Annotated in this window: 48 protein-coding genes (2 of these 48 running past the window's edge); 18 read left to right on the top strand and 30 right to left on the bottom strand. The window is 43.6% G+C overall.

From position 1 onward, the window contains the following. The 7 genes from rpoZ to ACTXGL_RS06845 all read left to right on the top strand — a co-directional run. Positions 1-134, top strand: partial view of a DNA-directed RNA polymerase subunit omega gene (gene rpoZ / locus ACTXGL_RS06875; protein ID WP_319051436.1) — the 3' portion only. It extends 127 nt beyond the left edge of the window; only the last 134 of its 261 coding nucleotides appear in the window; the start codon falls outside the window, past its left edge; its stop codon occupies positions 132-134. A gap of 318 nt (positions 135-452) precedes the next feature. Continuing rightward, entirely contained in the window at positions 453-2,651 is a 2,199-nt protein-coding gene (locus ACTXGL_RS06870; RefSeq protein WP_443525776.1) for a RelA/SpoT family protein, read from the top strand. A 151-nt stretch (positions 2,652-2,802) separates the two neighbouring features. Further along, positions 2,803-3,183 (top strand): RidA family protein, encoded by a 381-nt coding sequence (locus tag ACTXGL_RS06865; RefSeq protein WP_319051434.1) that lies wholly within the window; start codon positions 2,803-2,805, stop codon positions 3,181-3,183. Positions 3,184-3,342: 159 nt separating this feature from the next. Next, positions 3,343-5,631 carry a primosomal protein N' gene (locus tag ACTXGL_RS06860; RefSeq protein ID WP_443525774.1) on the top strand — a complete coding sequence of 763 codons (2,289 nt, stop codon included), beginning with the start codon at positions 3,343-3,345 and terminating at the stop codon, positions 5,629-5,631. A gap of 233 nt (positions 5,632-5,864) precedes the next feature. Beyond that, entirely contained in the window at positions 5,865-7,034 is a 1,170-nt protein-coding gene (locus ACTXGL_RS06855) for a cation diffusion facilitator family transporter (protein WP_443525772.1), read from the top strand. A gap of 667 nt (positions 7,035-7,701) precedes the next feature. After that, a complete protein-coding gene (locus ACTXGL_RS06850) occupies positions 7,702-8,406 on the top strand; it encodes a hypothetical protein (RefSeq protein ID WP_443525770.1) in 705 nt (234 codons plus the stop codon). Positions 8,407-8,489: 83 nt separating this feature from the next. Further along, a complete protein-coding gene (locus ACTXGL_RS06845; protein WP_443525768.1) occupies positions 8,490-10,373 on the top strand; it encodes a monovalent cation:proton antiporter-2 (CPA2) family protein in 1,884 nt (627 codons plus the stop codon). A gap of 16 nt (positions 10,374-10,389) precedes the next feature. On the opposite strand, the gene ACTXGL_RS06840 is transcribed toward ACTXGL_RS06845, so the two are convergent. Then, a complete protein-coding gene (locus ACTXGL_RS06840) occupies positions 10,390-11,319 on the bottom strand; it encodes a DUF2628 domain-containing protein (protein ID WP_443525766.1) in 930 nt (309 codons plus the stop codon). 195 nt (positions 11,320-11,514) lie between these two features. On the opposite strand from ACTXGL_RS06840, the gene trmB reads away from it, so the two are divergent. The 3 genes from trmB to ACTXGL_RS06825 all read left to right on the top strand — a co-directional run bounded on the left by trmB (position 11,515) and on the right by ACTXGL_RS06825 (position 15,590). Beyond that, the gene (trmB, locus tag ACTXGL_RS06835) at positions 11,515-12,354 is read left to right on the top strand and encodes a tRNA (guanosine(46)-N7)-methyltransferase TrmB (RefSeq protein WP_443525764.1); all 840 of its coding nucleotides are present in this window, start codon (positions 11,515-11,517) and stop codon (positions 12,352-12,354) included. A gap of 1,042 nt (positions 12,355-13,396) precedes the next feature. Continuing rightward, positions 13,397-14,440 (top strand): recombinase RecA, encoded by a 1,044-nt coding sequence (gene recA / locus ACTXGL_RS06830; RefSeq protein ID WP_443525762.1) that lies wholly within the window; start codon positions 13,397-13,399, stop codon positions 14,438-14,440. 46 nt (positions 14,441-14,486) lie between these two features. Continuing rightward, positions 14,487-15,590: a regulatory protein RecX gene (locus tag ACTXGL_RS06825; protein ID WP_443525761.1), complete on the top strand. Its 1,104-nt coding sequence runs from the start codon at positions 14,487-14,489 to the stop codon at positions 15,588-15,590. Between the two features lie 154 nt (positions 15,591-15,744). On the opposite strand, the gene ACTXGL_RS06820 is transcribed toward ACTXGL_RS06825, so the two are convergent. From ACTXGL_RS06820 to ACTXGL_RS06795, 6 genes are all read right to left on the bottom strand, one after another. Continuing rightward, a complete protein-coding gene (locus ACTXGL_RS06820; RefSeq protein WP_443525759.1) occupies positions 15,745-16,458 on the bottom strand; it encodes a YidB family protein in 714 nt (237 codons plus the stop codon). Positions 16,459-16,704: 246 nt separating this feature from the next. Further along, positions 16,705-17,154: a hypothetical protein gene (locus ACTXGL_RS06815; RefSeq protein WP_443525757.1), complete on the bottom strand. Its 450-nt coding sequence runs from the start codon at positions 17,152-17,154 to the stop codon at positions 16,705-16,707. A 52-nt stretch (positions 17,155-17,206) separates the two neighbouring features. Further along, on the bottom strand, positions 17,207-17,488 hold the full coding sequence (locus ACTXGL_RS06810) for an FAD assembly factor SdhE (protein WP_443525756.1): 282 nt from the start codon (positions 17,486-17,488) through the stop codon (positions 17,207-17,209). A gap of 133 nt (positions 17,489-17,621) precedes the next feature. Beyond that, on the bottom strand, positions 17,622-18,515 hold the full coding sequence (gene folP, locus ACTXGL_RS06805) for a dihydropteroate synthase (RefSeq protein WP_443525754.1): 894 nt from the start codon (positions 18,513-18,515) through the stop codon (positions 17,622-17,624). Between the two features lie 155 nt (positions 18,516-18,670). Continuing rightward, positions 18,671-20,566 carry an ATP-dependent zinc metalloprotease FtsH gene (ftsH, locus tag ACTXGL_RS06800; RefSeq protein ID WP_443525752.1) on the bottom strand — a complete coding sequence of 632 codons (1,896 nt, stop codon included), beginning with the start codon at positions 20,564-20,566 and terminating at the stop codon, positions 18,671-18,673. Between the two features lie 398 nt (positions 20,567-20,964). Continuing rightward, positions 20,965-21,597, bottom strand: coding sequence for an RlmE family RNA methyltransferase (locus ACTXGL_RS06795; protein WP_319051419.1), 633 nt, complete (start codon positions 21,595-21,597; stop codon positions 20,965-20,967). Positions 21,598-21,937: 340 nt separating this feature from the next. On the opposite strand from ACTXGL_RS06795, the gene ACTXGL_RS06790 reads away from it, so the two are divergent. Together ACTXGL_RS06790 and ACTXGL_RS06785 are read left to right on the top strand one after the other, a co-directional pair. After that, on the top strand, positions 21,938-22,249 hold the full coding sequence (locus ACTXGL_RS06790) for a YhbY family RNA-binding protein (protein ID WP_319051418.1): 312 nt from the start codon (positions 21,938-21,940) through the stop codon (positions 22,247-22,249). Between the two features lie 209 nt (positions 22,250-22,458). After that, positions 22,459-23,190, top strand: a complete 732-nt coding sequence (locus ACTXGL_RS06785) for a DOMON domain-containing protein (protein WP_443525750.1) — start codon at positions 22,459-22,461, stop codon at positions 23,188-23,190. Between the two features lie 133 nt (positions 23,191-23,323). On the opposite strand, the gene ACTXGL_RS06780 is transcribed toward ACTXGL_RS06785, so the two are convergent. Continuing rightward, positions 23,324-24,052: a CHAP domain-containing protein gene (locus tag ACTXGL_RS06780; RefSeq protein WP_319051416.1), complete on the bottom strand. Its 729-nt coding sequence runs from the start codon at positions 24,050-24,052 to the stop codon at positions 23,324-23,326. Positions 24,053-24,293: 241 nt separating this feature from the next. Between ACTXGL_RS06780 and ACTXGL_RS06775 the strand changes: the two genes are divergently transcribed. Then, positions 24,294-24,809, top strand: a complete 516-nt coding sequence (locus ACTXGL_RS06775) for a hypothetical protein (protein WP_443525749.1) — start codon at positions 24,294-24,296, stop codon at positions 24,807-24,809. A gap of 298 nt (positions 24,810-25,107) precedes the next feature. On the opposite strand, the gene lpxC is transcribed toward ACTXGL_RS06775, so the two are convergent. The 12 genes from lpxC to ACTXGL_RS06715 all read right to left on the bottom strand — a co-directional run bounded on the left by lpxC (position 25,108) and on the right by ACTXGL_RS06715 (position 40,458). Further along, complete coding sequence (gene lpxC, locus ACTXGL_RS06770; protein ID WP_443525747.1) at positions 25,108-26,025, bottom strand: UDP-3-O-acyl-N-acetylglucosamine deacetylase; 918 nt, start codon at positions 26,023-26,025, stop codon at positions 25,108-25,110. A gap of 323 nt (positions 26,026-26,348) precedes the next feature. Next, positions 26,349-27,548, bottom strand: a complete 1,200-nt coding sequence (gene ftsZ, locus ACTXGL_RS06765; protein ID WP_443525746.1) for a cell division protein FtsZ — start codon at positions 27,546-27,548, stop codon at positions 26,349-26,351. A gap of 283 nt (positions 27,549-27,831) precedes the next feature. Next, a complete protein-coding gene (gene ftsA, locus ACTXGL_RS06760) occupies positions 27,832-29,157 on the bottom strand; it encodes a cell division protein FtsA (RefSeq protein ID WP_443525745.1) in 1,326 nt (441 codons plus the stop codon). A gap of 136 nt (positions 29,158-29,293) precedes the next feature. Then, positions 29,294-30,097 carry a cell division protein FtsQ/DivIB gene (locus ACTXGL_RS06755; protein ID WP_443525744.1) on the bottom strand — a complete coding sequence of 268 codons (804 nt, stop codon included), beginning with the start codon at positions 30,095-30,097 and terminating at the stop codon, positions 29,294-29,296. Positions 30,098-30,529: 432 nt separating this feature from the next. Continuing rightward, positions 30,530-31,603: a D-alanine--D-alanine ligase gene (locus ACTXGL_RS06750; protein ID WP_443525742.1), complete on the bottom strand. Its 1,074-nt coding sequence runs from the start codon at positions 31,601-31,603 to the stop codon at positions 30,530-30,532. Between the two features lie 23 nt (positions 31,604-31,626). Beyond that, positions 31,627-33,066 (bottom strand): UDP-N-acetylmuramate--L-alanine ligase, encoded by a 1,440-nt coding sequence (gene murC / locus ACTXGL_RS06745; protein ID WP_443525741.1) that lies wholly within the window; start codon positions 33,064-33,066, stop codon positions 31,627-31,629. An 85-nt stretch (positions 33,067-33,151) separates the two neighbouring features. Then, positions 33,152-34,237: an undecaprenyldiphospho-muramoylpentapeptide beta-N-acetylglucosaminyltransferase gene (gene murG, locus ACTXGL_RS06740; RefSeq protein WP_443525740.1), complete on the bottom strand. Its 1,086-nt coding sequence runs from the start codon at positions 34,235-34,237 to the stop codon at positions 33,152-33,154. A 277-nt stretch (positions 34,238-34,514) separates the two neighbouring features. Next, entirely contained in the window at positions 34,515-35,486 is a 972-nt protein-coding gene (gene gshB, locus ACTXGL_RS06735; protein ID WP_443525738.1) for a glutathione synthase, read from the bottom strand. Between the two features lie 64 nt (positions 35,487-35,550). Next, positions 35,551-36,255 (bottom strand): orotate phosphoribosyltransferase, encoded by a 705-nt coding sequence (gene pyrE / locus ACTXGL_RS06730; protein WP_443525737.1) that lies wholly within the window; start codon positions 36,253-36,255, stop codon positions 35,551-35,553. Positions 36,256-36,316: 61 nt separating this feature from the next. Beyond that, entirely contained in the window at positions 36,317-37,327 is a 1,011-nt protein-coding gene (locus tag ACTXGL_RS06725; protein ID WP_443525736.1) for a hypothetical protein, read from the bottom strand. A gap of 94 nt (positions 37,328-37,421) precedes the next feature. Beyond that, positions 37,422-38,261: an SDR family oxidoreductase gene (locus tag ACTXGL_RS06720; protein ID WP_443525735.1), complete on the bottom strand. Its 840-nt coding sequence runs from the start codon at positions 38,259-38,261 to the stop codon at positions 37,422-37,424. Positions 38,262-38,355: 94 nt separating this feature from the next. Further along, positions 38,356-40,458, bottom strand: a complete 2,103-nt coding sequence (locus ACTXGL_RS06715) for an Lnb N-terminal periplasmic domain-containing protein (protein ID WP_443525733.1) — start codon at positions 40,456-40,458, stop codon at positions 38,356-38,358. A 228-nt stretch (positions 40,459-40,686) separates the two neighbouring features. Between ACTXGL_RS06715 and ampD the strand changes: the two genes are divergently transcribed. From ampD to ACTXGL_RS06700, 3 genes are all read left to right on the top strand, one after another. Beyond that, positions 40,687-41,292 carry a 1,6-anhydro-N-acetylmuramyl-L-alanine amidase AmpD gene (gene ampD / locus ACTXGL_RS06710; RefSeq protein WP_443525732.1) on the top strand — a complete coding sequence of 202 codons (606 nt, stop codon included), beginning with the start codon at positions 40,687-40,689 and terminating at the stop codon, positions 41,290-41,292. Between the two features lie 149 nt (positions 41,293-41,441). Beyond that, positions 41,442-42,992: a murein biosynthesis integral membrane protein MurJ gene (murJ, locus tag ACTXGL_RS06705; protein WP_443525730.1), complete on the top strand. Its 1,551-nt coding sequence runs from the start codon at positions 41,442-41,444 to the stop codon at positions 42,990-42,992. Between the two features lie 145 nt (positions 42,993-43,137). Then, complete coding sequence (locus ACTXGL_RS06700) at positions 43,138-43,719, top strand: hypothetical protein (RefSeq protein ID WP_443525728.1); 582 nt, start codon at positions 43,138-43,140, stop codon at positions 43,717-43,719. Between the two features lie 15 nt (positions 43,720-43,734). Here ACTXGL_RS06700 and ACTXGL_RS06695 read toward each other — a convergent pair whose 3' ends face one another. Then, positions 43,735-44,340, bottom strand: coding sequence for a GNAT family N-acetyltransferase (locus tag ACTXGL_RS06695; RefSeq protein WP_443525726.1), 606 nt, complete (start codon positions 44,338-44,340; stop codon positions 43,735-43,737). A 246-nt stretch (positions 44,341-44,586) separates the two neighbouring features. Between ACTXGL_RS06695 and ribF the strand changes: the two genes are divergently transcribed. Next, positions 44,587-45,669: a riboflavin biosynthesis protein RibF gene (gene ribF / locus ACTXGL_RS06690; protein WP_443525724.1), complete on the top strand. Its 1,083-nt coding sequence runs from the start codon at positions 44,587-44,589 to the stop codon at positions 45,667-45,669. Positions 45,670-45,750: 81 nt separating this feature from the next. Here ribF and ACTXGL_RS06685 read toward each other — a convergent pair whose 3' ends face one another. The 4 genes from ACTXGL_RS06685 to ACTXGL_RS06670 all read right to left on the bottom strand — a co-directional run bounded on the left by ACTXGL_RS06685 (position 45,751) and on the right by ACTXGL_RS06670 (position 50,934). Then, positions 45,751-45,990, bottom strand: coding sequence for a DUF2789 family protein (locus tag ACTXGL_RS06685; RefSeq protein ID WP_443525723.1), 240 nt, complete (start codon positions 45,988-45,990; stop codon positions 45,751-45,753). Between the two features lie 293 nt (positions 45,991-46,283). After that, entirely contained in the window at positions 46,284-47,273 is a 990-nt protein-coding gene (locus tag ACTXGL_RS06680) for a malate dehydrogenase (RefSeq protein WP_443525722.1), read from the bottom strand. Positions 47,274-47,637: 364 nt separating this feature from the next. After that, positions 47,638-48,279, bottom strand: coding sequence for a T2 family ribonuclease (locus ACTXGL_RS06675; protein WP_319051396.1), 642 nt, complete (start codon positions 48,277-48,279; stop codon positions 47,638-47,640). Between the two features lie 522 nt (positions 48,280-48,801). Next, positions 48,802-50,934 carry a lytic transglycosylase domain-containing protein gene (locus ACTXGL_RS06670; protein ID WP_443525720.1) on the bottom strand — a complete coding sequence of 711 codons (2,133 nt, stop codon included), beginning with the start codon at positions 50,932-50,934 and terminating at the stop codon, positions 48,802-48,804. A gap of 347 nt (positions 50,935-51,281) precedes the next feature. On the opposite strand from ACTXGL_RS06670, the gene miaB reads away from it, so the two are divergent. Beyond that, entirely contained in the window at positions 51,282-52,775 is a 1,494-nt protein-coding gene (gene miaB, locus ACTXGL_RS06665; protein WP_443525719.1) for a tRNA (N6-isopentenyl adenosine(37)-C2)-methylthiotransferase MiaB, read from the top strand. Between the two features lie 103 nt (positions 52,776-52,878). Here miaB and ACTXGL_RS06660 read toward each other — a convergent pair whose 3' ends face one another. The 5 genes from ACTXGL_RS06660 to ACTXGL_RS06640 form a co-directional block, all read right to left on the bottom strand. Continuing rightward, positions 52,879-53,115: a hypothetical protein gene (locus tag ACTXGL_RS06660; protein ID WP_443525717.1), complete on the bottom strand. Its 237-nt coding sequence runs from the start codon at positions 53,113-53,115 to the stop codon at positions 52,879-52,881. A gap of 149 nt (positions 53,116-53,264) precedes the next feature. Then, entirely contained in the window at positions 53,265-54,479 is a 1,215-nt protein-coding gene (locus ACTXGL_RS06655) for an RtcB family protein (RefSeq protein WP_443525716.1), read from the bottom strand. A 789-nt stretch (positions 54,480-55,268) separates the two neighbouring features. Then, positions 55,269-56,006, bottom strand: coding sequence for a LysE family translocator (locus tag ACTXGL_RS06650; RefSeq protein WP_443525714.1), 738 nt, complete (start codon positions 56,004-56,006; stop codon positions 55,269-55,271). Positions 56,007-56,140: 134 nt separating this feature from the next. After that, on the bottom strand, positions 56,141-57,391 hold the full coding sequence (gene argE / locus ACTXGL_RS06645; RefSeq protein ID WP_443525713.1) for an acetylornithine deacetylase: 1,251 nt from the start codon (positions 57,389-57,391) through the stop codon (positions 56,141-56,143). Positions 57,392-57,482: 91 nt separating this feature from the next. Further along, positions 57,483-57,671 carry the end of a UPF0149 family protein gene (locus ACTXGL_RS06640; protein ID WP_443525711.1) on the bottom strand. Its footprint extends 465 nt past the window's final position, so only the last 189 of its 654 coding nucleotides appear in the window; the start codon falls outside the window, past its right edge; the stop codon is at positions 57,483-57,485.

Genomic DNA, 57,671 nt, shown 5'->3' with positions numbered 1-57,671 from the left:
ATGACAAGCCTACCGTATTGGCGCTACGTGAAATTGCCGCTGGCAAAATCACCCGTGATATTCTAAATCAGCCAGAGCATAACTTTGCTACTAGCTCATTAGATTTAGCGTTGTCAGGCGATCATAGCTTTTAGGATTGTAGCTTCTAAATAAGACAGCTATATATCTTGATCAGCAATAGAGACCACAGCATAGGCTGTGGTTTTTTGGTTGTGACTCTATTGTATTCGCGATTTTGATAACCATTTATCTTCTAGAATAGACCACTAAGTGAAAAATTTTGGATTTTTATCTTGCCTACTCGCTTATCAGTTGACATTGAATGCAATTTGCGATTAATTAGAGAATGGCCTACTTTTATTTACGATTCATACGGTAGGTCGATATTTCATCATCATTTGCTTCGAGAAATGGTCAAATAAGTAGGTAATGGAAAATAGGATTGTTATTTTATGAGTCAAACCCTACCCAAACTCAGTCATCATCTCGTTGATGATGCTCAATATAACCTGCTACGTTCAGTAGGTTATCTCACTGCCGCTGAGCGCCGTGACATTGTTGATGCCTGTGAGTTCGGTGATATTGCGCATATCAAAGACAAGCGTAAATCAGGGGAACCTTATATCACTCACCCCATCGCAGTGGCTGAGATATTGGCAGGCTTTCGCTTAGATAGAGACACCATCATCGCCGCGATCTTGCATGACACGGTCGAAGATACTGACGTGAGTGACGAACAAATCGAGCAGCGCTACGGCAAGATAGTAGCGAGACTGGTCGATGGCGTGACCAAGCTCAAATCGTCCTCTCACAACAAGCAACAAAATAAAGCGGCCACTTTTCACAAAATCTTGACCGCGACGCTTGCTGACCCACGTGTACTGATTATCAAGCTTGCTGATCGCTTACATAATATGTCTACACTTGATGCGGTACGCCCTGAAAAGCAGCGCACAACCGCACAAGAAACCTTGGACTTTTATGTCCCATTTGCACGATTGATGGGTCTTAATGATATTGCCGACTATATCGAGGTGCTGTGCTACCGTAACCTTGATTCTGGTATGTATAACAAACTGTCTGATAAGCTCTTACAGCATGGACTTGGACGCAATTTTCAAAGAGAAGCCATTCACCGCTATTTAAGTATCGTCCTCAACAACTTAGACCTTAACGGGCTGGTCAAAGTTTTGGACAATCGTGTGGTGATATATCGTCAGTTTTTCCGCAACCGCGGTGAGATCAATACCCTACTGCGTCACTATGCGTTTGAGATTGTCCTCGACAATATCGAAGCCTGTGACAAGCTGGCTTATTATTTGATTAAAAAGTATCAAATCGATGATACGCACATTGCTGATAATATTCGTAGGCCGCTACCGGGTGGTAATCAATCGCTTACGCTTATCTATGAGCGCGATAACGATGTCGTCAAAGTCACTATCTTGACCAAGCAAATGCAAAGCGCAGCAAGGCTTGGTGTTATTGGTGCAGAGCACGCCTCCGACGTCAGCCAGTCAGTTATCCAAGCTTCTTTACGTAATATGAAAGACTTGGTCGATGAAGACAGCTTGAACGAAAACAGTCCCAATTTCTCAGCAGCAGTCTCCACTATCAATGACTTAATGGACTATCTACATTCTAGTAAGATCATTTGTTATAGTCCAAAAGGCCGAGCTTACGAGCTATCACAAGGTGCAACCGCACTTGATTTTGCTTATGCCGTCGGGCCTATGATCGGTAACGTCGCTGTTGGTGCAAACATCGACGGTAAACCTGCAAAACTCGGTACGGTGGTAAAAAACGGACAAGCGGTTGAAATCGAAGTCAACAGCCATTCTGAACCAAAAGCAGAGTGGCTAGGGTTTGTGGTCACCAATAAAGCACGCGAAGAGATTTTACGTTGGTTCAAGGACTTGTCTGCCGCTGACAAACAGCACCACGGTCGTCAAGCGTTAGATCGTGCCCTCAAGACCTATCAAAAAACACTCGATGATTTGACAGACAATGACTGGAAAGATTTGACGGAATGGCGCGGACTAGCCGAAAAGAACGCTCTATTTGAACAAATCAGCTCTGGCACACTACTGCCGCAACTGGTCGTTACTCGTCTGTTTAGCGACGAAGTGAGCAGCCTGCAAGCTCAAGCGCACAACGATGATATGACTCAGCCACAGCAGTTGATTGCCAATGCATCTGGGGTTGAACTTGATTTTGCTAACTGCTGCCATCCGATTTATGGTGACCCGATCGTTGGGCATTTATCACGCCACGGTTTGGTGGTTCATAGACACAAGTGCTTTTCACTTGATGACATTCGTAAAGACAACCCCTATCAGGTTATCCAGCTACGGTGGCGCAATGACACCACTATAACGCAGGGTGATACGGATGATAACGATATACAAAATAGCGGCAAAATCCGTTTTCCTGCTTACCTAAAACTCTCTATCGCGCTTAGTGATGAGCAAATCAGTGAAGTCATTTATCATTTACGTCAATTGAATATGGGTGTTGAAACCGTTGACGTACGTAATAGCGATACCATTGTCCATATCATTGTACGCAGTCGCAACCACTTGGCTCAAGGCATTCGCGAGTTGCGCTCATTGCTCGGCTTCCCTAACATCATGCGCCTATATCAATTATAATAGTCATGTCTATCTATCGATACCATTTATTAGATACTCTTTAGATAGATGTAAAAACCTAACATTGAGACTTTAGCATTTTCTAAAATAATCATACGTAATGCTACTGAGCTTTTAGCAGCGAACCCATAAAATATTCAAAGGACATCATATGACTCGTCAAACCATCCAAACAGACAACGCACCTGCAGCGGTAGGTACTTATTCACAAGCGGTCAAAGTCGGTAACACCGTTTATATCTCAGGTCAGCTTGGTTTTGACCCTGAAACTATGGAATTGAGAGAAGGCTTTAAGGCACAGGCGGAGCAAGTATTTGAGAACATCAAAGCGATCTGTGAAGCGGCTGGCGGTAGTTTAAATGACGTGGTTAAATTCAACGTCTCTTTGACTGACTTAAGTGATTTTGCGGTTTTGAATGACGTATTTGTTGCCAACTTAAGCGAGCCTTACCCTGCCCGCGCTGCTGTACAGGTCGCTGCCCTACCAAAAGGTGGTGTGGTCGAAATCGAGTCTATCCTATATATTGACTAATACTGGATATCAAACAGTACTCAATATTAAACAGTGCTGATATAGACTCTATTTAATTAGCACGCTATAAATCGCTCCATAATAAGCTTAGCATCATGCTAAGCTTATTAGTCTCTGCCTTTTATCCCCCATTAACCTGACGATATTGCGAAGCCATTTATGTTGGTCCAAGTTGCTCTACCCGTACCCCTTTATCGGGTGTTTGACTACAGCCTACCAGCAGATATGCTTGCGTCACCAGACGGTTTGATACCGCAAATCGGTAGCCGCGTTGAAGTATCATTTGGTCGTCAGACCTTGATTGGCATCGTCATTGCCCATGTCTCTGAGGACAAAAGCAGTGTACCGGTTAGCAAAATCAAGGCTATCAATAAGTGTTTGGATACGGAGTCTATTTTAGATCCTAGTATGCTCAAGCTGGCCTATTGGCTTGCACGCTACTATCACTATCCGCTTGGTGACGTCTTAGCCGTCATTTTGCCAAGTCTCGTGCGTCAAGGTAAGCCGCTAGATTTGCTGATTACCCATTGGCGAATTTTGCCGCATATCACTAATGATGATTTCCATGCCAATGCAAAAAAACAAAAACAGCAGTTTGATATGCTCAAGCTACATGGTCAGCATGGGGCAAGTGAAGACGTATTGCTATTGGAAGGTATGCAGCGGGCATTTTTAAAGACGCTAGAAGACAAGGGACTTATCGAGCGCTATATTCAACCAAAAAAGCCCCCCTCTCCTGTCAAGTTAGCCAAGATGCCACTTGATCTCAATGACGAGCAAAAACTTGCCGTCGATGCCATTACTGTGGCCCATAAGTCTGAGACTTATACTGGGTTTTTGTTGAACGGTATTACCGGTAGCGGCAAAACTGAAGTCTACCTACAAGCGATGCAAGCGGTATTAGAAGCAGGGAAGCAAGTACTTATTTTGGTGCCTGAGATTGGACTCACACCGCAGACACGTGCACGGTTTGCCAGTCGCTTTGCCGCTCATATTGTTTTATTACATTCAGGTATGACCAATACGCATCGTCTCCAAGGTTGGCAAGATTGCCGCACAGGTCATGCACAAATCATTATCGGTACGCGATCAGCGGTGCTATATCCATTTGCAGCGCTGGGGCTTATTGTTGTTGATGAAGCACATGATGGCTCGTACAAGCAGCAAGACACTTTACGCTATCATGCTGCTGATGTTGCCCTCTATCGCGGCCTACAAAACAGAATTCCAGTCATACTCGGTACAGCGACGCCCTCTCTTGAGCATCTGAAATTAGTTGATGATGGTAAGCTGACAGAGTATCAATTACTCACTCGTCCTGGTAGTGCCAAGCCTGCAACCATGCAACTGATCGATGCACGCCTACAAAGCACGCATCAGCAAGCCCAAGATGATGGTGCGCGCTATGATACAGGACTGACAGACGCCATGATTGGTGCTATCAAGCAAACGCTAGAAGCGGGCGATCAGGTACTGATATTTTTGAATCGCCGCGGCTATGCTCCTGTGTTGTTATGTGAGGCTTGTGGTTGGCAGGCAGACTGCCCTCGCTGCGATGCGCACCTAACCGTCCATTATAATAGTCAGTCTCAGCACAGTAGCTATGCAGCTAGCTCTTATCTAAAGTGCCACCACTGTGATTGGCAAGCTTATATTCCAACGACATGCCCTGATTGCGGCAGTCAAAACCTAGATGCTAAAGGTATGGGTACGACAAGGCTGAGCGAAAACCTACATGCCATCTTTGCCAATCCTCAAACCAGTAAAGAGCTCTATCCGATTATCCAAATCGACCGTGATACCACAAGGCGCAAAGACAGCTGGGAGAATATCTACGAGCAAATAAACCAAGGTAACCCTGCTATATTGGTAGGGACACAAATGGTCGCCAAAGGTCATCATTTTCCCAATGTCACCCTAGTTTGCTTACCGAATGCTGATCGCGGATTTCTATCAGCAGACTTTCGCTCGCCTGAGCATACCGCACAGCTCATGATACAAGTGGCAGGGCGTGCTGGTCGTGGTGACAAAGCTGGTCGCGTCTTGATTCAGACCTTGCAACCTGACAATGAGCTTTTGTTAAAGCTGGTAAAAGATGGTTATCTATCATTCGCTCGTGAGCTATTGCAAGAGCGCAGAATGATGGGGCTACCTCCTCACAGTCATGCCGCACTGATACGCTGTGAAGGCAAAACTCTGGCAGCTACTACTCAAGCCCTCAAAGATGCCATTGCGCATCTGCCCAGTGCACATAATCTTGTTGTTCTTGGTCCCATTGATGCGCCAATGAGTAAAAAAAACAGTCGCTATCATGCACAGCTATTGCTCTTGGCCAAGGACCGACAGCAGCTGCATCACGTATTGAACCAGTGGTGGCAGCCTGTACTGACGCTACCGAGTGTGAAATACCTTAAATTAACGTTGGATATCGATCCTGTCGGCTGGTAATCCCAAGTATTAGGATGTTGTCGGTCTATCAGGCAGCATCGTGGAGCCTCCCTCTATCTACATTGTTTTTCTGCCTTTTCCACTGTGTTTACGTCGTCGTAACAGATTCCAATACATAGCTATGTTAAATTTATGATAGTTATTAGACGGTCTGCGATAGAAACCCCACACCTGCTTGATCTACAGTTGATACTGTTCATTTAACCTAAATACTAGTTAATTTGAGTGTTGCTATGAGTCAGAATAGTCCTGAAGTGCATAATCACAATGACGATGAAAATCACGACAATAATGACAACCATCAACACCGTCACGACCATGATGCCCGCTTAGAGCAAAAACCAACACCGCGAGATACCAAGGGCTATCAACGCACCTTACTGTTTAGCTTTGTTATCATTACTGGCTATATGTTCATCGAAGCTATTGGTGGCTGGCTCACTGGGAGCTTGGCGCTACTATCTGATGCAGGTCATATGCTGAGTGACGCGATAGCACTTGGCGCGACTCTTATAGCATTCAAAATCGGTGAAAAAGCAGCCACCCATCAAAAAACTTTTGGCTATAAACGTTTTGAGATATTGGTCGCTACCTTTAATGGCGCCACCCTAGTTGTTATTGCCTTGATGATTTTTTACGAGGCAATCAAACGCTTTAACTCACCGCCAGAAATTGCAACCCAAGGCATGCTGATCATAGCTACCATAGGGATGTTGATTAATATTTTAGTTGCATGGCTGATGCATCGCGGTAGCCATGGTGAAGCGTCACATGGGCACAGCCACAAGAGCAATGATGCCAATATTACAGATGCCACAGATACCAAAATTACAGATACCAAGGCAAAACCAGCTGATCATAAAAAACCAGTCAATCTCAATATGCAAAGTGCGTATCTGCATGTATTGAGCGATTTATTAGGTTCTGTCGCTGCCATTATTGCAGCGCTACTAATGATGGGTTTTGGATGGGTGTGGGCAGATGCCGCAGCATCCATAATCGTCGCTCTCCTTATATTAGTTAGTGGTTACCGCGTCGTACGTGACTCTGTACATATATTGATGGAGGGCACTCCTGCCAATATCTCACTAGTCGATGTCGAACAAAAACTACTCGCACATCCTCAAGTACAAAAAGTACATGATCTACACGTCTGGAGCATTACTAGTGGCTTAAATGCTTTATCTTGCCATGTCGTGGTCGATGGAGAAATGAGCATTCACGAGTCGAGCATCTTGATTGCTAGTCTTGAGACAAGCTTGTCGACACTTGGTATTCATCATGCGACCATTCAAGTAGAGAGCTCGTCACATCCACAAAACAGCTCACATAGTGAAGCACTCGTCTGCGATATATCGGGACGATCACCTACTGGTAACAGTCATATTGGTCATAATCACTAACAGCATAACTTATTCACTTTCATTCAGATCTAATTCACTAAGTTAGGTCTGGTCTCTAATCTACTAGTCTCTATGCTACTGGTTTCGTCTGATCCAGCGACAACAAAAGCGTTGCAGGTGTAAAGTCAACCAAGTCCCTGATACTGCCACTGTCACTAGCCAAAGACTGATACCCACTATTAGCAACGTCATCCTAATCCAAATATCTAGACAACCATTACAGATATTGGGTAGATAACCTGACCCCATATTTGACATCATCAGCAACCAAAACCTAACTGAAAGTATTAATCCCATGCAAAAGATGCTGATGGATATTTTGCTAATAGTATGTAATGGATTACGCCGCTTAGGAGACATATCCGAGCCTGCTAGGTACTTACGCATAAACATCAGTCGCGATAATTTGCTTGATTAGGTAGTAATATTTATCGTTTTGTAAGATATTAAAAATAAAAACATATGAAGCAATAAAAATTATATCTCACTTAAATTTCCAACCAGCCTACGCTTCTATTAAGCTGGTGTTTCTATAAAATTTGACTCTATGATTGTAATGGCATGTTAAAAGCGATGAAAAACTCTGTCTTGCAACCATATTTTTGATATAAATTCTGTATACTTAAGACTGAAAACCTTATTCACGATCAATTGATGATACAACACTATGTCTAGACGCTCAGCACCCTTTGTCGCCCCAGACTATATCGATGATCCCACGTCAAAAGACGGCAAAAAACACGCCAAAGTTTTGTTATCGACGCTGCAAGAAGACATTGCCAACTTTCGTCATGAGCAGTTTCCGCCTGATATTTTGCGGCAGATTCGTGACATGCCTATCTATGAAGGTAATTTAGCCGAGGTACAGGCTTATCAGCAGCGCTGGCAAAACCTACTTGAACGCGCCCAGGATTTTTATCCCGCAGCCAATATGCCACCTGATTATCTACCGCTACCAGCCAGCCTTGAGATACCGCAGTTTATTTATCATGTTCAGCGCCTTCATTTAACCAAAACGCGTGCCAAAGAGTCCAAAAGCTTTGGCTCAGTCGGTGCACTTACAGATAAGTGTGGATCCTATACTGATGATGAAGTTGCCCGCATGACAGCGGTGCTAGATAACGACGATGAAGCACGTTTAGTCGCTCATCGTGAATTTATCGATCTGCGTGCTTATGTTTTTTGCCGCGACAGTAAAGGTGAGATGTTAGAGCCTGAACGCGTACGTTTTTATCGTACTGGTCTTATCGTCCATGCTCTGCCTGATTTTAAGATTGTCGATAGTAGGCAAACACCGCGTAAACGTCGCAATGATGCTTATAACAACCCGCTTGCAGACAATGGTGTGTGGAAAATTTACCGTAAAAAATAATAGTGTCGATAGTGTTTCTCGACTTATTGCCAACTACGCCCGTTTTAAATTGCTTATTTTGTCCTAATTTCTGAGGATTCCAGATGTTCGCTGCCGCCGCCGGCTCACCAAACTTAATGTTACAAGCCACTATCTTCCTAGGAGCAGCGCTGCTCTTTGTCCCCCTTGGTAAACGCTTTGGTATAGCAACGGTCTTAGGTTACCTCATCACAGGACTCATATTGGGTCCCAGTGGATTGGATGTAGCGGGTGATGCTGAGAGCTTGTTGCATTTTTCAGAGTTTGGCGTGGTCATGCTGTTGTTCATTATCGGACTCGAGCTGCAACCTTCACGGCTTTGGGCACTACGCCGCTCTATATTTGTCCTTGGTGGTCTACAGGTTGGACTGACTGGTACGTTGTTGATGGGACTGTTGCATCACTTTTTCTCATTACAGCTAGATACTGCCTTTATCGTTGGTTTTGGTTTGGCGCTCTCTTCTACTGCATTTGTACTGCAAATATTGACCGAAAAACAGCAGCTATCAAGCACGCATGGTCGAGAAGCCTTTACTATTCTATTGTTCCAAGATATCGCCGTTATCCCATTATTGGCAGTGATTCCATTTTTATCAGGGGTGCGTGAGCAGAGCTACGATTTACTTTATTTTGGCAAAGTATTTGCGGTGTTTGCGGGTCTTATTTTTGCCAGTCGCTATGTCGTTCGACCTTTCTTTAAATTTGTAGCGTCAAGTGGTGCAACAGAATTACTCACCGCGGTCGCATTATTTATTGTCATGGGTGTGTCTATCTTGATGGGGCAGATTGGTCTATCAATGGCATTAGGTGCATTTTTGACAGGTGTATTGCTGGCTGACTCTGAATATCGTCACGAGTTAGAAGCCAGTATCGAGCCTTTCAAAGGTCTACTATTGGGTCTATTTTTCATGTCGGTCGGTATGTTGACTGACGTCAAACTTATTTTGGCCAAGCCCATATTTATCATTGGCTGTGCGCTTGCCTTGATGTTTATCAAATTTGCCGTAATTGCAGCTATCGCAAAAATATCAGGCAACCGCTGGCCCACCAGTATCAGACTGGGTGTGACTCTCGCCCAAGGCGGTGAATTTGCTTTTGTGCTATTCAGCGTTGCCACGGCCCAAAATGTCTTGCGTCCTGAGCTGGCCAATACCTTAAATCTTGTAGTAACCATCTCGATGGCACTCACTCCATTGGCGTTTTTATTATTAGAAAAAATAGGTGAGCCATTATTTGCTAAAAGTAAACCTAGCCGCGAATACGACACCATCCCTGATCATGAGCATCAGGTGATTATTGCAGGCTTTGGCCGAGTCGGTCAGATCATTGGTCGCGTACTTCGTATGCACAATATTGAGTTTACCGCCATTGAACGCTCTGCAAACCGAGTCGATTTTGTACGAAAATTCGGTAACCAGGTCTATTATGGTGATCCAAAAAACCCTGAGATTTTACGAGCCGCAGGTATTCAAAAAGCGCGTGTGTTTATTTTGGCGATTGATGATCTGGAGCGCTCTATCACCACCGCTCAATATTTACGCAAGAACTACCCTGAGTTGATTATATTGGCAAGAGCGCGCGATCGTCAGCACTACTACCGCTTACGCGAAGTGGGTGTGCGTCACATTTGGCGTGAGACTTATCTGTCATCTCTTGACATGTCACGTGAATCACTGCAGCTGCTCGGCATCTCTCCCGAAAAAGCACGAGAAACTGTAAGAACGTTCCGTGATTATGATGATGACTTGATTGAGCGTCAGCAAGCGATCTATGATGACGAAGCCAGTATGATTGAGTCAGCACAATCGGCGATGGCAGAACTTGAGAGCTTGTTTGATGAAGATATTGGCAAGGCGCGTAAAATGGATCTGACAGATTTTTATGAGGCATTAAAGAGTCAAGCGACACCAGTTGATAAATCAGACGATATCGCAACTGATTCTAAATAGTAAGGATGTTCAATTCCTAGTCAGACATACAGCTTTTGGGGGCTTGTTTCTTGTTCAGTGAACTGGTGCAGCCCCAATTATCGCTGTCTGGGATATGATAAAAGACCAATGTCTGTTCGTTCAGGTAACGTATGGGAAACCTAACGTTTTGAATCGTCGCCGTCACTGCACAGTCGGTATCCAGCACACCAGCAGCCCGATTATCGACACTCATGCGCACTTGTTGATCTTCAGTACTTAGCGGCAAACCTATTGGACATTGCCCTGTCTGCTGATAAATCAGTGCCACGCGGTTTTGAGCAGTTTTGGCAATATCATAAGCATCAAATAGCACCTCGTTCTCTTTTGGTTTGGCAATGATAGGCAAAAACTGTACTTTTATCACCAGCAATGCAAAGGCGAAAAAACCGAACCCCAATGCTAAGCCAAATAAACTAACCCCGCCCTCTTTTTTTAGATGCGCTTTTTGTGCATCGTCGTCTCGCGGATGGTCATTAATCGCATCAGCGATCTCACGCCGTGCCATTCGGTAATAATATGCATCTGTCCAGCGCGCCACCATTGCAGACCAGAACAGCCAGATAACGGCTGCAATGCCAATTCGGGTAACCATTTGATAAGCATCTGGTACATAAGACATCGCTACAAATTCGAATGCGACGAGCACAATAGCCACATTGAGCTGAATGAACGACCACCCTGCCACGCTATAGACAATGGCATCCATATAGCGCTTACGGTATAACAACCAAGGAAAAGTGATAAAGAACGCAGCCCAATGCCATTTTGGTGATAGGTATCCTTGCTGATCGAACTGCTCAAAACGTTTGAGATAATAACGCTGAGTGCGACTACCGATGTACCATTTATCTAGCTGCTTACGTTTAGCAGGTGTCAGTGAATCTTGGTAAAACGGTGGCGGTGAATCCGTCTCAATAAATAGCATAATGATACGCTCTACTTATTCTAAAAAATTATTTATCAACGATAGCTCTATAATAACGCCAAAACCCACGTACAAGATAGAAAAACTGGATAACCAAACAGTGAACGCGCTAAAGTCGCATTGCACATTCACAGTTGTATAGATTTAACTTATAATAAGCAGACACTACCCACCTAATTAAGCCCTAGTAACCCTATGAGTCAACATTCTGATATCAACGACACCATCAATAGTACCGATACTACTGATGAGCACACTCTAAATAGCACCAGCGATTCTATCAATACTGATACAAGTGCTCACCAAGAGGCAGAGCCTACTTCTGACAAACATATCCGTATCGTCAATACATTTATGAAGCGTCGCACGCACATGAATAAAAATGCCGAGCTGGCTCTGACTGCACCAGAATTTTCTAAATATCTGGTCAATAACAGTTTTGGTGATGGCGACCTTACCGGTATTGATGACTTGCGAGCGCTGTTCGCTGATAGCCCAAACGGTACTGACGCACCGCTTACTTTAGAAATTGGTTTTGGCTTGGGTGATTCATTTATTGAAATGGCGGCAGCAGAACCTACTCGCAATTTTGTCGGTATCGAAGTGCATGAGCCTGGTATTGGTAAATGTGCCTACATGGCAGGCACACAAAACTTGAGCAATGTCAAAATCATCAATGGCGATGCTATTCAACTGCTCAAACAACTGCCAGAAAACCATATTGATCGTATTCAGCTTTACTTCCCAGATCCATGGCAAAAGAAACGCCATTACAAACGCCGTTTTGTCAGTCCTGAGCGCATGACTATTCTGACACGCAGTCTAAAGCAAGGCGGTTGGTTCCATACGGCAACTGATTGGGAGCATTATGCCTTTTGGATGGTTGAGGTGCTAGATGGTTTTTCAGGGTTAACCAATAAAGCAGGCGTTGGTAATTTCACCGACCGTCCTGACTTTCGCCCAATGACCAAATTCGAGCGACGTGGTCTCGAGCGCGGTCATGGTGTTTGGGATTTGATCTATATCAAAGACTAATACAAATCGTCTGATCTAGTGATGTCCAAAAAAGCGGCTACGTTATTTAGCCGCTTTTTTATGTCTGTTTATAAGCTTGCCATCATACCTATAAGTATACTTAATAGTTTATTAATCGGCTTTACCGAGTCACACCGCTGACTTTAAAGACCTATAGTATGATAGTACGTGAAAAAAGATAAATTATTATTATGTGAAACATATCACTTAAGACATAGGTTACTACTGAAAAACAGTCTTTGTTGATTCTTAATAGACACGATTGAGCGCTTTTAAAATATTGTCTATTCACGCAAGCATAGATACTATAAGGGCTTGGAGAGTTCTCCCCATAAGCTGTGGATAACCCTGTGTATAAGTCACCACTTGACAAGTTTATAGCCAGATAACTTAAAGGATAAGATAAAATCGTTCACTTTTTGTACAATTTTAAAATTGTTTAAAATCAAAAACTTAAATTAAATATAAAGACATAAAAAATTATTTTGAATATTTTTAAAAAAATTTTAGTTATTTATAATGTTTCACAATTAATAAAAATAAGCGCATTATTTGTTGTGGACAACTCGTTGTTCTATTGACAAGTATGGCTTTTATCAGGTTCAAAATCATTTTACATCAGGAACTGTTTTTATAAACCTGTATCTCTACTCACACGACATATAGTGTCGTATAGCATCGCTCACGCCTCAATATACTGCTTAAATTTTGTTATAATTACTCTATCAAATCAGCAGCACTACAGCGTCCTCTACAATGGCTAATAGCTAAGATACAGCTTAAAAATTACTGTAGCGCTCGTAATTACAAACTTATTTTTACTTCTCTCGTTATTTAATTTTACTGTATAGTAGAGCGATATCTTCGATATTACTACTCATACCATGCGTGTGACAACCTATTTATTTTGCTAGATACCAAAACACTGATGACTGTGTATGCCCATCATTAGTGACATAGAATGCACACTGATTATAGTGCTCAGCTCTATAAGTGTTTTATCTATAGCGTCAAATCAATTATCGAAAACAAGGAATCCAATATGGACGACAATAAAGCCAAAGCCCTCAAAGCGGCATTAGGTCAAATTGAAAAGCAATTTGGTAAAAACACCATCATGCATCTGGGTGATGAATCAGCCATTCTTGATGCTGATGTGGTATCGACAGGTTCTCTTGGTTTAGATATCGCGCTTGGTATAGGTGGATTACCAAAAGGTCGTATCGTTGAAATTTATGGTCCTGAAAGCTCAGGTAAGACCACGATGACCCTACAGGCTATTGCAGAGTGTCAAAAACAAGGTGGCACTTGTGCTTTTATCGATGCTGAGCATGCGCTTGACCCTGTCTATGCACGTAAGCTTGGGGTAAATACTGATGACCTACTATTATCGCAACCTGATAATGGTGAGCAAGCGCTTGAAATCACTGATATGCTGGTACGTTCAGGGGCGATCGATATGATCGTTATTGACTCAGTAGCTGCTTTGACTCCGCGCGCAGAGATTGAAGGCGAGATGGGCGACTCACATATGGGTCTACAAGCGCGTCTGATGAGCCAAGCACTGCGCAAAATTACGGGTAATGCTAAACGCTCTAATTGCATGGTAGTATTTATTAACCAGATTCGTATGAAAATTGGTGTTATGTTTGGTAGTCCAGAAACCACGACTGGTGGTAATGCCCTTAAGTTCTACGCTTCTGTCCGTATGGACATTCGCCGTATTGGTGCGGTCAAAAACGGTGACGAAATTATCGGTAACCAAACCCGTGTCAAAGTTATCAAAAACAAAATGGCACCGCCGTTCCGCCAAGCAGAATTTGAGATTACTTATGGCGAAGGTACTAATCATTTGGCTGAAGTCATTGATTTGGGTGTCGAGATTGGTGCTGTTGGCAAAGCAGGCTCATGGTATAGCTACGGCGATGAAAAAATCGGTCAAGGTAAAGCCAATTCTGTACTGTTCTTGAAAGAAAACCCTGCTATCGCCGAAGAAATCGAAGATAAGATTCGTGATGAAAAACTCGGTAAGAAAAAAGGCAGTGAAGCAAAGGATGCAGAGCCAGCTCCTGAACCGGTACAATAATACTCTAACCATTATCAGTAGCCGCTATAAATAGTTATGATTGATTATGAAAATTAAAACATTGGCTGATATTCTAGCTGAGTCGGACTCCGACTCAGTTGGCTCTACCGAGAGCAAGCGAAAAAAACCAATTAAGTATACTGCCAAAAACTTACCTAAAAAGCCAAGCAAATCTAGCAAGCGCTCTACCTATTCCAAGCGCTCTACCTATTCCAAGATAGACAGCTCATCTCTCGATGACTCTACCATCGACAGCACTTTTTTCGAAGCGCCCTCCTCTAGTACAACCAAAGTCTCTAAATCTAAAAAACGTAAAAAGCGTTTCCATCCAGCAGCTAATTTTACTGCTGAGCCAAGTGATGCCTCCACTTATCAACCGCCTGAAGCGCAAACGATTAAGGAGATGCTAGCAGAAGTTAAACATAGCGTTCATAGTGATGAAACCTGCAACCATTCTGCTATGGATAGTAATGTTGAGCTATCCTCAAACGTTTTAGAGGATAAGAACGAACTATACCCTTCCCACAACAGCGAAACGGACAGTCAAAACGATAATATACCAGCTGCGCTTAAGGCCTATTTACGTACACCTGAACAAAAACAAGCCGAAATCGATGCGATCAAAGCCGAAAGCCGATTGCGTTGGCTAGCATTTTATTATTTGTCGCGCCGTGAATATGGCAAAGCTGAACTCAAGCAAAAACTAATCGATAAGGAGCAAGATCCAGAAAAGGTCGATGTACTCATCGATGAGTTTGAAGAAAAAGGCTATCAGAGTGATTATCGCACCACCCTTATGCTCATACGTGAAAATATCCGCAAAGGTCGAGGGCGCGGACGCATCAAGCAAGAATTCTACCGCAAGAAAATCGCTATGCCAGGTAATATCGATGAGCTGATCGATATGGCAAATGCAGAATCGGATGAGTTTAGCGAGTTTGTAGAGGACAGTGAAGACAATATAGTCGATGGCGTAGATTGGCTCAAACTGGCTGTCATCGCACGTACCAAAAAATACGGTAACAACGTCCCTACTGAGCAAAAGGAAAAAGCAAAACAACTGCGATTTTTGCAATATAGAGGGTTCAATACCGATGTCTGTTTCGCAGCGCTCAACTACACAACGGATACTTTGGCTAACCGCTTTTGATTCGTTCTTTATAATATATCGTCAATTATCATATTAATGATATGCTTTAAACGAGACAAAAAAAGAGCACATCGTGAGATGTGCCCCATAGTCATGATTTAAGAGTGCCACCGCTTTAGAAATTCATAGCGTAGACAACTTTAACTCAAATTGATTATTTTAACGTACCAAGACGGTTAGACAGTTGACCAATGATTTGATCGATTTCTTCATTTGCTTCCGCTTCATTGTCCAGGTTGCCATTAGGGGTTAGCTGGTTCATGACTTCAGGTAATAATTCGGCAAGTCCTTGACGTACTTCTGTTTCATTGGCACCTGTATGAGCGGCCACTTTCTGGATTTCGCTTTCGTCAAACAAGCGATTGATTTCATTTGGGTCTAGATTGTCATTGGCCTCGTTCGTACTCATCCAAGAGCGTGCTTGAGCGCCGTGTCCCATACCAGTGATTTTTGATAGTGCACCGCCGATGCCGCCATTACGCTTGATCCAGCTTAGTACCATCGGCATAAGAACAGCGATAAGCATTCCTTTACCACCAAAACCGCTGCTACTACGTTGACCACCTAATACACTACCCAAGATGTCGCCTAACCCACCAGCGCCTGAGCTCACACTACCACGTTGATTGCCACCTGCCAAACCACCTATAATGTCATCTAAACCAAAACCATTATCTGGCTTGCGGTCATATTGCTGCGGATTATAACCACCAGCCTGGCTACTACCGCCAAGCACACTGCCTAATATATCACCTAAGCCACCTGTACGACGTGGTTCGACACGCTGGTTTACCGGATTACGCTGAGCGTCATCTGGGTTCATCGCGCTACGGGCAACTTGACTCACTAAATTCCCTAATAAACTCATTTTCTATTCCTCTTTATCATATTAATTATAATAAAAAACCACCACCTAAGCCGACAGATACGTGCTTTTCACATGTATAAAATCTGCGACATCGAATGGTTGGTTTATATGCTTTATGCTTGTTTATTAATATAGCAAATCTCTTGGAACAGCAAGATAGGTGTTTTGTTATGACATGTAGGTGTTCGTAAGTTCATGGATATGAGGGTCAAGTTGACATAAAAATTTGATAAAGCCCTATGAAGTTTACTCCATAACGGTATTGGCTAGAACATTGAGCGCCCTCCAGTCCTCACTATTTACTTGGTCACGTAAGACTGTTATCGATAAAGGCTTTTGATAAGGCTCTGTTATTTTAAAATTAATAATAATTACCCATGGGTAACGATGTACAGTGAGTAATTGAGCATGCCACAACTCATCACCTCGACCCGTGCGAACCAACAGCTGCCACTGTTTATCAAGACGTTGCCTTAGCGGCGGCTGGCTGATGCGTAACGGTGTCGGACGGAACATAATGAGATAACTAGCAACGGCTACTGAGACTACCAAAATAAGTACATACTGCCACAATACCAAAGATGCCAGCCATGCCAATACCATCATTAAGACGATTAGGCTGGCATAAAGTAACCACCGTAAACGGCTGGCAGTTTGAATAGCGGTATCAATGCGTAGTGAGGTTACCAGCGTCATATGAGTATGCTATGTAAAACGTCAAATATTGGAGTCATCAGTTGCGCTACTTCTACACCAAATCTTTGGTATGGCGCCAAGTTTTTATTTTATTCACTAACGCCCAGATATCATCCTCTTCTGGTCGATTCTGATTGGTAAAATAATCGAGCAAGTCAGGATCTTCATGCGTGAGCATCTGAGCGAAGGTCTCTTGCTCAGTAGCGTCTGCTGTTAGGTACAGCTCTTTAACATAAGGATCAATATAAAAATCTAATTCTTTTAAACCGCGGCGAGCCTGGTAGATAATACGGCGCTGCTCATTGGTTGGTTCTGGTTGGATAATATTGGTCATACAGATACTCTCATTTTTTAAGTGGTTTTTAATAATCGGTTCAATAGTCAGTAAGAGATAGATTTTAGATATAGCATATAAATATTTCTCACAGTAGCACACCTTATCCATCGTCTCGGCTTATCAAGTGACGCTAGTGAGGATATTCTGATAGTTGACTCCACAATGCCACTGCTTGCTGCATCATTCCTACATTATGCGTACGGATGATACTTGCTCCCTGTTGTAACGCAAATATCCCAGCAGCCGTACCGATTGCATCTCGCTCTATGGCTTGTGTACTTTGCATTGCTTGAGCGCTACTGTTAGTCAACACTTCTGCTAAGAAGCGTTTACGTGAAATGCCAAACATCATGGGTAACTGTAACGCCTGTAGTTTGCTTAATTGACTCAATAATGCACAGTGGTGCTCGTAATTTTTAGCAAAACCAAAGCCTGGGTCTATAATAATTTTATCTTTGTTGACACCAGAGCTTATCACTTCGTGAATGCGAGCAGTCAATTCTGTACTCACCTCACCTATCACATCGTCATACTGTGCCAGATTATTCATCGTGGTTGGCTCACCGCGCATATGCATTAGCATAACAGGTATATCAAGAGTCGCTGCCAACTCTGCTGCACCAGTACGTTTTAGTGCTCTGACGTCATTCCAAATATCAGCACCAGCATCAAAGGCTGCCTGCATGACCTTTGGATTACTGGTATCTATAGATAGCCAGATACTATCACCGCAGTGCTGCCGAATTGCGTGAACCACTGGCACGACTCGCTGTAGCTCCTCAGTAGTCGCGACAGTGTCTGCATGGGGACGAGTAGACTCACCGCCGATATCAATAATAGTCGCGCCCTCTTCTATCATCTGCTGACAATGCGCAACAGCCTTATCTACACCGTTAAATTGCCCACCATCTGAAAATGAGTCTGGTGTGACGTTGAGGATACCCATGATATGAGGCTGCGACAAATTCAGTGTTTTGTCGCGACTGGTGATTTTATAGCTGGGCAAAGGCTGGAATAATGACATGACCGATCTCTAATTAATAATCTTTTTTAGCTGCTTTCGTCTATGCTTATGATACCAGTAAATCTTATGCTGTCCTAAAACCTGTATAAAATGATGACAATAAAAAAGCCCTTTATCATAAAGGGCTTTTTTGTCAAATACAGAGTAGCTTACATTTACATCGCTGGTAGTGGTGGCGGCGTAGTCCCAGTAGTTTTGATATCGTTCTTCGACAAGTTCACTTCGTTATGCTGATACACTCTAGGTGGACGTGGATCTTCACCTGCTAAAATGTCCTGCAGTTGATCACGATCAATAGTTTCCCAGTTCATCAATGCATCAACCATCGCATGCATTTTATCTTGGTTACCTTCAATCAATTCACGAGCAATGTCATATTGCTCTTCTAGCATACGGCGTACTTCGTCATCAACCTTTTGCTGCGTGGCTTCTGAGATCGTACGGCCACCGCCACCAAAGTATCCTTGTGAATTGTCATCATCTTCATAAACCATGATACCAAGTGCGTCAGACATACCGTACTTCGTTACCATTGCACGCGCCATTTTGGTTGCACGTTCAAAGTCATTTGAAGCGCCCGTTGACATCTGGTTGATAAAGACTTCCTCGGCGATACGACCACCAAATAAAATAGCAATGTCACTTAGCATTTTTGATTTATACATGCTGGTTTGGTCATGTTCAGGCAGCTGCCAAGTCACACCAAGGGCAAAACCACGCGGCATAATAGTAACTTTATGCACAGGATCTGTACCTGGCAATAGCTCCGCAACCAAAGCATGACCCGCTTCATGATAAGCCGTGGCACGGCGCTCTTCTTCGCGTATCACCATAGATTTGCGTTCAGGGCCCATGTATAGCTTATCTTTTGCATCTTCAAAGTCATTCATGTCGACGCTGGTCTTGTTACGACGTGCGGCAAACAAGGCCGCCTCGTTTACAAGGTTGGCAAGCTGTGCACCACTGAATCCCGGTGTACCACGAGCAAGAGAACTGGCGTCTACACTGATAGTGTTCGGTAGTTTCTTCAAATGTACTTTTAGGATTTGCTCACGACCTTTGATGTCTGGCAAGCCTACTTGTACCTGACGGTCAAAACGACCTGGACGCAATAACGCTTTATCAAGTACGTCAGCACGGTTAGTTGCAGCAATAACGATAACGCCTTCATTACCTTCAAAACCATCCATCTCAACCAATAGCTGGTTCAATGTCTGCTCACGCTCGTCGTTACCACCGCCCATGCCAGAGCCACGATGACGACCAACTGCATCAATCTCATCGATAAAGATGATACAAGGTGCGCTTTTCTTTGCTTGTTCGAACATGTCACGTACACGTGATGCACCAACACCTACGAACATCTCTACAAAGTCAGACCCTGAGATTGAAAAGAACGGTACTTTAGCTTCACCAGCAATGGCGCGAGCTAGCAATGTCTTACCAGTACCCGGCGGACCTACCATCAAGATACCACGGGGAATCGTCGCACCAAGTTTAGTAAATTTATCTGGATCGCGTAAGAAATCGACCACTTCAACGACTTCTTCTTTGGCCTCTTCACAACCAGCCACGTCTTCGAAGTTCACGTTGATTTGATCTTCAGTCAGCATTTTCGCTTTTGACTTACCAAAGCTCATCGGACCGCCGCCTTTACCACCAGCGCCGCCTTGCATATTACGCATAAAGAATAAGAACAGACCAATAATCAGTAAAATTGGGAAACTGGCTATCAGTAGCTGCATCAGTACGCTTTGGCGCTTTGGTGCCGTTCCTTGAACTTCGACTTGGTTCTCACGTAGCATTGGCATTAGCTGGTCATCTGACACAGCTGGTCTAATGGTCTCAAAAGATGAACCATTTTTCTTTTCGCCGGTGATCTGTTCGCCATCGATCTCAACACTGGCTACTTGGTTTTCTGACACAGCGGTCACAAACTCAGAGTAGTTAAGGTTATCCGGCTCAGAAGACTGATCAAAGCCGCTAAACACCAGTACCAAAACGCCGATTACCACCAGCCACAATAAGGTATTTTTTACCATGTCGCTCACTAGTTATTCCCATCCCTTACTTATTGGTGTGTTTACTAAACACGTGACGTCTATAAACGTGTTACTCATTTTTGATAAATATTTCAATACTAAAAACACTTGCTCAAAATAGCGTGATCCAAAAATAGCAGAAAGGCTTTTTTGGCAAGCAATCAGTATAGAAAAACATAGATATATCGTTAATGAGCTTATAAAACGCTTGTCATCAGACGACTTTGCCTAAAACGTATGCTAAAAACAAAGGTAATATACCATGATATATGGTGCTAACCCGCATAATTCAAGCAGGTTTTGCGATTATTCGTTGAACGATTGTCACAGTTTTAATATTGCGATAGCACTACTTTATGGTGCCTTATTATCTTGCTTACAAGATCTGCAACTTATTGATGTTAAAACTATTTAATCGCTATCCAAAACATCTCTTTTGATCGCGGTCGCGAAGCCCCTGGCTTTATACTACGAATCTTACTAAAATCCTGCTGCATCTGCTTGCGTAATTCTTGGGTACCTTGACCCTGAAACACTTTCATAATAAGTGCGCCACCTTCTGGTAAGGTTGATAAAGCAAAGTCAACTGCCAGCTCGCACAGATACATCATACGTGGCTGATCAATAGCACTGTTCCCAGCCGTATTGGGTGCCATATCAGACAGCACCACATCGACTTGCCTGTCACCTACTTCTGCCATAATGGCATCAAATACTTCAGCTTCACGGAAATCACCCTGAATAAAGGTGACATCAGGTAAAGTATCCATCGGTAAAATGTCAGACGCAATCAAAATGCCATTGTCTCCGACCAGTTGACCAGCTACTTGAGACCAACTACCAGGAGCACTTCCCAAATCTACGACCGTCATGCCTTTTTTAATCAAACTCGTTTTTTCATTAATCTCTAACAACTTATAAGCTGCACGGGCACGGTAGCCATCTTTTTGCGCTTTCTGTACATAATGATCGTCGATATGTTCTTTCATCCAAGCACTGCTGCTCTTTGACAGTTTTTTGTTTTCGATACGCGTGGCCAAAATACCTGCTCCTATGACTTGGCAAACTTAAATATACTCTTTTCAATTACGCTATGACTAGCAATCTAAACTCAATAAGACGTTGATTATTTTAAATGTATCATCGATTAAGCCATTTATTCATGATTGGTCACAAACTGACTAAATTCTATTGGTTAAAACACTGTTTTATAGGGCAGTAGCGTTTATAATATAACAAAACATTCAGTTTAACATTTCCGTCACGTAAAATCGTGCAAAATCCTGCGGATCTCATGCAAGACGGTCTCAGATTATCTATAATGATCAATAACTGTTTCTGACTGTACCCTTTTTATTTTTACCAACACCTAGGAATTCTATGCAACTCGATAACGCTACTATCAAACGCTTAAAAGGCATCGGTCACGAGCTAAAGCCTATCGTTATGATTGGCAACAAAGGTATCACACCGACCATTACTGAAGAGATTGATCGCGCTTTATCAGATCATGAACTTATCAAAGTAAAACTGCCTGCTGGTACCAAAGAAGAACGTGACGTCGTTGGTGCTCAGCTCGCCAAAGCGGCCAATGCGTCTTTGGTTCACTCTATTGGCCGTATGGCACTGCTGCTACGTCAAAACCCAAACGCAAACCCAAAACTGTCTAACCTAGCACGTCATGCGCAATAAGATGATGAGCTGATAACTAGGGTGTGTTCTCATTTTGAAAATATCAAAATACGCTCTAAATAATGACAGCAAATATAAAAGCCGCGATGCATCTTGCTCGCGGCTTTTATATTGCCTGGTAGCTGAAGACTTAATTGGCACCTGATACTAATGCTTAGTAGCCGTCATTTTCATTACTCTTTTATAATTACTATCGAGTTTTATAGACAATGAATCAATCTTTTACTCTCTGTATAGCGACAGAGTCATTAGAGCAAGATGCACAGCTGCTAGGCGTAACTACTGATGATCTGCAGCGTATCGATATCAAAGTAATCGCTGATATTATCAAGCAGCCCGCATTACAATTACGGTTAACCTATCAAATCACCTTACCCAGTCACGTATTAGCAAGTCACGTATTAGCGAGTCAATTGGCGTGGCCAGTTTGGCAGCAATCCCGAGTAAAATTTACTGATTATCTATGGGAAGAGACCTGCCTTGAGTGTTTTATCACTGGCCGCACCATCAGTGGTAAAGAGTCAACGATACGTCAGCAAACAGCGCCTTATATTGAAGTCAATGCCAGTCCTGATGGTCGCTATGCACTCTATAAGTTTAAAGGCTATCGTAACCCTGCTACCTTACCACCAACACCGCTATACGATACTGACGGACTCACACGCGTAGCTATCAACTGGTCTGATAGTGTCAGTCAGCCAGAAACATCTATAAAGAGCGAGCTATCACTAGTAAATTCGTCTTATCAATATGAACGTCGCTTTTCTATTCCTATAACTGAATTACCTAACCATAAATACAGCGTTGCCAATATAACCGTTGAGCAGATACATCCTTGTGTTATTTTGCAGTTTGGTGAGCGCAGTTTATATTTTGCCTCTCAGCACGCCTCTCCACCTGATTTTCATAACCATGACTATTGGTCAACATTTGAGCTTTAACGTGATGCTATGGGTTGTACTCACTCAAATACCCTTATTCTTAATATCTTTGTTTAAAGCACAAAAAAACTCAGCAATGTCATAAAGAGCATTACTGAGTTTGGAGAAAACTTTAGATCTGTTTAACCGATATTTATTTATCAGCCATCGCAAGGTAGATACCACGGTTAGATGCGTCATCGACATACTGCGAATCACGCCATGTCGTGTAGCTATAATTACCGCTGTATGGGCTGATGCTGTTTTGACGGAAATCAGATACCCAGTCGTTACCATCAAAAATCTGAATATGACCATGCGGACGACTTGACGTACGGTTGTAGACAACCACATCGCCAACTTGAGGTGCCATATCATTACTGATTTTGGTAAATCCTGCTTGGGCTAGCGTGCCACGAGAGGCATACTGATATGCTGAAGGATTCGGCGTAAACTCATAGCCTGCTGACTGTAATGCTTTACGTACATAGCGAGCACAATAGCCAGAGCTTCTAGATAGGGCTACTCGTGAAGCATTTGCCGCTGCGATAGCAGGAGCAGAGTTGCGATCAGGAACGCGACTCGCTTGCTGCTGACGCTGCTCGTAAGACAAACGACTCGTCAATGAGGCAAGCTGATATTCTTTCTGTTTAGCATGAGCACTTAGGTTGTCAATGGCTTGACTGATCTCATCGTTGCTATATACATGAGCACCGCTATTAGTGCTATAGATGTTGCGACTAGAACCGTAGTTCGCAGAAGTAGAGATATTTGTGATGGTATGACTCAAGGTATTATTTGGTTGAAAGGTTGTTTCGGCAGCACCACTCGTCTGTGCTATGCCCATTCCCAATACTGACAAAATTAATAAAGCTTGTTTCATAAATTTACTACCTATTGTTAATACAAGTCTGCTCGTCATCCGTGACAAAGCATCGATTAATTTAGAGGATATAATTATCAGATAAACGTGATAAAATCCTGATCACAACAGCTCGTTCTTTTATAGTGACTAATACCAGTACCTTGCTTAGTCAACTGTCTCATAAACCCTATGCTATATACTGCTTCTAGCATGTCTGTTCTGAATATCGAATTTGTCACCTAATAGATGAGTCATTACGATGTCAAAAAAACAGCCTAATCGGCTTGCCCAGCTTATAGATCATCAAGCTTTCGCTGGTAGCGCACTACCTCAAACTCTTGCTGATAACATGCGGCTGTATATAGAGGCGACCAATGAGGTAAAAGAGCTGCTGGTAGACTGTCTACCTGAGGAAATCCTCAATACCTGTTGGGTCGTAGGCTTAACCTCTGAGCAATTAATACTCAGTGTAGGCTCAATGACAGCGGCCAATCATATTCGCTATTTACAAAACGCTTATTTGCAAGTGTTAACAGAGCAGTCAATTACATTTAAACAACTCAAGCAAATCCGCGTTGTAGTAGCTAAAATATCTACTGATAATAGTTCATCTAAACAATCATCAGTGTTATCAGCAACCTTATCAAAACCTTGTAAAGCCAATGAAAATCAGGCTCTTAGCCAAAACACAAGAAGGACTATATCACAGGCTGCGGAGCATGTCACCACTGATAAAAACCTCAAAAAAGCGCTTTTGCGTTTGATAAATGAGTAAAAATATAAATATTGCAATGTAAAGTTATGTAAACAAAAATGCATAATGGCATGGATAACGCTGGGTTTTTGTAATCTATTACACAAAAAAAATCATCTGCCAGTTCCACTTATATCTAAAATGGAACCAACAGATGATTCTTTATTTGCCTACAGCTTTTGTATACAGTGCCTTAGACAGAAAACTAAAAAATTACCTAGACTATATATTCAAAATATGACATATTATATTAATGTAATCATAACGTCACTATGTAATATTACGTAAATGTTTCGATACTTCGTGTATATTCCTGTATTTATCCTTCAACCGCTAAACCATTCAGCGGTAAATACTCTATTGGGCATGTTACATTGTCATCAAAAGTTACAATTTCAAAGTTATCTTCATCAGATAATATCTCACGTACTAGCAAATTGTTTAATGCATGACCAGACTTATAGGCACTAAAACGTCCTATAATCGGATAACCAATCAAATATAAGTCCCCTAATGCATCTAAAATCTTGTGACGAACAAACTCGTCGTTAAAACGTAGACCCTCTTCGTTAAGAATATTCATGTCATCAATGACGATAGCATTGTCCATACTGCCACCTAGAGCCAGATTGTTTTGGCGCATGGCTTCTATATCACGCAAAAATCCAAAAGTACGGGCTTCACTCAATTGCTCAATGAAGTTCTGTGTAGAAAACTGTAGCTGTGCGTGTTGAAAGTTTTTATCGATAGCAGGATGATCAAAGTCAATCTCAAAATTCAATTCAAACCCGTCATAAGGGCGCAGCTCTGCCCACTTATCATCTACTTTTACGCGGACTGGACGGATGATTTTGATAAACTTCTTTGAAGCTTCTTGCTCACAAAACCCTGCATCAAGTAATAAAGCAACAAAAGGCGCTGCACTGCCATCCATGATAGGTATCTCAGAGGCAGAAACACGAACGAGTAAATTATCTACCCCAAGTCCAGCAATCGCGCTAAGCAAGTGCTCGACGGTACCTACTCGCGTCCCACCGAATACTAGATTCGAGGACATCATAGTATCGTGTACCAAAAATGCATTTGCTGGGATAGGCTCGCTACCTACAATATCGGAGCGCTCGAAAACAATACCAGTATCAACCGGCTGTGGATGGAACTCTAAGTCAACAGGCTGACCACTATGTAGACCAGTACCTGTAACGGCTATCGCTGTTTTTATGGTTCTTTGGTTCATGGCTGTTTTCTCACATATTTTGTTACAATTGACATAGTGTACCATTACCTACGCCTAATTCGCTACAAATAAAAAGCGTTAATTTCCTTATCTCCTTGATTGATAACACTTATCGTCCCTATTACTATCCTTGTTGTGGCTCTATTCCTATAACTTTTATGTGCAATTTAAGGATTTAGACAGTAGTTTTTGGACATACTTTTATAGTTTGAAACATTTCATCGTAGTACAACCTTTATTATCGTTCCCTTATATACGAGTCCTGATCTATAGACATAAAAAAGCCAGCATTTAGATGCTGGCTTCTTTGTATGGGGTTAGGGCTATTTGTTTTGTTGGCGCTTCAGATAGTCTTGGATACTATTGGTCTTTGTCTTTGTTTGCTCTTGAGGCGTACTTGGACGCGGAGCAGTGTCCTGATGCATCTGAGCTTGCGAATGCTTCTGGCTGTTCAATGCACTGGTATGCACATTAGGATCGACAGGCTGTGTGCTATTTACAGAAGGTACCGGCTGCTCAACCACTTCTGGCTCTTGACCTGCATTTTCATCCAGAGTCAAACCTGTTGCAATGACTGTGACATGCAAGTCATCACCCATTTTTTCATCAATCACAGAACCATAGAAAATATGAGCGTCATCAATGTCAGTAATTTCTTCAACGATGATACTAATTTTGCTCATCTCATCCAATGATAACGATTCAGAAGAAATGACGTTAACCAGTAGGCCTTTGGCATTTTCTAGACGTAAATCGTCAAGTAATGGTGATCTAATGGCTTTTTCAGTGGCTTGACGGGCACGATCATCACCGCTAGCGCGGCCGATACCCATCATTGCATGACCTTTAGCAGTCATTGCTGTGCGAATGTCGTTAAAGTCAATATTAATCATACCTTCGCTAGCAATCGTCTCTGCAATACCTTGCACAGCATGCAACAACACATCATCTGCTTTTTTGAAGGCATCTTGCATAGAGATGTTACCGTACACACTCATCAACTTATCATTTGGAATGGTGATAATTGAATCAACGAAATTAGTGAGCTGCTCGATACCTGCTTTAGCAGCTTTGATGCGCTTACCGCCTTCAAACTTAAATGGTGTGGTTACGACAGCCACTGTCAACACTTCCATTTCTTTTGCAATACGTGCAACAACGGGCGCTGCACCTGTACCTGTACCGCCGCCCATACCAGCGGTGATGAACACCATATCTGAATGTTCGAGCAATGCGCGGATAGATTCTTCTTCACTTTCGGCAGCTTCACGACCCACTTCTGGATTTGCCCCTGCACCTAGACCACGGTTTGTTTTGGCACCAAGCTGTAGCTTGTGCGGTGCAGTTAGACGATCTAGCGCTTGCTTATCTGTATTAGCACAGACGAACGTTACACCTCTAATTCCTTGTTGTACCATATGTTCAACTGCATTACCGCCGCCGCCGCCAACACCGAATACAGTGAAGCTCGCTTGGCCGTTGTTTTGAAGCTGATTATCATCTGGCATGGTGTATTTTGACATAAAAAAGATTCTCCAGTTGCAGATAGCGTATAGGTCGATACGTATTGACGCACTCATATGGCGCGCTATCGACATACTATATATAAATGTATTTAAATAAAACAGGGCTATAGATCAAATAGTTCAGCATAGACAATAATATGTCATTACCTAAAGGTATTACTTTTCTTGCTTAGCGTATTGTTATCAATATTATTTCAATTTTTCTCAAATTACTCATTAGTGTCTTGTGGGCTGCTTAGACATTAAATAACTCATAAAAACAGGACTGCAAAGCACACTACTATAGTATTTTTTTCAACACGTTAGCGAAGCGTTGCCCTGCGCTTTGAAAGACACCTGTGACTCGATTTTTTTGGATCGTATCAGGCTCGCTTTTTTCACTGCGGCGAAACTGCTCGCTTTGACTATATAGTAGTGTACCAAAAGCCGTTTGATAAGCACGGTCGTTCACCTGACTATTAAGCTGCTTGAATGATTCATCATTATCAAAATGGTTATAGGCACTGATAGCAGGATGAGTATTGGTCAATACGACTGGCATTTTTAGCAGTCTTTTGGCAAAAGGTATCATGCCTTTGATTGTACTACCGCCACCCGTTAGTACGATGCCCTTATCTATATAGCCTATCAAACCCGCTTCATGTAACTGACGGGCCACTTCTGTAAATATCTGCACATAACGTGCTTCGATAATGCGTGCTAGATTATAGATACCGATATTGATTTCATCACTAGACCCTTGCGGCTTAAACAAGAAGAAAGCGCTGGGGTCAACGCTGGTAGCGTCAGCAGTTCCGTGAGATTTTTTCAACCGCTCAGCTTCGATCATCGATATGCCAAAATCAGCTGAGATATCCATCGTTACTTCGTGACTGCCAGTAGCAATACAATGGGTAAAGATTAATTTATTTTCTTTATAAACGCAGATACTGGTCGTGCTGGCACCAATATCCACCAAGCACACGCCTTGCTGACGCTCTTCACTCATCAAACTATATTCGGCACTGGTCACCGCGTCGAACACAATATGATCGATACCGACGTCGCAACTTTGCAATAATTTTTGGATATTTTGGCGGCTAGCGACTGGCATCATCATCATGTGATACATCACAGTAATGTTGTGTGCCATCATCTCAATGACGTCATCGACCATAAAATCTTGATCGTCGACGTAGATACCTTGCTGGCAACAATGCATAAGGTAGTAATCAGATGGTAGATCGCGTGATTTGGCATTAGACAATGCCTGTACCATATCATTGGCTCGCACGACTTCATCTTCTACCCTAACTTCCCCTGCGCTGTTTTTACTAGACAGTTCGGGAGTCGCTAGGGTTAACCACACACTATGCACGCGGCAGTTAGCAGTATCTTCAGCTTCTTGGATAGCTTGCTTGATAGCACCTTGTAGACGTTCACGATGCTTTATTTGCCCTTGATAAAAATCGCTGTTCTTAACTTTCCCCACGCCCAAAATACGAATGTCTTTTGCAGAGACAACATTGCCAATAACGACATATACTGCCGTGGCACTTAAATGGACAACAACCAGATTTTCATTATTTTTCATGGTACCAGACAAATTATCGCTAGACAGGAGCACATACAATGTCCTCCTGTTGAATCGTTAAAAAAAGCGTTATTAACACGCTATGATGTTGTACATATATTATTCGTTTAAGCCAAATAGTTTCAAATCAGGTCATGACCACTCATTGACTATGCTGCTTTGCTTAGTGCTACTGTGGCTGTTCTAATTCCTCAACAGGTGATGCTGACATATCCCAAGCTATGGTAAAGCCGTTTTTATAACGTAAATCTACAGACTGTATCTCATCACGGCGTCCGCTTAACTGATTGCCAAGTAGCTGGCTTAGATTCAGTAACTTCTGCGCCGTGTTTTCATTATCAACAATAACGCGTAAGCCATTATCAAAACGAATCAACCACGTCATTCTTGGTGATAAGATAATATCGGCAACTTGCATATCAAGTGGTGTATACCAATCGTTGACCTGCTGCATTTGTTGCATAATAACTGGTGCTTGAGTCATCTCACCTTGTAAGGTAGCAAAACGTTCCTGAGTCAAATCGTTACTATCAGCGGGAACAAAAACAGCGCCCTTTGCATCGACCAGACGTTCTGTACCAAAGTTGGCGACCGCTTGCTTCGGTAAAGCGGTAACAACAATACCGCGTTGCCAGTCACGAGAGATACTCACTTGATCAACCCAGGCCAAACCCGTCGTGATATCTCGCAACGCTTGTAGATCGGAAGTAAAAAAACTACTGACCTTTTGCTGATCCATCACCGTTTGCAACGAGTTATATTGGGCGCTAGACAATCCTTGGTTACTGACATGAATCTCAGCTGGCGGTGCATCACGCAGTGCTTTGCCACCCATTATCAATATCAGTACTAGCAATCCTATTACCAATATCATAAAAAGATATTTGACCGAATTCGGTATCTGGATTTTAGATACTGGGCGACCGGCTTTATCACTCATCAAGTCAGTTACCTCGTTGACAGTTTGAGCCATAACGACCTTTGTCCCTATATTTGCATAAAACTGATCATGCTCATTATTGATATAAATCTGCATACACTTTGCAGAAGCCTATTCATTCGATATATTATCAAAGTCTGTCAATAAAACGACTCGTACACTGCAATTATTCTTATTTAAACGTAACATTTTTCTTAGGTTATGAATAACTTATGAGTTATCTCTATCACAGAGATAAATATTATTAAACTAAACCCATTCTTGCAATATTAACGTATTTCATAGTCAAACAATAGCCTAACACTCGTTAGCAGCCTTGAATTTACACAAGTTTACATGAAGCTATGATATAGCAGCTTTAGCAACACGTTGAACACGCTAATAACGGTTAGTAGTATGGGATAAAAACACGACTATATAACTACAACTAACTATAGAACCGCAAATGAATTAAACAGCGAATAACTATACTGTCTGCGATAGTATGTGCCAGCACAATGTATCAAAGTCCATGCCGCGTGCTTTGGCTGCCATCGGGACCAAGCTATGGCTAGTCATACCAGGCACTGTGTTAATCTCTAGTAGCCAGAAATTGCCTGCTTCATCTTGCATGGCATCAATACGCCCCCAACCTTTTGCATCCACTGCACGAAATGCAGCAAGACTTAAATCTTGTAGATGCTTTTCGTCGGCAGCAGTCAATCCGCAAGGAATATAGTAGCTGGTATCATTGCGATTGTACTTTGCTTCAAAATCATAGAAGTTGGTAATGTCGGCAGGCTCAAGGCGGATGACAGGATAAGCTTCGTCATCAATAATCACAATCGTAAATTCACGACCTGTAATCCAGCGTTCAGCCATTACAGCATCACCGCACTGTACTGCGGTAGCATAAGCAGCAGGCAACTCATCTAAATGGTTGACCTTTGTCATACCAATACTTGAGCCTTCATGAACGGGTTTGATGATAAGTGGTAGACCCAGCATGTTAACCACTTGCTGCCAATCCGTATCGGCCGTCAATAATGAAAAAGGGGCTGTCGATAAACCGCAACCTTGCCATAGCTGCTTGGTACGGACTTTATCCATGCCCAATGCTGATGCCAAAATACCTGAGCCGGTCTGCGGTATGTCAAACCACTGCAGTACACCTTGTAATAAACCGTCTTCACCGCCGCGACCATGTAAGACGTTGAACACGCGATCGTACTCACGTAATTCTGTGATATCTTGATGCTTTGGATCAAAGTGAGTTGCATCGACGCCTTGATTTTGAAGTGCTTGCAAGACAGCAGCGCCACTATCCAAAGACACACTACGCTCATTGCTACTGCCACCATAAACGACGGCAACCTTTCCGAACTGCTTCGCGTCTTTTACATGACTGGTTATCGTACTGACAGAGGTTACGTTGTCTGTTTTGTTTGACGTAGTATCAACGTTATCTTGTTTTACTTGTGCAGCTGCGGCCATTGCCATCTCTGGATTGGTAATGGCTTGGTTCTGATTGCTTGTATTGTCTTTATTATTAGTCGTCATGAGGACAGCTCCTAAATTTTAGCTTACTTGATATAAAGGTTATTGGCAGCCAAGTCGACAGCAATCTGTCCCACGTTACCTGCACCTTGCGTGATGAGCATATCATTGGCTTTTAATAAACGCTGCATAACAGGAGCTAGATTGTCTTTGTCAATAATCGTTGGCTCAACTTCACCGCGCAGACGAATACTGCGTGCTAATGATTTGGTATCAGCGCCTGTGATCGGACTCTCACCTGCTGAATAAACATCCAATAGTAGTAGCTCGTCTACACTTGATAACACATCAACAAAATCATCGTAGCAATCGCGAGTACGGCTATAACGATGTGGCTGGAACAGCATAACCAAACGACGATCAGGGAAGCTTTGGCGCGCGGCTTTGATAGTGGCGTCGACTTCTTTTGGGTGATGACCATAATCATCAATCAATAAGACATTGCCATCATCGATATCCACAGAAGCATGCTGTTCAAAGCGACGCCCTACCCCTTCAAATTTCTGTAGCGCACGCTCAATCGCTGCATCATCTACCCCTTCATCGGTTGCCATCGTGATAGCAGCAAGCGCGTTGTAGACGTTGTGCGTACCAGGAATATTCAGCGTCAAACGCAGCGGCTCACGGTCACGGCGCAATACAGTAAAATGTGTTTTGGTACCTTCAGTTACCAAATCGATGGCTTGTACGTCGTTAAAGGGCTCAAGTCCAAAGGTCAACACTGGGCGACCAATATCATCGATCATTGCATACAACTCAGGATCATCACCACATACCACTGCTAAGCCATAAAATGGCATGTTCTGCAAAAACTGAATATAGGCGGCTTTTAGTTTATCAAAGCTGTTTTCATAAGTTTCCATATGGTCTTGGTCGATGTTAGTCACGATCGCGGCCATCGGGCGCAATGATAAAAATGACGCATCAGACTCATCTGCTTCTGCTACCAAGAAACGGCTGCTACCTAACGCTGCATTCTTACCAGACGCATTTAACTTACCGCCAATCACATAAGTAGGATCTAACTGCCCTTCTGCCATCATCGTAGTCAATAGACTAGTCGTTGTCGTTTTACCATGAGCGCCTGCAACAGCAATACCATGACGATAACGCATCAGCTCACCAAGCATATCGGCGCGGCGTACTACCGGTAGACGCGCTTCAAGCGCTGCCTTCACTTCAGGGTTACTGCGATCAATTGCTGATGACACGACAATCACATCAGCGTTGGCGATGTTTTTGGAATCATGGCCAATTGATATCTTGATACCAATCTGCTGTAGACGCTTAGTAACTAGACTCTCTGCAATATCAGAACCACTGACTTGATAGCCTTGGTTGTTCATTACCTCAGCGATACCGCACATACCTGAGCCACCAATACCAATAAAATGTAAATGCTGAATACGGCGCATTTCTGGTATTTCAATCAAACGCTTAGGTAAGGCTTTGGCAGAGGTAGACATAAAATTTTCTCTTTATTAAAGGATAATAAAAATTAAAGAACAGTAGAAGGTGGTAAATGAAAAATAACGAGTGGCAAGGCGTAAACTATAGCGCTTGCCAAATAATATCAGCGACTTGCTGACTTGCGCTACGATTGGCTAAGGCATGACCCTTTTTTGCCATTGTTAGGCAGTTGTCGCGATTGAGTACCGCAAGCTCATCATGCAAACGCGCCGCGGTCAGCTCAGACTGCGGTAATAGGATTGCCGCATCGTGTGAGGTCAACGTGCGAGCATTCGCCGTTTGATGGTCATCAACGGCATGCGGCAATGGTACAAAGATAGCGGCAATACCGACATTTTGGATTTCGGTCACTGTCAATGCACCAGCACGGCAAACGATGACATCTGCCCAGTTGTAGGCTGCGGCCATATCATTGATAAAAGGCTGTACAGTAAATTGATGCTTGCTTAAATCTTGTTCGCTATAAGCCGCCTGCGTGGCGGCTTCGTTGTTGCGTCCACATTGATGAAGGACTTCGAAGGGCTTATCTAGTAAAGCCAGCGCTTTTGGTACCGTGTCATTTAATACTTGCGCACCAAGTGAGCCGCCCACAACTAATAGTTTAAGCGGTGCATTATCAGTCACATCGTAGCGTACTACCGGTTCTGCAACCCCAGTGATGGCATTGCGCACAGGGTTACCGACAGTTTCAAGCTTGGTATCCTGCTCACTATTGGCAAAGGTATTCTCAAAGGCTTGCAGTGTCTTTGCAGACAGCTTAGACAGGTAGCGATTGCTCATACCAGCAATAGCGTTTTGTTCATGAATAATCAGCGGTGTATTGGTCAGGCGTGCAGCCAGACCACCCGGCGCACTCACATAACCACCGAACCCAACAACCACGTCGATTTGATTACTGCGAATTATTTTTACAGCAGCCATCGTCGCTGATAGCAGAGTGACAGGTAGCTTTAATAGTCGGCCAACGCCTTTACCGCGTAGTCCCTGCATATTGATGGCATGAAAAGGATAACCTGTCGGTTCAACCAAACCATTCTCCATGCCATTTGGGGTTCCTAACCAATGAATCACCGCGCCGCGACGGGTCAACTCATCACTTACTGCAAGCGCTGGAAAAACATGCCCGCCAGTACCAGCTGCCATCATCAATATCTGCGGTGTTTTCATGAACGCCTGCCTATCTTTGCTTTATTTATATGAAGAGTTTATCTTGCTGCTACGATGCCACTAATCAAAAATAATGACATGGCAAAAGCCCGCATAGTATAGAGGAAATCATTGGCTTGTATACAGTACTTTGTGCAGCAAAAACAACAAAAACCTCAGTCGTGAGCTTGCACGACTGAGTACTATATATTACTGATGAACCATCAAGAAGCAATGACTGATTTCACGCCAAAACATAGATGTTGTATCGTCAGAATACGTCTTGAACTGGGGGCAACTATACCGTAAATTTATTCTCAATCGCCATGATAAAGTCGGTTGCGATATCTGTACCGCATTGGTCGTCGATCTCACGTACACATGTTGGACTAGTGACGTTAATCTCAGTGATGCGCCCACCAATTAAGTCTAAACCAACAAACATCAGACCTTTTTCTTTGACAATCGGTGCCACAACTTCTGCCACTTGGCGCTCGATATCAGTCAATGGCATGGCCACACCGCTACCACCCGCTGCTAGGTTGCCTCGCGTCTCGCCTTTGCTTGGAATACGTGCCAAGCTATAATCGACCACGACCCCATCAACGATTAGCACACGCTTGTCACCGTCTTTGATCTCAGGTAGATAACGCTGCGCCATAATTGGCAACGTCTCAAGCTCCGTTAGCACCTCAATCGTTACGCCAATATTAGGACTATCGGCAGTTAGACGAAAGATACCGGTACCGCCCATACCGTCTAATGGCTTGACGATGACATCCTGCTGTTCAGCGATAAACTGACGAATATGCGCCTGCTTGCTGGTCACAATCGTTGGGCTCATATATTCACTAAACCATGTCGCAAATAACTTCTCATTACAATCACGGATGGCTTGCGGATCATTGACCACGAGCACGCCTGCCGCTTTTGCATGATCAAGCATATAAGTGGCGTAGATAAAGCGCATGTCAAACGGTGGATCTTTGCGCATCAAAATCACATCGTAATCACTGACCAGACCTGTTGCTTTATCGTCCAATGTATAAAAATCTGTAGGATCGCGCTTCACGGTAAGCGGCTGCGTGTCGATCATCAACTGCCCACGGTCCAACCACAAGTCATGAATCTGACAGTAACCAAGTTGATGTCCACGGTCCTGAGCTGCCCACATCATAGCGAGACTGGTGTCTTTTTTATAATTGACCCGCTCGATAGGATCCATAATAACGAGGATCTTTAGCGGTTTCTTTTGGTTTTGTTGGCTCATTGTTTGACTCATAGTAAGGCTCACTTACGTTATATTGTTGATATGAAATAAACTCAGTGCTCAACTATACGCCGTACTGCTCACGATAATGTTGCATTTTAGCTAATTGGGTCGCGTCTTTATGCTGGCTTTTATCACTTGCCAAATAACTGATCAAGTCATCGATATCAACCAATGCACGTACAGGCACTTCTAGTGTCGCCGCAAGCTCTTGGATAGCAGAGTGTTCAGCTTGACCTTTTTCTTTGCGATCAAGCGCAACAATAATACCAGCAACACTCGCTCCTGCCTGCTCCAAGATCTCGACCACTTCACGCATGGCTGTGCCTGCTGTAATGACATCATCGAGTACCCATACCGCTTTGCCAGTCACATCTGCACCCACTAAATTACCACCTTCACCATGGGTTTTGGCTTCTTTGCGGTTGTAACCCCATTTGGCATTGATACCATGGTGTAGCCACAACGCTTGCGCGGTCGCCGCGACAAAAGGAATACCTTTATAAGCCGCACCAAAGATGACCAACTCTTGCTCATCGTTTTTGTCATCTACTGCACGCACTTGCTCTGCTAGCGCGTCTGCGTAACCACGTGCTAGCAGCGACAACATCTCGCCAGTCGCAAGCAGACCTGCATTAAAAAAGTACGGGCTGATGCGACCAGATTTGAGGACAAACTCACCAAACTTTAGCACATGGTTATCTAAAGCCAACTGAATAAATTGATGAGATGAAAACATAGTATCTTGCTGGTATGGTGCGTGAGGCATTATTACATTCCTATCAGTAAAAAGAGGGGCGAAAAACTGGCATTATTGTACGCATTATTGGTCAGCTTGACCAACCGTTGATTTCATAGTCTTGCATATTGGCATAGCGAGTCAATAAACCACTACGCGACGAGAGGTTAAAGTAGCTCTGACCGTCTGCGCGTACTTGTATCTCCCAACCCAAGTGATATGCAGCAGCAATGATGTGTCCTGCAAATAGACGAATCTGGCGATACGCATGTTGCTGCGCAGGCTCACAAACGATTTGACTGAGCAAATAACTACGCACATATTGGCAGATTTGCGCGGCACTATAACTATGATTGATACTTTTACGAGTAGTACATTGCTTGAGCACATGGACAGCGACGCTACATGCCATAATATCCGTGACCAAGCTGCCCTCACCTGTCTCAAACTGCTGCGGCTGCAAAATCACTTGCCAGTCATCTGCATACATACTATTCAACAGCTCATCAGGGTTGTAACGCTTTACTAGTGCTCGTAGAGAGGCTGAAGGCTCATTAGCGTTGCTACTATTATCTGGATCGGTCGTTGCGGCATTATCAGCAGATGCAAACCCATAGCGGTTCAGTTTTGGATAGGCACGAATGGCCTGCTGAATATCGGACATATCTAATAATGTCATGCCTGATAAGGGTGATACTAATGGCTGCTCACTGTGATTCTGATAAAAACTATCAGGTAGCTCGATGAGCTGTGCTGCATTGAGTAGTGACAAGTGCTCGGCCAATGCTTCTGATGCTATCAGCGTCCACTTCGATAAGCTGGACTCAGTCGGCTGATAAAAACGCGTCGAGTTGCCATAAAGTCGACGCAACTGACCATCTAGGCGGCGCGCAGGCTCGGGAATATCACTTAGGGGGCGAGCAGGATCAAGGGGCGATCGTTTGGGATCAAAGTTAGGATGGACAATCGCAGGCTGCTGCGAGTCAGCTAGCAGAGACGATTGCTCAGCCTTTTTTTGGACGTGACCTTCTGCAAGCTTACCGCCTTCTGCTGCACTATTAGCATTAGATAAGCGGTTATCAGAAGTAGAAGGCTGGGTCATGAAATCTCCATAGACTATAAAATATAAAACAAGTAAGAGCGAGTGAACAAAACGGCTATATTACATTTGAAAGCATTCAAATGTCCTTAAGAACTTACTGTTGATGATCCAAAATATCACGATACCCTATCTGCCAGTCAGCGTACTCAAGCCAAGCTAACGGAATATTGCTGTGCAAGCGTTTTCCTGTCACTGATGACTTTTTATCATCAATAGCAGGTGCTGTTTTGCCGATTTGCTCACTCAGCCAAACGCCAAGCTCAAAGGTAGTCACAGGCCGATAGTCTGTCGCAATATAAAGCGGCTTTGGCGCGTCTATCTTCAATACATTGGAGATAATAGTGACCAAATCACGGTCCATAATACGGTTACTCCAGTGCGCGGCGGCTACTGGCTCTTTTTGTGGTTCGCGAGCTTTGCGTAGACGCATAAGTCGCGCGCGCCCATAGATACCACTTGGACGGATAATAATCGCCTTATTATCAAAGCCCTGCTGCAGTGCTTGCTCTGCTTGCAATATAACCTTTGATGCATCGCGCGCAGGCGTGATGGGTACAGTATGCTCATCAATCCACTCACCACCATCCTGTCCATAGACACCAGTAGAGGAAATAAATACCACACGCTCAAGGTTGACTAGTTTTGAGGCAAAGGTTGCCAGATGCTGGTTAATCGCCAAATAGCTATCGTGATAGCCGCTAGCTGAGTACTCATCGGGGGTGACAATAATAGCAATGTGGGTAAATGGGTCTAACTGCTCCGCGGTTAAAGTCAATGCATCCGCTTGCAAAAAATTAGCGCTATCCACCAAATCATAATGCTGACGCTCACTGCGCGCAAGTCCCGTCACAGACAAACCTTCTCGTGCAAGGGCATTAGTGACTGGTAGGCCGATATCACCCTGTCCAATAATTAGTAAATTGTGCGTGCTCATGCAGCGTTTTCCTTTTAGTGTAACCCTTACCAATATAACCACTACAGCGCTTAGCATCGACTTTTTTTATATCAATACTTAACTAACCCAAGGTTTAAAAGTACCGTCTGTACGACAGTTGTATATCATCATTAGCATCGACGCGCTCCTGCCAGTCGTAGTTGGCATTGATACGTAAGGCTTGTTTTTTATCGATATCGTATTGTAGCCCAAGGCTTGATATCGGCTGCCAGTAATGACCTCGAACGTCAGACTCAGCGCTGTTGCCATGATACCAATATGGTAATTGTAATTCAGCTTGTGCACGTAACTGATTGTTAATCTGATAACGACAGCCTGCATTGACACCAGCCCCTACGCGAAAGCCTTTATTGAGACCTCGCCCTGCTTGCGCGGTACCCGCCAAAAACGTATAGCATAGCTGTGGCGGCATCTCACCCGTACCTGTGCTAGGTGAGCCAAACGCCCAAGACCAACCTGTCTCATAACCCACGCTACCAATCAAATGATCCGTGCCCGCATCTTGCGACCCATCATTCACTCGTGTCGCCTCGATACTTGCGCCCCAAGTTTTGCCTTTTTTGGCAGAATTGACAGGATTAAAAGAGCGTCCTCGAATCAAAGTGGCGTTTTGTAGAACCACACGCTCTGGTTGATTGGGCTTGTTATCATCGGTGTCATATAGACGCACTGTCGCCGCCAAACCTTCTAAATTAAAAAACTGCGGATACCCTGAAGCATGATCAAGCGTATCATGAAACCCAGCCCTAAACCCAATATCAACATAGTCGTCATCACCGCGTTGCCCTATACCGATAGTGCCAAGCTGTAGTGGATGCCTGTCTACTGGATTGTTATCTGACGGCTCAATTTGACGCTTGAGTAATGCCTGATTGTCGTCTGACATACTCGATATAGCATTGAGCTCTGCAGACTTTATTTGGTCAAGTGTTTGCTTGGTACTATCTTGATAGCCTAATTGCCTAGGGCTTGAGTTTTTCTCGTTGATCTGCGCTTGTCGCAAGGTATTATCGGCAGGTGTGTACATGGTACTTGCCAAAAGGTTCTGTTTACCTAACAGTTGAACCACATCGGAGGGAACGACAACATAAGCCATTTCATTCAACAGACTCTGCTGCGGGCGAACCACGTCGATAAGTCGTAAAATCTCAGAGGAACAGTTGTCCGTAGTAAAGTAATACGGCATTTTTAGCTCTTTGGTTTCCCACACATGGCGCATGATCTGTTGTACTTCACTAGGCGTGAGATTCAATTGATACGTCCACGTATCACGCTCATCGTCTTGTAGATACTTTGCCAGCTTTTCTGGATAAGGATCAATCTCTATAACACTGTCATAACGACCTATCATAGACTTGGTCGCATAAACTGGAAAGCTATCATCTGGATCACCATCAACCGTATAGTTGAGTGCATACGCCTGACTGATCTGATTGGGGTCTGCTACGCTCGACTTTGAATCAATACGCAGTAGCGTATGACCAAAAGCAGAGAGTGGGTTGTCCAAATACTCTTCAGCAAATACAATAGATAGCTGCTCAGGTGCCAGTGTAGACATCCAGTCATCCAGTTCTGGACACTCAGCCGATAGACGCACATCATCAATAGCTAACGCTTCTTTTAGCCATGCCACTCGCGCTGGAAAACGGCACAGGACTGAATTGTTACTCGCTTGATTGGGAGTTTCAGTATCTGCTTGGTTGCTATTGATGGAAGATGTCGTTTCTTTTGCAAGAGCTACGAGCGTAGCATCTAGCTCTGCCGCTGCATCTTGCTGACCGCGCATGCTCAAAAAAAATCTTGGATCATCAACCATACTCTTCGTTTGCTTTTTTGCAAAAATACGGTTTTGGTCATCATAGAAGTACAACATACGTCGCCATGTTGTATGCTGTGCTAAATTGTCAGTTTTTACCTGCTTACGCCATGTTGAAAGTAGCTGCTCTGTCGTTATACTGGAACCAGAATCAATATCATTTTGCGTACCCTGCACAGCCTCATCCGGATATGCCATCTGGATAGGTACAGTAGCATTTGAGTCAGTAGTGGGTAATTCAGATGACTGTAGATCTTCCTCTATGACAGATAAAGGCGTTGGCAAAAATGCCTGTGCGGGTGCAGAGAGTAGTAACGCTGCTACTGCCAAGGATAATGGTGCTCGCAAGTTAAGTCTCATCAGATTACAATCTCCAAACACGAACGTTAGTTTCATGGATATGAGGTAAACCCTCACACGTTATTAGCGTGCCTAAGATTTACTGGCTCAGGTACGCCGATAACATATACAGCCGACTATCATTGAAGCCAAGTTAATAAAAAGATATCTAACGGCTACTTTGATAGGTCATCTATCACACTACTATCTATTACACTACTATAAGTACTATTACAAAAAGAGAGCGTCATGCCCACTGTATCAAACGCCACATTGTCTACGCCGCCAATGACCATTACAGACGGTTTATTATCCGCAGCGACGTGGCTGACTTCACCGAACTACAATAATCGACCAAAAGATGTCAGTGTCGATGCGATTATCATTCACAACATCAGCTTACCACCGAACGAATTTGGGGGTTGTGACTCTAATGACTTACATTATGTAAAAGCGTTGTTCACCAATCAACTAGACTGGGATGCGCATCCTTACTTTCAGACGATTAAAGGAGCAGAAGTATCAGCACATCTGTTTATCGAGCGTGATGGCGCTATCACCCAGTTTGTCAATTTTAACGAACGTGCGTGGCATGCTGGACGGTCGAGTTACTTGGGTCGACCTGAATGTAATGATTATAGCATTGGCATCGAGCTTGAAGGGTCAGATTTTGTGCCCTTCACTTCTACTCAATATGAGACGCTTGCAATGGTAGTCGCGGCTATCTATAACGCCTACCCCAAAACACAGCGACATTTGACAGGTCATAGTGATATTGCGCCGGGACGCAAAACGGATCCTGGTGATTATTTTGAATGGGTAAGGTTGCGGCAGCTGGTTGCCGAATCACCTTAAAGCAGTGTCCCCCTGTGATAAGAATGATTTCCATACCCAATCCATTTATCTCAGTGATGAAAGTGCTATAATTCGTCAGTTTTTGCAGTAGCAAATCAGTATACAACCTCGTACACAACCCTATAAACACATTGGCAAGATAGGTTCTCATGGCAAAAAGTCGGTTATTTCGTTCAACCATGGTGGTCAGTAGCATGACCATGTTGTCTCGTATTTTGGGTTTGGTACGCGATATTGTATTGTTAGGCGTTTTTGGGGCTGGTGGGTTGATGGATGCCTTTTTGGTCGCCTTCAAAATCCCAAACTTTTTGCGACGACTGTTTGCCGAGGGGGCTTTTAGCCAAGCGTTTGTCCCTGTACTGTCTGAGTACAAAGAAAAATACAGCTTACAACAGGTACAGATTTTAGTCAGTCGCACTTCAGGCGCACTACTGATGGTGTTGTCGATGCTGACAGTGGTGGTCATCTTGATCGCGCCTTGGGTGGTCACATTGTTTGCCCCTGGATTTGCGGATCAGCCTGACAAGTTTGCTATCACCGCTGAATTACTCCGCCTCACCTTTCCCTATTTGCTATTCATCTCTATGACGGCTTTTGCGAGTGGTATTTTGCAGAGCTACGGCCGTTTCGCGGCTCCTGCCTTTGCCCCTGTGCTGTTGAACTTATGTATGATCGGTGCTGCGCTCATTTTTGCGCCCATGTTTGATACCCCCATTATGGCGCTTGGTTATGCCGTGGCAATCGCAGGTTTACTACAATTCTTGATACAACTGCCGCAGCTCTGGCAACAAAAACTACTGGTCGCGCCCAAGATTGACTTTCAGCACGAAGGGGTTCGCCGTATTTTGAAATTGATGCTTCCTGCCATCTTTGGTGTGTCGGTCACCCAAATTAACTTATTGTTAAATACGGTTTTTGCATCATTGATGATTGGAGGTTCGGTCTCTTGGCTTTACGCCGCTGAGCGTATGAGCGAGCTACCACTGGGATTGATTGGCGTAGCAATTGGTACGGTTATATTACCGAGTCTATCCAAAAGCGAAGCCCAAAAAGACGATGTCAATTTTAAAAAGACCATCGACTGGGCAGCTCGCCTAATCATCTTGGTGGGTATCCCAGCTTCGGCTGCACTATTTGTACTCGCAGACGTATTGATGCAGGCGTTATTCTTACGCGGTGAGTTTACCTTACGTGATGCGCAGATGAGCTCGCTCGCCCTACGTAGCATGGCAGGCGGTATTTTAGGATTCATGTTAATCAAAATCTTTGCGCCCGCTTTCTTTGCACGTCAAGACACCAAAACCCCCGTAAAAATCGGCATCATCTCTGTCGTTGCCAATATGGTCTTTAGTGTAATATTTATCGGGATATTTTACTTTTTAGAGATACCATTACATGGTGGCTTAGCGCTAGCTACGACTGGTGCTGCGTTCGTAAACGCTGGTTTGTTGTATTATTTCTTACACAAACGCAATATTTTCCGTTTTGGACCTCATTGGAAAAAACTGTTTACACAGTTTGCCATTGCGACTGCCTCTATGATTGGCGTCCTTTATCTCATGCTGCCCTACTTCCCCACCAATGATGCTCAGTGGCAACGTATCATTGCCCTCATAATTATGTGTGTCGTGGGAGCGCTCGTCTATGGCGTGGTATTGTTGGCAACAGGCTTCCGCCCTCGCCAGCTAAAACATGGATAGGTCAACGTGCATATAAACCAAACTCCAGAGAAGTTGATAATTGGCTTACCAAACCAAAACAAGCTTCTCATGAGAAATGACAATGCGTGCGACGGTTAGTTGTCATAATTGGTTATGAATGAATAAACGAAACTTGAGGTTTAATATGACAACAAAACGGCCTATTCAGCGCTTACCACTTTTATTGGCCACTGGCATGCTGAGCGCTGGACTACTGCTGAGCGGTTGTAGTAATAATGACTCTGCCGACGTAGATACTTCAGTTACTTCAGACGAGACCATGTCTGAACAAGAAGATACAGTGGGTAGTGCTAGCGATACGGCAGTAGTATCAGATGATGCTAAAAACGAAACAGCGATCGATAATGACAATATCAATCCAGTTACTGCTTCAACCACACAAAAAAGCCTAGTAACCAATCCGACTCAAGCGGGCACGCCAGAGGACACGGTCAAAAAAGCATTGAACAGTTTGTATTATGGTGAGGTAAAAGACGCCGTATCATACTACCAAGTCGATATGGCAAATTTTGAAGAAGAGCTTGCCAATACTCAATCAGCATTTCAACAAACTGTTGAAGGCGTTACTATCACGGACACTCAATATAGTGACGACAAAACTCGTGCTACTATCACAGGTGAGCTAATGCTAAAAGGACAGAGCGAACCTGCGCCATTGACCTACCAGCTACAAAAGATAGAAGGCCAATGGAAAATTTTGGGTTAAGGTGATTCAGGCTTTTTACGCATTGTCATCTAAGGTTACTTTTTTGCCAAGCATCACAACATCAGCGATAAACCCATCCATATCGCACACTTCTGGCATATACCCCCATTGCTCAAAGTCAAGTTTACGGAACAGTCCTAAACTTGGCTTATTATGAGCGAAGACAAGCGCAACGATATTGCTAATCCCCAAACTTGGCGCTTGCGTCAACATCCAGTGCGTCAATAGACTACCCAACCCTTTGCCCTGGTAGTCTTTATTCAGATAAATACTGATTTCAGTGCTGATATGATACGCAGTACGCGCATACAAATCACTAAAGCTACCCCATGCAACTATGAGTGGTTTTGTACTCTCTTCCTGATGATTTTGTTCAGGCAATGCCCTTACTACATAAATCGGTCTTGTCCAACTCTGTAAATGCTCATCAAACCAGGCTGTACGCTCATTGACCGTTACTAATGCTAAGTTTGCCGTGGCCTGTTTATCAGGGATACTTTGATTATAGATTGCTAAGACTTCTCCTAGATCTTCTCTACTCGCACGCTGCACAACAAACTGATCGGTTAGCTGATGTATTGATAAATCAGTTGTGGTAGCGTTCAAGGCAACATCAGACATAAGATCTCCATATTTATTTATATTTTTTGGCATTACTCATCACAGTCACACGGGTAACACAAAAAGGTGCAGTCCTTTAGACTCATAGAAAACAGGCGTTTTAGGTAGGCCATACTTGCATTATCCATAGACTATAGGATGTTAGTGCGGCTATTTTACTTTATAATGGCTAGTTTTAGACACATCGATTTTGAGTATAGATGTGTTTTTTCGTTTTTTATCTGGCCTTATCATAGCTGAAAACTTATGAAAACCTATTTTCTTGAGCAACTGATTGCCTCATCAAGCGCCGCATCTACTGGCGATAGCTCAGTAGAGTTGCCGCCTTGTGTACTCAGTATCGGTAATTTTGATGGCGTCCACCTTGGTCATCAAGCGATGCTGGCACAAACGCGTGATATCGCAAGCACCAAAAATCTTACCGCAGCAGTCATGATATTTGAGCCGCAACCGCGTGAGTTTTTTGCGCCGGCCAAAGCCCCTGCACGTCTGACCAATCTAGCAGAGAAGCAGGCACTACTAGCAGAGTATGGGGTTGAGACCTTAATTGTGGCAGGGTTTGACACCGATTTTCGCTCACTCTCAGCGCAGGCATTTGCAGATATACTGGCCAAGCGTTTGAACGTCAAAGCATTGGTGCTGGGTGATGACTTTCGTTTTGGACATGATCGTACTGGTGATAGTCAGTTTCTGCGCGGTTATGGTTTGGATGTGACTAACTTGCATACTGTCACTGATAGCAGTACTGACCATGGCAGCACTAGTAGCAACGATATTGATAGTACGAGCAACGATGATGTACGGATCAGCTCTACGCGTGTTCGTGATTTATTATTAGCAGGCGATATTCATACTGCCAACAGACTGCTTGGGCGTGATTACGCTATCACGGGGTTGATTGTTCGTGGTGACCAAATCGGTCGAACGATAGACTTCCCTACAGCAAATATCGATTTGCAGCGACTAAAACCTGCGCTGCATGGTATTTTTGCAGTGGATGTCGTGAGCTTGGATGACAATGGTGGCGTCATACCTGATGGTCTCACTACTCTTGCTACTGACGGTAATACGGGTATTGCAGGGTTACGTCCACATAGCTTATTTGGCACGGCCAATATAGGCAAAAGGCCTTCGGTTGATAAAGGCGATGACTGGCGACTAGAAGTACATTTTCCACAGTTGCAGGCTGATCTATACGGACTGCGTGTAGAAGTGCGCTTTTTGCACTTTTTGCATGGTGAGCGTCGCTACGATGGCTTGGAAGCATTGAAAAATGGTATTAACCAAGATGTCGCTGACCTACTTGAATGGCGTAACCATCAAACATAGTATTTGATGATACTTTAGCTACGAAAAAACCCCACAATACTATCCGTATCGTGGGGTTCTTTATATTGGTTCTATGCGTTATTAAGCATCAGGGTGCAGACGAACATTTAATTCATCAATTGTCTCTACCCATACCGCATCTTTGCTCCATTCTTCTTGCAAAAACATGCGTTGGTTGTCATTCCAAATATCAGATTCTGTTAATTTTTCTTCTTTTGCTAATTGATTATCTTCGATAAACTTATCAACTGCTTCATCAGAGCTCTCTAAACCTAACTGAGCAAATAGCTCATTCATATTATATTCTGGTTCACCTAACATACTTTTCTCCTTAAATGGTACGTGTAAAATCATAGTTATTATTCAAATTAACACGTTTATTGTAGCAAGCTTTGTTCTAATAGCTGTTAATCCACGTTTATCTAACGTTATCAATTGTATTAACGGTAATCAGCACATGGCCATTTGAAATTGTAGACGAGGTTGCCCACACTTATCCTATTGCCATTTGGCTTAATATTACAAGCACAAAAAAAGCCCTCATATCTAAGAGGGCTTTTTTATGTTTTTTCTACTTATCACCTAGCTTGAGCTAGCAATATAAAGGCTACATCTTATGGTAGTAGATGTGCTACTGCATCACGCTCTTCGCTAAGCTCTTGCTCAGTGGCAGCCATTTTCTCTTTAGAGAAATCTGATGATACATCAACACCGTCTACGATAGACCAATCGCCGTTAGTACAAGTACAAGGGAATGAGTAGATAAGGCCTTCAGCGATACCATATTCGCCATTTGAGTAAACACCCATAGATACCCAATCGTTCTCATCAGTGCCTAGTGCCCATGTACGCATGTGTGCGATAGCAGCATTGGCAGCAGAGGCCGCAGATGATGCACCGCGAGCTTTAATGATTGCTGCACCGCGCTGCTGTACTTCTGGGATATAAGTACCTTCGTACCAGTCACGATCAACAAGATCTAGCGCAGGCTTACCATTTACAGTACAAGCCGTTAGATCTGGATACTGAGTTGATGAGTGGTTACCCCAGATGATCATTTTTTTCACGTCATTAACCGTGCTGTCAGTCTTACCAGCCAACTGTGCCATAGCACGGTTGTGATCTAGACGAGTCATTGCCGTAAAGTTACGTGGATCAAGATCTGGTGCATTGCGCTGAGCGATAAGTGCGTTAGTGTTGGCAGGGTTACCTACTACCAATACTTTTACGTCACGGCTAGCAACTTCGTTCAATGCTTTACCTTGTGCTGAGAAGATCGCAGCGTTGGCTTCTAGCAAATCTTTACGCTCCATACCTGGACCACGAGGACGTGCGCCAACTAACAAAGCATAATCGATATCTTTGAATGCAACATTCGCATCATCAGTCTGAACAATACCCGCCAATAGTGGGAATGCGCAATCTTCTAGCTCCATAACCACACCTTTTAGGGCGTCTAGCGCTGGCGTGATTTCAAGTAATTGCAAAATAACTGGCTGATCTTTACCTAGCATCTCGCCAGATGCAATACGAAATAGCATCGCGTAGCTGATGTTACCAGCGGCACCAGTGACGGCAACACGTAAAGGCTGTTTCATTGACATTGAATACTCCCTAATTAATGATTATGTAGCTTATGATTCTAATTGATGATTATCGTTTTAGATATCGACTTGTTCGCTGTAGAACAGCATGTATAAACCGAGAGCTAGTGTAGCACTTCAGCCTATTAACCGTCTAGATACAGTAATAGACCCGCCAGGGACTATATTGTTACATTTTATACAGAAGGAATCTGATATAGGCTGAGCGCTTATATATAAAGGGTTGTAGCCATAAAAGGCGTATTTTATTATTACTCAATGAGATAACATGACGACAAAAACAGACATTTAATATTGCCAAACATGATCGAGCAGCAATGGGAATGAGACTAAAAAATGCATCTCAGAAATGGACAAAAAAAGCCTATCTGCCCCCTGAAATGATAAATTGGCTGCCGCAATTATCTACAACATTTTGACAAGAGTCAAAACGGCTGCCTTCATAACAGACATGTATATCAGTCAAAATTGACTGACGCCGACTGCCTTCTTGGCAGATAAGATCAACGCTACTCGATGACATGCCACTGTTCAGACGTGTCATTTGACTGATAAACCGTGATTTAGAAACCGTATAGCTGTTACCCGTATTTAGCTCATTAGGTAGCTTTAGCCCGCCTGCATAGTTGGTGATTTGGCGAAAGTAACTGCTAGCACTGAGTGGACTACACGCGCCGTAACGCTGCCACGTTTGGCTTCTTACTGTCGTATCGGGCATGATACGGTTGACGACTTTTAATTGTAGAGGCGTTAATCGCGGTTCACTACCGCGGCCACAACGCTCACCGTATCCCATGTCTAAACCTGACACTGTCAATGAGTACCCTTCTAGACACTGGCGCATGCGAGCTCTGGTCGGCTGCATACTACATAATGCAGGTGTCATCTCGATCATCAATACGCGCTGACCTGTTTTATTCGTGCTAGCAGCATGTGCCGGCATCAGCATAAGGCCTTGTATAAGTAATAAGGCACCGAAGCTCGCAGTCGTATTAATGTTATTCATGTGTTGCCTGCCTATCAAATTCGTACGAAACTGCTCTAAGGAACTGGATGTTTTAACTTTTGCGTTTGGTTGTGTTCTCATATGTAATAACGGCTGCGCTTGAGTCGGTAATGAATAGTTAGCTCTCGATGATACGGACAGTTTGAAAAAATCTTTGATCATAAGACTGAAGGTAATTAGCAGTGGTAAAACATAGAATACTACTCGAATCACCGTGTCCAAAACATCAAACATAGCACAACTTCAGAGTAAGGCTGAAAAAATATGGACACTAACTAAAGTAATGTTAACAAAACGTCTTTTTTAATCTATAGCAAAAACGTAAACGTTGTCGCCTTCGTCAAGAATTGCGTACTGATCAGACAGGTATTTATCAGATGATTATGTATGAAACAACTGATAAACGACTACATATAAAATAACGGTCTATAAAGTCATTCATCACTGGTCAAACAATATAGTGTACAAAAATAAACCACTAACAAAAAATTATTAGTGGTTTATTGTTTATAACATCACTGGCTAAAATGAAGCAGGCACTGTACCCATACGCTGACTGATTGGCTGACTACGACCTAAAAGGCTACTATAGATAGTGGCGTTTTCCATCACGTGTTTGACGTAGTTGCGCGTTTCAGGAAATGCAATCGACTCAACGTACTGATCTGCAGCGATAGAGCCATAGAGTGGCTGCCAGCGTTTAGCATTGTTGGGACCGGCATTGTAACCTGCCGTTGCCAATACTGGCTGATAGTTGAGCTTGCCTAAAATATCACCCATGTACCACGTACCATAACGGATATTGGTGTCACCGCTATTGGCACGGCTCGCACTATAAGTCTCGCCCAGATTACGAGCGATGTATTTTGCGGTATCAGGCATAACCTGCATCAAGCCACTAGCGCCAACGTTTGAGCGCGCAGAGGTCACAAAACGACTCTCTTGGCGCATGATGCCATAAGCCCACGCTGGATCAATGCCCGCTGACTCGCTATAACGTACCACTGCACTCTGATGCGGCATTGGATGCGAAAGCGCTAAGCTATCGACTCTATCGGTATTATCCACCGCATAGATCGCTCGATCGAGCCAGCCCATATCATAGGCCTGACGGGCAGCAGCAATGATTAAGTTGTCATCACGCTTATCACGTGCTTGTTTTACTGCCCAGTTCCATTCGCGGTTGGCATACCCTCGGCTAGCATCAGAATTGTACAAGGCAAAAGCTCGAGCAAAGTTGCCATCTTGCATGACACGAGCGCGGTCAGCGGTACTGACATTAGGCAGGTTACTACCACCGAGACGGCTAGCATCGAAACGTTGACCGATTCTATCTTTTGCCATTAGGCCATAGTAATCATTACTTTTTGCGATATTTTGATACATTTTTTTGGCAGTATTGCGCTTGCTACTATCGCTTGATTGCTCATAAGCACGAGCCAACCAATACTGCCATTGGCTTTCTTTCTGAGTCTCTCCATCCATTTTTGAGATGGCTTCTACGACGTCATCCCAGCGACCGAAACGAATTGCCGCCATGGCATAGTCTTCTGCTTCTTCAAAGTTAAAATCATTGTCTAAGCTATTGCGAAACCACTCCACTGCTTCAGCATTAAAGCCATCATCTGTATTGTGGTTCATGCGCTTGACGCCAAGCGTACGATACGCATAGCGGCGGGTTTCGTCGTTTAATAGTCTGACTGAGCGCTGATTGTCTTGTCTAATATCAAACTCTAACTGGATCGCCGCCTCGCGATAAGATTTGTCAGCGACTCGGCCGATTGCGTATAAATACAGATATTGATTGGTCTGGCTGGCAGGTTCACGACCAAATCGACTAAAAAACGATGATGGATTGAGCTGAATTTCGCTCAGCGCCGAATAAGCAATCGGAGTACCTAAGCGTGAGGACAATGCCATGATATCGCCTGTTTTGCCAGTGCGTAGCATACGCTTGAGACGAGAGGCGCGATCCTGATTGCTAATCAGCGCATTATTATTCATCTCCATCGCTAACTGATCGCACAATGCAGGCTGCTTTTTGGTAGTCAGCCAAACATCAGACTTGGCTGCCATAGCGCGCATGGTATCACCGCCATTGTTGAACCCAAGCGCAACCGCACAGCGCTCGCTTGCGTCTGCATTGGTAATAAGATTTGCAACTTGTCTGACCGAGGCATAATCATTAGAACCAGCCTTAGTTTCAGCATAGTCAGCCACTAGTTTTTCCGCCATCACCGTGTCTGGATACTGACGCACAAACTGTGAAACGGCCGCTGAGCTTTGTGAGTTCAGGTCTAGATTCATACGCCAATAAGTAGGATACATGGCAAACAAACCACCGCTCATGACTTGCTCATAGTTATAGAGCTCACTCACGTCACCACGGTCTGCAGCAATTGCAGCACCCATAAATGAATCAATACTGGTGTCTTGCTGATAATTTTGCTGGTAGTTACTTTCTTGTTGGTAACTCTCGTTATCACCCCACGTCAGCTCCGCGCAGGCAACTTGCGATACACCAAGCGCGCTCACTGCGGTCGCCACGCTGAGTGCACTCATGCGCAACGTCCCCACTGTAAGTCGTTTTGACATCTGTTTTTGACTGGTAGATTCTTCATCCTTGATGCTATGAGCAACACGCAACTTTGTCATACTGACTCTCTTTATTGTCTCTCTACGAGTATTTGAATAACGGTTCGCTAAGTACCGCCAAGGGTATAGCAGTCATCATACTATACTCATTGTGCTTTCAACTATCTCCTTTACCTTTTGTTAATAAATAGGACAGCACGGTGTAACATAGAAGTGATAAAGAGTATTGATTTCGGTAAACACCCCCATTCATAGTAGTAAATAATTGATACTACTGTGAATTATTTGTCTTATTGACGGCTGATAGGCGATGCTAATTTTTCACATTGGTACCAGGTTGTGATAAAATACGCCACCTGTTAATCGGCTACTCCGCTATATTTTTGGTCAATCATGGACTTATCCTTATGAGTGTTACTGTATTCAATCCCCGCATCGATGACGATGCTGTTGCTGAGACGACTGTCACTGCACGTGCTGTCACCGCACTCAAAGAGCAAAGTTCAGCCCAAGCACCCGTCGAAAAATCAACGACCAAAAAAGTCTTCGTCACTACCCAAGGCTGCCAGATGAATGTCTATGACTCTGGCAAAATGCTAGACGTGCTAGGCGACTCACATGGTATGGAAGTCACTCATGATATCGATGAGGCCGACGTGCTACTGATGAATACCTGCTCTATCCGCGAAAAAGCGCAAGAAAAAGTCTTTTCAGAATTGGGTCGCTGGCGCAAGCTAAAAGAAAAACGTCCTGACCTTGTCATTGGCGTCGGTGGCTGCGTAGCCTCACAAGAAGGCGATAACATTCAAAAACGTGCGCCTTACGTCGATATGGTATTTGGCCCGCAGACCTTGCATCGCCTGCCAGAGCTATATGATCAATCACATGAGCAACGTGAGATTTCACCAAAGAACCGTATTGGCACGATTGATGTGTCATTCCCTAGTATTGAAAAGTTCGATTTTTTGCCTGAGCCAAGAGTAGAAGGCTACAAAGCCTTTGTCTCTATTATGGAAGGCTGCTCAAAATATTGCTCGTTTTGCGTGGTGCCTTATACGCGCGGTGAAGAATTATCACGTCCACTCGATGACGTATTGGCTGAGATTGACAGCCTTGCGGCGCAAGGTATCCGTGAAATCAACCTATTGGGTCAAAACGTCAACGGCTATCGCGGCGAAAAAGACGATGGCAGTATTTGCCGTTTCGCTGAGCTGTTGCATTATGTCTCGCATGTCGATGGCGTCGAGCGTATTCGCTATACGACCAGCCATCCGCTAGAGTTCACTGATGACATCATTGATGCCTATGCACAGTTGCCAGAGCTGGTATCACACTTACATCTACCGGTTCAAAGTGGCTCAAACGCTATCTTGGCAGCGATGAAGCGTAACCATACCATTGATGTGTATATCAATCAGATTAATAAGCTCAAAGCCATTCGTCCAGACATCCACTTGTCGAGCGACTTTATCATTGGCTTCCCTGGTGAAACCGAACAAGACTTCCAAGATACCTTGAACTTGGCGAAAGAGTTGAACTTCGATCACTCTTACAGCTTTATCTACTCTAAACGTCCAGGCACGCCAGCCGCTGAGTTGCAAGATGATGTCAGCTTTACGACTAAAAAGGCACGCTTGGCTGAATTCCAGAAAGTCATTATTGATTCAACACTTGCCAAAACTCAAGAAATGGTCGGTACTACGACACGTGTCTTGGTTGAACAAGTTGCTAACCGTCATCCTGATTGCTTAATCGGTACTGCAGATAATACCCGTACGGTCATGTTCCCTCATGATGTTGAGAAAATGGATGAGCTGTTGGGTAAACTTGTGAGCGTACGTATTACCGATTTTGTCAGCCCGCACATGGTTAAAGGTGAGCTAATCGAAGTATTGGCGTAGTGGTTAAGGTAACAATGGTTAAGTTATAAGCTTGAGTAAGAATAAAAAAAGCCGTTCACTACTAATAGCGAACGGCTTTTTTGTGCGTGAATGTTAACCATCACTATTCTGATAACCAATCTGTCTGCCGTAGCTGCTGTTTGGTCTCACGGCGGCGTTTTTTGCGGACAAGATCGATGTCTTCTTTTTCGTGAATACCACCTTTTCTTAATAATGGATCAAGCGCTAGATAATTACGCGGCTTGACTGTGCCTAGCGAGTGTTGCACACCTGTCACAGCCTGCTGCTCTAATCGCCTCTCAATTTGTTTGGCCTTTTTTAAGGTTTGTTTTAAGCTCATATTGTTACCTATGTTTTAATAACTCTAAATCTATTTTATACATTCGAGTGACCCCATAGTGAAACCACGGCTAGGAAATCGAGCGCAAATAGTATACTTGGTACATTTAGCTCGATTGACACCGTCGTGACTCGCTATGGTTTTACTTGTTAGCCTTTAATACACATGACCTGTTTAAGCGTATGCACCACTTCGACCAAGTCAGCTTGATTGGCCATCACTTCATCGATGTCTTTATAAGCGCCGGGTATCTCATCGATGACGCCTTTATCTTTGCGACACTCGACTCCATCCGTCTGCGCCTTTAGCTCATCGATAGTGAACGCTCGTATGGCTTTACCACGGCTCATCTGTCGTCCTGCTCCATGTGAACATGAGCAAAAAGATTCTGCCTCGCCTAGACCACGTACGATAAAAGACTTTGCGCCCATAGAGCCTGGAATAATACCAAGCTCACCTGCATAAGCACTGATCGCGCCTTTACGGGTCACATAGACTTGCTCACCAAAATGCACTTCTTCATTGACATAGTTATGATGACAATTAATGGCTTCTTTGGTCAGCTTAAATCGTGGCAATCCTGCTTGTGGCGACTGTAATGACTTAATGACGAGACGCATCATCTCGCGGCGGTTTTCAAGCGCGTAGTCCTGCGCCCAGCCTACCGCTTCAACATAATCAGCAAAGCTATCAGACCCTTCGGCAAAGTAAGACAAATCTCGATCTGGCACATGACCAAAGCGCGATTGACGCTCTTTTTTTGCAAGATTAATAAAGTACTGACCGATACAATTACCGATGCCGCGGCTGCCAGAATGCAGCATCACCCAGACATCATTGTTCTCATCCAAGCACAGCTCAATGAAATGATTGCCACCGCCGAGTGTTCCCAGCTGCTTCGCCCAAGTACGCTCAAAACCTTTAAGCATTTTAAGCAAACCTGGGTGTTTATCAGTAATCGGTTTTAGGCGTTTACCCAATGGATCAAGCGTTGAGTTTTTGGCTTGGATTTGCTTGTGCATATTGAAGCCGACTGGCACTTGTTGCTCAACGATCGATCGCAATGACCTTAAGTTATCAGGCAGATCACTTGCCGTCAGGGACAAACGTACTGCGTTCATACCGCAGCCAATGTCTACCCCAACTGCGGCAGGAATGATGGCTGACTTGGTCGGAATCACGCTACCGACTGTCGCACCTTTGCCAACGTGCACATCGGGCATCACTGCAATGTGTGAATGCACAAACTCTAGCTGGGCTAAATTGCGTAACTGCTGCATGGCACCTTGCTCAACATCGGTGGTGTAAATCTTGACTGGTACGCCGTGTTTCCGATTTTCGTTTAATACTAATTGAATGCTCATAATTTGTTATTTCCATTTTATTATTTTAATAACCATACATTTTTTATCATTACCAGTTTTTATAATTTTTAGAAATTACTTATCTATCTCAATTAAACAAAAAGTTTAATGATAAATAAAATTAATAAATTATAAAATTTAGGCAATAAAAAACCGTGTTCTTATTAATTAAAAAATCAATAAAAATTCATGGTTAATTTATTATAGACATTTTAAAGAAAGATAATATAGATCAGAACCGTCGGCCACAGCGTAAATATTATACGCATAGAAAAGCTTTAGCTAAATCATAGCCTGAGTCGCTTTATTAGCAATAACGGTAAAGAAAAATGTTAGGCAAACAGATAACAGCAAGCGCAATATGGCTTAGCACAATCGCAGAGCAAATTTGGCACAGTAGACTTAGAAAAGAGATAGCGCAAGTAGATACAGAAAGCTATTCGTTGATATCGATAGATGGAATATCACTCAATAGCTTATATAAAAATTTAGCCAAACCTTTTCGAGGGTGTCATTGCTGTCATGTAGTTTACACATTCAATCTTTAAAAACGTCTTGGTAGTTATATAGGACACGATGATTCCTCCATAGGTTGTGGCTAATGTCATGGCGACAATAGCAGGTTAATTGAAACGATTTATCGCTTATGAAAGATAAGCAGTATAAATCAATGAGCTAATAATAACGATTTAAAAATTAAAGTCAATAATTAATTTGGCTTGTATAGAAAATAACTTAATGAATGTGTGTTTGATTAATCACTTTAATTTAAAATCTTACCAGTATTTTTTAAGCTATAAAACTATTTATCACTTCAGCTAATAAAGCAGCTGCAATAATGATAAATATTACTCCGCAACCACGATTGAGCCATGCTAAACGATTACCCACATCGAGCCAACTTGCCAGCTTTTTGCCGCCTAACGTATATACGATCTGCCAAATCGTTTCGCTTAAAAACAAGCCGATGGTCAATAGGACATATTGCGGCCATAGTGGTACGCTGAAATTGATAAACTTAGGGAAAAATGCCGCAAAGAATAAGATAGCTTTTGGGTTAGATAAAGATACCCAGACACCAGTACGAAACAAGGTTGTGTTACTTGGTGCGATTTTAGTAGCTGCACTAGAGAGCGAACGCGGCTTTGGCACATCAACTCTATCTTCTGAGGTAGCATAGTCCGCATAGTCGGCCTCTACCTCCGCACTCAACTCTTTGGCATCGCTCATCAAACTGCCATAGCCTGCATCACGCCATGAGCTGATACCCAAGTAGATTAGGTATATTGCACCCACGGCTTTGATAATGGTCAGTAGCCACGGTGACTGACGACTGATCACATCCAGTCCCAGCAGCGTTGATAGCAATAATATAAACAAACCAAGGCTCAGCCCTGCCAACGTCCATAGCGTCCGCTTCACGCCATAGTTCATGCCATACTGGAATGCCAGTAACATATTGGGACCTGGCGTTGCGGAAATCAAAAACGTACTTGCGAAAAATACTGCAAACAGATGCCAAGACATCAACCCACCTCTACTGTTCATATATCAGCGGCTCTGATGCGATCCGCTACACTGCCAAAAAATAAATACCGCCATTTAGGCGGTATTATTTGTACTTGCTCATATTATATACATATGTTTAGTATTTTAATACATTATTTACTTGTGCAGCTCGTTAGTAGTTTTTGCAAAAAAGCATCACAGCGTTCGATTTCGATGAGTTCGACATATTCATCCGCTTTGTGCGCTTGCTCAATACTACCAGGACCACAGATGATCGTTGGAATACCTGCATTGGTAAACTGACCGCCTTCTGTGGCATAAGCGACTTTATGACGCTCGTTATCCCCTGTCAGCGCAGCGATTAACGATTGTAATTCAGCGCTATCGCTATCGGTCATGGCAGGGACGCTTTCTTCTTGCATCAGCTCAATGCCCGTCTCAGGCGCACGTGCTTGCATTTGGGCATTTAGCTCAGCGACTTTTGCTTGAATCGGTACCAATATATCGTCTTGCGTCATGTGCGGTAGATTACGATAGTCAAAGGTGAACTCGCACAGATTGGGCACGATATTGGTGGCTGTGCCGCCGTGTATCGTTCCTACTGATAAGGTAGAATAAGGCACCGTAAACAATGCATCCCCGTCTTCTAAAGTGTCGTCACGAGCGCTCAGTTCTTCGGCTAGCGTATCGACATAGCCCACCAGCTTACTGGCATAGCTGATTGCATTGACCCCTTGAGCGATCAAAGACGAATGCGCTGATTTGCCATGGACACGGCAACGATAAACCGCAATACCTTTATGTGCGACCACCATCGCCATATTGGTGGGTTCACCGACGATACAGTAATCAGGCGTGATGCCACGCGCTTTTAAGTCTGCCAAAATCAATGGTGCGCCCAAGCAGCCTACCTCTTCATCGAACGACAGTGCCAAATGCAATGGACGTCGCAACTGACCGCTATTCGATAACTGCACGGCTTGTGGCAATATCGTCAGCGCACAAGCGATAAAGCCTTTCATATCACACGCACCGCGTCCGTATAGCTTGTCACCACGTATCGTCGCGGTAAATGGCTCTGATGTCCAGTCTTGACCATCGACTGGCACCACATCAGTGTGACCAGACAGCACAAGACCATTGTTTACTTGGTTAGCATTTTCGCCAGCGGGTACGGTCACAAACAAGTTAGCCTTGGTTTTTGCCTCGTTAAAGGTCAAATCCACCGCCAAACCCAACTGCTCACAGTACGCTTGCACGTCTTCAATCAATGCTAAGTTGGAATGTCGACTGACCGTGTCAAAGGCGATCAAGCGCGTTAGCCAATCAAGGCTATTACTCGGGTGCGTAGCATGGCTTAACTGTTCGTCATTGCTAGCATTGTCATTAGTATCTTGGATCATAAAATATCCTTATTACGATTTTTAAGAGCTATTTCTCACAAACTACTTCTTAAAAACTAATTCTCACAAACTATGATTGATCAGATTCGTCTTATGATGGATTATTCTGATTCATCACGTCAAGCACTGGTGGCATCGGTTTTGGTAACTTGCCTTCTGCTTGTAGCTCTTTGGTGGTTTTAGCATCGATAGACAGTCCAGCAATCAACGCAATGTCTTTCACATGCTTGCGTTTACGCGTCGCAAAACTCACTGGCACCATACGGGCAAACTCGTAAAT

This window comes from Psychrobacter sp. T6-6 (genome assembly GCF_052258185.1).
GTDB lineage: Bacteria > Pseudomonadota > Gammaproteobacteria > Pseudomonadales > Moraxellaceae > Psychrobacter.
The sequence above is the reverse complement of the archived record's forward strand: the minus strand, read 5'-3'. Positions and strand labels throughout refer to the sequence as shown.

Bases quoted from the DNA above. Each gene is read 5' to 3' on its own strand.
- ACTXGL_RS06870 (WP_443525776.1), top strand. From the start codon at position 453: ATGAGTCAAACCCTACCCAAACTCAGTCATCATCTCGTTGATGATGCT.
- ACTXGL_RS06865 (WP_319051434.1), top strand. From the start codon at position 2,803: ATGACTCGTCAAACCATCCAAACAGACAACGCACCTGCAGCGGTAGGT.
- ACTXGL_RS06860 (WP_443525774.1), top strand. From the start codon at position 3,343: ATGTTGGTCCAAGTTGCTCTACCCGTACCCCTTTATCGGGTGTTTGAC.
- ACTXGL_RS06855 (WP_443525772.1), top strand. From the start codon at position 5,865: ATGAGTCAGAATAGTCCTGAAGTGCATAATCACAATGACGATGAAAAT.
- ACTXGL_RS06850 (WP_443525770.1), top strand. From the start codon at position 7,702: ATGTCTAGACGCTCAGCACCCTTTGTCGCCCCAGACTATATCGATGAT.
- ACTXGL_RS06845 (WP_443525768.1), top strand. From the start codon at position 8,490: ATGTTCGCTGCCGCCGCCGGCTCACCAAACTTAATGTTACAAGCCACT.
- ACTXGL_RS06840 (WP_443525766.1), bottom strand. From the start codon at position 11,319: ATGCTATTTATTGAGACGGATTCACCGCCACCGTTTTACCAAGATTCA.
- trmB (WP_443525764.1), top strand. From the start codon at position 11,515: ATGAGTCAACATTCTGATATCAACGACACCATCAATAGTACCGATACT.
- recA (WP_443525762.1), top strand. From the start codon at position 13,397: ATGGACGACAATAAAGCCAAAGCCCTCAAAGCGGCATTAGGTCAAATT.
- ACTXGL_RS06825 (WP_443525761.1), top strand. From the start codon at position 14,487: ATGAAAATTAAAACATTGGCTGATATTCTAGCTGAGTCGGACTCCGAC.
- ACTXGL_RS06820 (WP_443525759.1), bottom strand. From the start codon at position 16,458: ATGAGTTTATTAGGGAATTTAGTGAGTCAAGTTGCCCGTAGCGCGATG.
- ACTXGL_RS06815 (WP_443525757.1), bottom strand. From the start codon at position 17,154: ATGACGCTGGTAACCTCACTACGCATTGATACCGCTATTCAAACTGCC.
- ACTXGL_RS06810 (WP_443525756.1), bottom strand. From the start codon at position 17,488: ATGACCAATATTATCCAACCAGAACCAACCAATGAGCAGCGCCGTATT.
- folP (WP_443525754.1), bottom strand. From the start codon at position 18,515: ATGTCATTATTCCAGCCTTTGCCCAGCTATAAAATCACCAGTCGCGAC.
- ACTXGL_RS06790 (WP_319051418.1), top strand. From the start codon at position 21,938: ATGCAACTCGATAACGCTACTATCAAACGCTTAAAAGGCATCGGTCAC.
- ACTXGL_RS06785 (WP_443525750.1), top strand. From the start codon at position 22,459: ATGAATCAATCTTTTACTCTCTGTATAGCGACAGAGTCATTAGAGCAA.
- ACTXGL_RS06780 (WP_319051416.1), bottom strand. From the start codon at position 24,052: ATGAAACAAGCTTTATTAATTTTGTCAGTATTGGGAATGGGCATAGCA.
- ACTXGL_RS06775 (WP_443525749.1), top strand. From the start codon at position 24,294: ATGTCAAAAAAACAGCCTAATCGGCTTGCCCAGCTTATAGATCATCAA.
- lpxC (WP_443525747.1), bottom strand. From the start codon at position 26,025: ATGAACCAAAGAACCATAAAAACAGCGATAGCCGTTACAGGTACTGGT.
- ftsZ (WP_443525746.1), bottom strand. From the start codon at position 27,548: ATGTCAAAATACACCATGCCAGATGATAATCAGCTTCAAAACAACGGC.
- ACTXGL_RS06755 (WP_443525744.1), bottom strand. From the start codon at position 30,097: ATGGCTCAAACTGTCAACGAGGTAACTGACTTGATGAGTGATAAAGCC.
- ACTXGL_RS06750 (WP_443525742.1), bottom strand. From the start codon at position 31,603: ATGACGACTAATAATAAAGACAATACAAGCAATCAGAACCAAGCCATT.
- murC (WP_443525741.1), bottom strand. From the start codon at position 33,066: ATGTCTACCTCTGCCAAAGCCTTACCTAAGCGTTTGATTGAAATACCA.
- murG (WP_443525740.1), bottom strand. From the start codon at position 34,237: ATGAAAACACCGCAGATATTGATGATGGCAGCTGGTACTGGCGGGCAT.
- gshB (WP_443525738.1), bottom strand. From the start codon at position 35,486: ATGAGCCAACAAAACCAAAAGAAACCGCTAAAGATCCTCGTTATTATG.
- pyrE (WP_443525737.1), bottom strand. From the start codon at position 36,255: ATGCCTCACGCACCATACCAGCAAGATACTATGTTTTCATCTCATCAA.
- ACTXGL_RS06725 (WP_443525736.1), bottom strand. From the start codon at position 37,327: ATGACCCAGCCTTCTACTTCTGATAACCGCTTATCTAATGCTAATAGT.
- ACTXGL_RS06720 (WP_443525735.1), bottom strand. From the start codon at position 38,261: ATGAGCACGCACAATTTACTAATTATTGGACAGGGTGATATCGGCCTA.
- ACTXGL_RS06715 (WP_443525733.1), bottom strand. From the start codon at position 40,458: ATGAGACTTAACTTGCGAGCACCATTATCCTTGGCAGTAGCAGCGTTA.
- ampD (WP_443525732.1), top strand. From the start codon at position 40,687: ATGCCCACTGTATCAAACGCCACATTGTCTACGCCGCCAATGACCATT.
- murJ (WP_443525730.1), top strand. From the start codon at position 41,442: ATGGCAAAAAGTCGGTTATTTCGTTCAACCATGGTGGTCAGTAGCATG.
- ACTXGL_RS06700 (WP_443525728.1), top strand. From the start codon at position 43,138: ATGACAACAAAACGGCCTATTCAGCGCTTACCACTTTTATTGGCCACT.
- ACTXGL_RS06695 (WP_443525726.1), bottom strand. From the start codon at position 44,340: ATGTCTGATGTTGCCTTGAACGCTACCACAACTGATTTATCAATACAT.
- ribF (WP_443525724.1), top strand. From the start codon at position 44,587: ATGAAAACCTATTTTCTTGAGCAACTGATTGCCTCATCAAGCGCCGCA.
- ACTXGL_RS06685 (WP_443525723.1), bottom strand. From the start codon at position 45,990: ATGTTAGGTGAACCAGAATATAATATGAATGAGCTATTTGCTCAGTTA.
- ACTXGL_RS06680 (WP_443525722.1), bottom strand. From the start codon at position 47,273: ATGTCAATGAAACAGCCTTTACGTGTTGCCGTCACTGGTGCCGCTGGT.
- ACTXGL_RS06675 (WP_319051396.1), bottom strand. From the start codon at position 48,279: ATGAATAACATTAATACGACTGCGAGCTTCGGTGCCTTATTACTTATA.
- ACTXGL_RS06670 (WP_443525720.1), bottom strand. From the start codon at position 50,934: ATGACAAAGTTGCGTGTTGCTCATAGCATCAAGGATGAAGAATCTACC.
- miaB (WP_443525719.1), top strand. From the start codon at position 51,282: ATGAGTGTTACTGTATTCAATCCCCGCATCGATGACGATGCTGTTGCT.
- ACTXGL_RS06660 (WP_443525717.1), bottom strand. From the start codon at position 53,115: ATGAGCTTAAAACAAACCTTAAAAAAGGCCAAACAAATTGAGAGGCGA.
- ACTXGL_RS06655 (WP_443525716.1), bottom strand. From the start codon at position 54,479: ATGAGCATTCAATTAGTATTAAACGAAAATCGGAAACACGGCGTACCA.
- ACTXGL_RS06650 (WP_443525714.1), bottom strand. From the start codon at position 56,006: ATGTCTTGGCATCTGTTTGCAGTATTTTTCGCAAGTACGTTTTTGATT.
- argE (WP_443525713.1), bottom strand. From the start codon at position 57,391: ATGATCCAAGATACTAATGACAATGCTAGCAATGACGAACAGTTAAGC.